50 protein-coding genes and 1 other annotated feature (1 of these 51 cut by a window edge) are annotated in these 57,671 nt (G+C 37.8%); of the genes, 38 read left to right on the top strand and 12 right to left on the bottom strand.

Annotated features, from left to right (window positions below; genetic code table 11):
• The 3 genes from murC to P9E47_RS09365 all read left to right on the top strand — a co-directional run.
• A protein-coding gene (gene murC, locus P9E47_RS09375; protein WP_326163241.1) for a UDP-N-acetylmuramate--L-alanine ligase crosses the window boundary here: on the top strand, nt 1-41 show its final stretch. 1,267 nt of this gene lie to the left of the window's left edge; 41 of the gene's 1,308 nt are visible here — the last part of the coding sequence; its start codon lies off the left edge, out of view; its stop codon occupies nt 39-41.
• Nucleotides 42-671: 630 nt separating this feature from the next.
• Nucleotides 672-1,292 carry a glycoside hydrolase domain-containing protein gene (locus tag P9E47_RS09370; RefSeq protein ID WP_326163239.1) on the top strand — a complete coding sequence of 207 codons (621 nt, stop codon included), beginning with the start codon at nt 672-674 and terminating at the stop codon, nt 1,290-1,292.
• A gap of 454 nt (nt 1,293-1,746) precedes the next feature.
• Nucleotides 1,747-2,655, top strand: a complete 909-nt coding sequence (locus tag P9E47_RS09365; protein ID WP_326163237.1) for a WD40/YVTN/BNR-like repeat-containing protein — start codon at nt 1,747-1,749, stop codon at nt 2,653-2,655.
• A 525-nt stretch (nt 2,656-3,180) separates the two neighbouring features.
• On the opposite strand, the gene P9E47_RS09360 is transcribed toward P9E47_RS09365, so the two are convergent.
• Both P9E47_RS09360 and P9E47_RS22930 read right to left on the bottom strand, forming a co-directional pair.
• Complete coding sequence (locus tag P9E47_RS09360; protein ID WP_326163236.1) at nt 3,181-3,585, bottom strand: phage holin family protein; 405 nt, start codon at nt 3,583-3,585, stop codon at nt 3,181-3,183.
• Between the two features lie 18 nt (nt 3,586-3,603).
• Nucleotides 3,604-3,840: a sigma factor-like helix-turn-helix DNA-binding protein gene (locus P9E47_RS22930; RefSeq protein WP_407697178.1), complete on the bottom strand. Its 237-nt coding sequence runs from the start codon at nt 3,838-3,840 to the stop codon at nt 3,604-3,606.
• Nucleotides 3,841-4,682: 842 nt separating this feature from the next.
• Here P9E47_RS22930 and P9E47_RS09355 point away from each other — a divergent pair.
• Both P9E47_RS09355 and ytxJ read left to right on the top strand, forming a co-directional pair.
• On the top strand, nt 4,683-5,117 hold the full coding sequence (locus P9E47_RS09355) for a DUF948 domain-containing protein (protein ID WP_326152865.1): 435 nt from the start codon (nt 4,683-4,685) through the stop codon (nt 5,115-5,117).
• On the top strand, nt 5,114-5,440 hold the full coding sequence (gene ytxJ / locus P9E47_RS09350) for a bacillithiol system redox-active protein YtxJ (protein ID WP_326153773.1): 327 nt from the start codon (nt 5,114-5,116) through the stop codon (nt 5,438-5,440). The genes P9E47_RS09355 and ytxJ overlap by 4 nt, the downstream gene beginning before the upstream one ends.
• 9 nt (nt 5,441-5,449) lie before the next feature.
• On the opposite strand, the gene P9E47_RS09345 is transcribed toward ytxJ, so the two are convergent.
• Complete coding sequence (locus tag P9E47_RS09345) at nt 5,450-7,609, bottom strand: cell division protein FtsA (RefSeq protein ID WP_326153774.1); 2,160 nt, start codon at nt 7,607-7,609, stop codon at nt 5,450-5,452.
• Nucleotides 7,610-7,745: 136 nt separating this feature from the next.
• Here P9E47_RS09345 and P9E47_RS09340 point away from each other — a divergent pair, with 136 nt between their 5' ends.
• Both P9E47_RS09340 and ccpA read left to right on the top strand, forming a co-directional pair.
• The gene (locus tag P9E47_RS09340) at nt 7,746-8,822 is read left to right on the top strand and encodes a bifunctional 3-deoxy-7-phosphoheptulonate synthase/chorismate mutase (protein WP_326163234.1); all 1,077 of its coding nucleotides are present in this window, start codon (nt 7,746-7,748) and stop codon (nt 8,820-8,822) included.
• A 217-nt stretch (nt 8,823-9,039) separates the two neighbouring features.
• Entirely contained in the window at nt 9,040-10,041 is a 1,002-nt protein-coding gene (gene ccpA / locus P9E47_RS09335; protein ID WP_035196683.1) for a catabolite control protein A, read from the top strand.
• 729 nt (nt 10,042-10,770) lie between these two features.
• Here the strand turns inward: ccpA and P9E47_RS09330 are convergent.
• Genes P9E47_RS09330 through P9E47_RS09320 form a run of 3 tightly spaced genes read right to left on the bottom strand, consistent with a single transcriptional unit; the run spans nt 10,771 to nt 13,254 of the window.
• The gene (locus P9E47_RS09330) at nt 10,771-11,946 is read right to left on the bottom strand and encodes an acetoin utilization protein AcuC (protein ID WP_326153775.1); all 1,176 of its coding nucleotides are present in this window, start codon (nt 11,944-11,946) and stop codon (nt 10,771-10,773) included.
• Nucleotides 11,943-12,590, bottom strand: a complete 648-nt coding sequence (locus tag P9E47_RS09325) for an acetoin utilization AcuB family protein (protein WP_035196687.1) — start codon at nt 12,588-12,590, stop codon at nt 11,943-11,945. The genes P9E47_RS09330 and P9E47_RS09325 overlap by 4 nt, the downstream gene beginning before the upstream one ends.
• 31 nt (nt 12,591-12,621) lie before the next feature.
• Nucleotides 12,622-13,254, bottom strand: a complete 633-nt coding sequence (locus P9E47_RS09320; RefSeq protein ID WP_326153776.1) for a GNAT family N-acetyltransferase — start codon at nt 13,252-13,254, stop codon at nt 12,622-12,624.
• 264 nt (nt 13,255-13,518) lie between these two features.
• Between P9E47_RS09320 and acsA the strand changes: the two genes are divergently transcribed.
• The 10 genes from acsA to narI all read left to right on the top strand — a co-directional run bounded on the left by acsA (nt 13,519) and on the right by narI (nt 27,633).
• Entirely contained in the window at nt 13,519-15,237 is a 1,719-nt protein-coding gene (acsA, locus tag P9E47_RS09315) for an acetate--CoA ligase (protein WP_326153777.1), read from the top strand.
• Between the two features lie 241 nt (nt 15,238-15,478).
• Nucleotides 15,479-16,711 (top strand): sensor histidine kinase, encoded by a 1,233-nt coding sequence (locus tag P9E47_RS09310; protein WP_326163232.1) that lies wholly within the window; start codon nt 15,479-15,481, stop codon nt 16,709-16,711.
• 10 nt (nt 16,712-16,721) lie between these two features.
• The gene (locus tag P9E47_RS09305) at nt 16,722-17,375 is read left to right on the top strand and encodes a response regulator transcription factor (protein WP_035196695.1); all 654 of its coding nucleotides are present in this window, start codon (nt 16,722-16,724) and stop codon (nt 17,373-17,375) included.
• Nucleotides 17,376-17,383: 8 nt separating this feature from the next.
• Complete coding sequence (locus P9E47_RS09300) at nt 17,384-18,277, top strand: GAF domain-containing protein (RefSeq protein ID WP_326163230.1); 894 nt, start codon at nt 17,384-17,386, stop codon at nt 18,275-18,277.
• 229 nt (nt 18,278-18,506) lie between these two features.
• Nucleotides 18,507-19,856: a NarK family nitrate/nitrite MFS transporter gene (locus tag P9E47_RS09295; protein ID WP_326163228.1), complete on the top strand. Its 1,350-nt coding sequence runs from the start codon at nt 18,507-18,509 to the stop codon at nt 19,854-19,856.
• A 55-nt stretch (nt 19,857-19,911) separates the two neighbouring features.
• Nucleotides 19,912-21,132 carry a nitrate/nitrite transporter gene (locus P9E47_RS09290; RefSeq protein ID WP_035196697.1) on the top strand — a complete coding sequence of 407 codons (1,221 nt, stop codon included), beginning with the start codon at nt 19,912-19,914 and terminating at the stop codon, nt 21,130-21,132.
• A 77-nt stretch (nt 21,133-21,209) separates the two neighbouring features.
• Nucleotides 21,210-24,899 (top strand): nitrate reductase subunit alpha, encoded by a 3,690-nt coding sequence (locus P9E47_RS09285; RefSeq protein ID WP_326163226.1) that lies wholly within the window; start codon nt 21,210-21,212, stop codon nt 24,897-24,899.
• Nucleotides 24,889-26,406, top strand: a complete 1,518-nt coding sequence (gene narH / locus P9E47_RS09280) for a nitrate reductase subunit beta (RefSeq protein ID WP_326163224.1) — start codon at nt 24,889-24,891, stop codon at nt 26,404-26,406. Before P9E47_RS09285 ends, narH begins: the two co-directional genes overlap by 11 nt.
• Nucleotides 26,369-26,950, top strand: a complete 582-nt coding sequence (gene narJ, locus P9E47_RS09275) for a nitrate reductase molybdenum cofactor assembly chaperone (RefSeq protein WP_326163222.1) — start codon at nt 26,369-26,371, stop codon at nt 26,948-26,950. Before narH ends, narJ begins: the two co-directional genes overlap by 38 nt.
• A gap of 2 nt (nt 26,951-26,952) precedes the next feature.
• A complete protein-coding gene (gene narI / locus P9E47_RS09270) occupies nt 26,953-27,633 on the top strand; it encodes a respiratory nitrate reductase subunit gamma (protein WP_035196711.1) in 681 nt (226 codons plus the stop codon).
• A 178-nt stretch (nt 27,634-27,811) separates the two neighbouring features.
• On the opposite strand, the gene P9E47_RS09265 is transcribed toward narI, so the two are convergent.
• The gene (locus P9E47_RS09265; protein WP_326153784.1) at nt 27,812-30,601 is read right to left on the bottom strand and encodes a transglycosylase domain-containing protein; all 2,790 of its coding nucleotides are present in this window, start codon (nt 30,599-30,601) and stop codon (nt 27,812-27,814) included.
• Nucleotides 30,602-30,734: 133 nt separating this feature from the next.
• Nucleotides 30,735-30,991, top strand: a binding site (T-box leader).
• 39 nt (nt 30,992-31,030) lie between these two features.
• Between P9E47_RS09265 and tyrS the strand changes: the two genes are divergently transcribed.
• From tyrS to P9E47_RS09250, 3 genes are all read left to right on the top strand, one after another.
• Entirely contained in the window at nt 31,031-32,290 is a 1,260-nt protein-coding gene (tyrS, locus tag P9E47_RS09260; RefSeq protein ID WP_326153832.1) for a tyrosine--tRNA ligase, read from the top strand.
• A gap of 422 nt (nt 32,291-32,712) precedes the next feature.
• The gene (gene tnpA / locus P9E47_RS09255) at nt 32,713-33,168 is read left to right on the top strand and encodes an IS200/IS605 family transposase (RefSeq protein WP_326153786.1); all 456 of its coding nucleotides are present in this window, start codon (nt 32,713-32,715) and stop codon (nt 33,166-33,168) included.
• A 269-nt stretch (nt 33,169-33,437) separates the two neighbouring features.
• A complete protein-coding gene (locus P9E47_RS09250; RefSeq protein WP_326153787.1) occupies nt 33,438-33,572 on the top strand; it encodes an AbrB/MazE/SpoVT family DNA-binding domain-containing protein in 135 nt (44 codons plus the stop codon).
• 120 nt (nt 33,573-33,692) lie between these two features.
• Here P9E47_RS09250 and rpsD read toward each other — a convergent pair whose 3' ends face one another.
• Nucleotides 33,693-34,295 carry a 30S ribosomal protein S4 gene (rpsD, locus tag P9E47_RS09245; RefSeq protein WP_326152613.1) on the bottom strand — a complete coding sequence of 201 codons (603 nt, stop codon included), beginning with the start codon at nt 34,293-34,295 and terminating at the stop codon, nt 33,693-33,695.
• Nucleotides 34,296-34,755: 460 nt separating this feature from the next.
• Between rpsD and P9E47_RS09240 the strand changes: the two genes are divergently transcribed.
• Both P9E47_RS09240 and refZ read left to right on the top strand, forming a co-directional pair.
• Nucleotides 34,756-36,189 carry a sensor domain-containing diguanylate cyclase gene (locus tag P9E47_RS09240; RefSeq protein ID WP_051678088.1) on the top strand — a complete coding sequence of 478 codons (1,434 nt, stop codon included), beginning with the start codon at nt 34,756-34,758 and terminating at the stop codon, nt 36,187-36,189.
• Nucleotides 36,190-36,351: 162 nt separating this feature from the next.
• On the top strand, nt 36,352-37,041 hold the full coding sequence (refZ, locus tag P9E47_RS09235) for a forespore capture DNA-binding protein RefZ (protein ID WP_326163293.1): 690 nt from the start codon (nt 36,352-36,354) through the stop codon (nt 37,039-37,041).
• Nucleotides 37,042-37,044: 3 nt separating this feature from the next.
• Here refZ and hisJ read toward each other — a convergent pair whose 3' ends face one another.
• On the bottom strand, nt 37,045-37,869 hold the full coding sequence (gene hisJ / locus P9E47_RS09230) for a histidinol-phosphatase HisJ (protein WP_326153790.1): 825 nt from the start codon (nt 37,867-37,869) through the stop codon (nt 37,045-37,047).
• 169 nt (nt 37,870-38,038) lie between these two features.
• On the opposite strand from hisJ, the gene ezrA reads away from it, so the two are divergent.
• Nucleotides 38,039-39,727 carry a septation ring formation regulator EzrA gene (gene ezrA / locus P9E47_RS09225; RefSeq protein WP_326153791.1) on the top strand — a complete coding sequence of 563 codons (1,689 nt, stop codon included), beginning with the start codon at nt 38,039-38,041 and terminating at the stop codon, nt 39,725-39,727.
• A gap of 220 nt (nt 39,728-39,947) precedes the next feature.
• On the opposite strand, the gene brnQ is transcribed toward ezrA, so the two are convergent.
• The gene (gene brnQ, locus P9E47_RS09220; RefSeq protein ID WP_326163220.1) at nt 39,948-41,282 is read right to left on the bottom strand and encodes a branched-chain amino acid transport system II carrier protein; all 1,335 of its coding nucleotides are present in this window, start codon (nt 41,280-41,282) and stop codon (nt 39,948-39,950) included.
• Between the two features lie 198 nt (nt 41,283-41,480).
• Here brnQ and P9E47_RS09215 point away from each other — a divergent pair, with 198 nt between their 5' ends.
• From P9E47_RS09215 to mbcS, 4 genes are all read left to right on the top strand, one after another.
• On the top strand, nt 41,481-42,626 hold the full coding sequence (locus P9E47_RS09215) for a cysteine desulfurase family protein (RefSeq protein ID WP_326163219.1): 1,146 nt from the start codon (nt 41,481-41,483) through the stop codon (nt 42,624-42,626).
• Nucleotides 42,627-42,630: 4 nt separating this feature from the next.
• Entirely contained in the window at nt 42,631-43,854 is a 1,224-nt protein-coding gene (thiI, locus tag P9E47_RS09210; RefSeq protein WP_326163218.1) for a tRNA uracil 4-sulfurtransferase ThiI, read from the top strand.
• Between the two features lie 88 nt (nt 43,855-43,942).
• Entirely contained in the window at nt 43,943-44,155 is a 213-nt protein-coding gene (locus P9E47_RS09205) for an alpha/beta-type small acid-soluble spore protein (RefSeq protein WP_035194313.1), read from the top strand.
• Between the two features lie 203 nt (nt 44,156-44,358).
• Nucleotides 44,359-45,939 (top strand): acyl-CoA synthetase MbcS, encoded by a 1,581-nt coding sequence (gene mbcS / locus P9E47_RS09200; RefSeq protein ID WP_326163217.1) that lies wholly within the window; start codon nt 44,359-44,361, stop codon nt 45,937-45,939.
• 41 nt (nt 45,940-45,980) lie between these two features.
• On the opposite strand, the gene P9E47_RS09195 is transcribed toward mbcS, so the two are convergent.
• Entirely contained in the window at nt 45,981-46,781 is an 801-nt protein-coding gene (locus P9E47_RS09195) for an NAD kinase (RefSeq protein WP_035194309.1), read from the bottom strand.
• 179 nt (nt 46,782-46,960) lie between these two features.
• Here P9E47_RS09195 and sppA point away from each other — a divergent pair, with 179 nt between their 5' ends.
• The 9 genes from sppA (at nt 46,961) to P9E47_RS09150 (ending at nt 54,310) form a co-directional block, all read left to right on the top strand.
• On the top strand, nt 46,961-47,971 hold the full coding sequence (sppA, locus tag P9E47_RS09190; RefSeq protein WP_326153799.1) for a signal peptide peptidase SppA: 1,011 nt from the start codon (nt 46,961-46,963) through the stop codon (nt 47,969-47,971).
• 17 nt (nt 47,972-47,988) lie between these two features.
• Nucleotides 47,989-48,501 carry an RDD family protein gene (locus tag P9E47_RS09185; protein ID WP_326163216.1) on the top strand — a complete coding sequence of 171 codons (513 nt, stop codon included), beginning with the start codon at nt 47,989-47,991 and terminating at the stop codon, nt 48,499-48,501.
• A gap of 90 nt (nt 48,502-48,591) precedes the next feature.
• A complete protein-coding gene (locus tag P9E47_RS09180) occupies nt 48,592-49,311 on the top strand; it encodes a DUF2953 domain-containing protein (RefSeq protein ID WP_035194306.1) in 720 nt (239 codons plus the stop codon).
• A complete protein-coding gene (gene ytfJ, locus P9E47_RS09175) occupies nt 49,247-49,723 on the top strand; it encodes a GerW family sporulation protein (RefSeq protein WP_035194305.1) in 477 nt (158 codons plus the stop codon). The genes P9E47_RS09180 and ytfJ overlap by 65 nt, the downstream gene beginning before the upstream one ends.
• 119 nt (nt 49,724-49,842) lie before the next feature.
• Entirely contained in the window at nt 49,843-50,343 is a 501-nt protein-coding gene (tpx, locus tag P9E47_RS09170; RefSeq protein WP_326163214.1) for a thiol peroxidase, read from the top strand.
• A 94-nt stretch (nt 50,344-50,437) separates the two neighbouring features.
• Nucleotides 50,438-51,427, top strand: a complete 990-nt coding sequence (locus P9E47_RS09165) for a class I SAM-dependent methyltransferase (RefSeq protein WP_326153800.1) — start codon at nt 50,438-50,440, stop codon at nt 51,425-51,427.
• 182 nt (nt 51,428-51,609) lie between these two features.
• Nucleotides 51,610-52,797, top strand: coding sequence for an acetate kinase (locus P9E47_RS09160; RefSeq protein ID WP_326153801.1), 1,188 nt, complete (start codon nt 51,610-51,612; stop codon nt 52,795-52,797).
• Nucleotides 52,798-52,935: 138 nt separating this feature from the next.
• Nucleotides 52,936-53,784 carry an EcsC family protein gene (locus P9E47_RS09155; protein WP_326163213.1) on the top strand — a complete coding sequence of 283 codons (849 nt, stop codon included), beginning with the start codon at nt 52,936-52,938 and terminating at the stop codon, nt 53,782-53,784.
• Between the two features lie 13 nt (nt 53,785-53,797).
• On the top strand, nt 53,798-54,310 hold the full coding sequence (locus P9E47_RS09150; protein WP_326153803.1) for a MogA/MoaB family molybdenum cofactor biosynthesis protein: 513 nt from the start codon (nt 53,798-53,800) through the stop codon (nt 54,308-54,310).
• A gap of 176 nt (nt 54,311-54,486) precedes the next feature.
• Here the strand turns inward: P9E47_RS09150 and P9E47_RS09145 are convergent, their stop codons facing one another.
• On the bottom strand, nt 54,487-54,786 hold the full coding sequence (locus P9E47_RS09145) for a hypothetical protein (RefSeq protein WP_326153834.1): 300 nt from the start codon (nt 54,784-54,786) through the stop codon (nt 54,487-54,489).
• A gap of 289 nt (nt 54,787-55,075) precedes the next feature.
• Between P9E47_RS09145 and P9E47_RS09140 the strand changes: the two genes are divergently transcribed.
• Together P9E47_RS09140 and argH are read left to right on the top strand one after the other, a co-directional pair.
• The gene (locus P9E47_RS09140; RefSeq protein WP_035194291.1) at nt 55,076-56,284 is read left to right on the top strand and encodes an argininosuccinate synthase; all 1,209 of its coding nucleotides are present in this window, start codon (nt 55,076-55,078) and stop codon (nt 56,282-56,284) included.
• The gene (argH, locus tag P9E47_RS09135) at nt 56,281-57,657 is read left to right on the top strand and encodes an argininosuccinate lyase (RefSeq protein ID WP_326153804.1); all 1,377 of its coding nucleotides are present in this window, start codon (nt 56,281-56,283) and stop codon (nt 57,655-57,657) included. Before P9E47_RS09140 ends, argH begins: the two co-directional genes overlap by 4 nt.
• The last annotated feature ends 14 nt before the right edge of the window (nt 57,658-57,671 follow it).

The raw sequence follows: 57,671 nt of genomic DNA, 5'->3' as shown, positions 1-57,671 counted from the left end.
TCCAGGTTGCTTATGAGGAAGAATTGAAAAAAAAATGCTAAGATGAGACAGGGCTGCCTTTAATGCAGCCCTGTTTTCTATATACGAGTAACAGGACAAAATTAAATTTTGAATGAAAACGTAAATTTTCAGAATTTTGTAGCTGATAGCGAACTATTTACTCAAACCGAAGGTTTGAGTTTTTACTTTTTTTGTAAGTAGTTCTAAAAAAGGGCATACTTATTCCGCTTACAGCTACAGAATTACAATAAATAGTAACGTTATGTGGTTAGTTTTATCCAACCACGGTATAACTGTCCTGATTCTTAATTACACCACTTTTGCTTTTTCGTTTCCTAAGCAATAAAAACAGGGGTATCTTCGTTAGAATGAGTCTCCGCTCTATGCAGATTTCTGTAATCACTTTTAGGCGATAGTATTATATTTCACATAAAGCAGTAGAACACTATTTATAATTTACTAACACTATTATTCTATCGCAATTAAGAACGAGCCATTGGGTATTTATCTAGTTTTCTGAAATTCTAAATAAGTTAAGGTTTACAACTAGCCATAATTTCTCTCTTTAATAGTTGAGTTATTCAAAAATACGAATCGGCATGGTAGGTCCCGGACAAGCCTGCACATTTCGTTAAGTCCAAATAATTCGCGTTTAAGAATAACAATAACTTATGAAAGAAGGAATATTAATGGCATTAGGTTGTGATACCGCGACAGCTATCAATGCGGCTCGACTGCAGACGCTTGTAAACGGAGGTTACACTTTTGTGGGGAGATACCTAGCGGGAAGCTATGCTTTGACAGCTTCGGAGAAAAGTATTATTACTGGCGGCGGTCTCTTCATTGTTTCGATTTGGGAAAAAGGTTCGCCCACTAGCTCTTCCTATTTTACCGCAGCCAAGGGTACATCTGATGCTACCGACGCAATCGCTGCAGCCAAAGCAATTGGGCAACCTCTTGGTACTCCGATCTACTTCACAGTAGATTATGATGCAAGTACGAGTGACATTACCGGCCCGATTAAGAATTACTTACAGGCTGTCAAAGCTGTATTTGCCACACAGAATTATCCCTATGAGCTTGGCTTGTATGGTTCGGGAGCAGTGCTTTCTTATTATCAAAATACATTTACCTACCCTTGGCTTGCCGGGTCGACTGGGTGGAGTGGTTCAAAAACATACACCGGATATGTGCTTAAACAGTACGCAAACAACACCAGCATCGGCAGTGGAACTGGTCAGATTACAATTGACAAGGACGATTCAAATGGTGCGGCTGGTGGTTGGAAATAAATCCGGTTTTTCTCCGGTGACTTGCCTCTAACTGGTCAGAGCTGGGCAGATAAGCTGCCCAGCTCTGATTCATGATAGAGGATTTTTTATACCATAAAAAAGTAGCAATGGTAAATAAAAAGCATAGATGTGCACTATACTCCCCACATACAAAATTGTTTATTTATTTGTGAAATTGTAAGAGCTGTCTAATGAAGGTGTATCGACAAGGATGCACTTTTTTGCTTGACAGTCGAAGGTTATGTCTATATAGAGGTCACCATGAACGAACTTGCAGGTAAAATACATAATTCTTCTTGTGACGAAATGTTTATCCGTGATATATTTTAAAAGAACAATGGACCTATGAAACACATTATTCAGTCTTTCCTCAAGCAAAAAATTTCCAACAGGGATTCTTACCACGACTTTATGCGAGGACAAGAAAAAGTTAAAAGAAAGGTTGATCAGAATTATGAAATTCAACAAGAAACTCGCATGGATGTCCGCACTAGCAGCACTAGCGCTTATTTTAGCAGGATGTGCAACAACATTCGGAGCTGTAAAAAATTCAGATAATGGTGCTAAACTCGAAACAAACATGATAACGGACGGGACAGCATATTCGAGAAAAGCAGATGGAACAGTTTATAATTGGCGCCACATAGGTGGCTCCTATTCTCTTGATGAAGGTGGCAATGTAACGATTTCCTACGGCGACGGCATGAACTCAGTCAAAGCTCCGTTAGTTCTATCCTCGGATGTAGGCGATGCGAAACCGAACCCCGAAAACACCGGATTCTTTATCTCAGATGAATTAACAGCCATTGCCTACGGAGAACCCGATTCTCCCGCCCTCATTACGGTAATCAAAAGTGTAGACCGTGGCAAATCTTGGGATAAAGTGAGTATTGACTTTGATAATAACGTATCATGGATTAATATCGGATTTACAACCAAGAATGATGGCTGGATGGTTATATGTAGTTTTGTTGGCATGGGGCAAGAACTGCACTATCTCTATACAACCTCTGATGGAGGTAAATCTTGGACGTTTGTTGATGGGAATATAAACGACGTATACAATAGAATGCTGAGCAGTGCTGGCTTTATTAATGACAAAATAGGTTTTGTTGGTTTCCGCTATGAGTCCGATTCCCAGGCAATGATCTATATGACGCAAGATGGAGGTCTAACATGGAGCAAGGTTAACATTGGATTGCCGGAGGAGTATCAGAAATACAAGCAAACACCTCTCTCACCTGCCTTTGACGGGGAGAACATCGTCTTGCCAATCCTTCTTACTAATGAAAAAGGAGAAGTTAAAACAGTTTACATGACGAGTTCTGATGATGGCCGATCATGGAAGTCCGATAATAGTTAAAATAATAGTTTTTCTGCCAGTATATTGAACTGTCGTACGGCGAAATTCAAGGTAAGCGCGAAATAAAACAAGCGCACCTCACAGTATGCATCACAAATTACCACGAAAACCAGTGAAATAGTAAAACATATCATGAGCACACAATATGATAATGAAAATGGAGTCAGGAATGAATCGTAGGCAGATAGTTTTAAAATTGGGGAAGTGCAAGTATATTTCGTAGTTTAGGTGATTACCCGGAAACTTGGATACACATAGAATAATAATATTAGTATTAAGTTATAAAACAAAGAGGGGGTTGTCCAATGCAACCCCTTTTAACAGAGTATGATATTGTAGACTAAAATAGATCTAGAGAAGTATATACCGCAACTTGGCAAGAACCTCTACGGTCTGCTATCCCGGTCAAAACTTGAAGTGATGAACATCTGGCTTGCCCGAACAAGCTAGCATATCCACCACACCTCTCCTAATAAGTTGTTAGTGTTAATCTCTTTGTTGAGCATCAGGAATTTTTAAAATAATTTATTTTTTGTACGTATCACCAATCTGTTGCAAAATATCTTTCAGCTTTTGTGGAAATGGTACTCCCATTTTAGCGGTGTTTTCTAGTATGCTAATCCCTTCATTTGTTAGATAAAACATAATAATCATAGTCCTGATAGTGCTACCGGTGCTGATAATATATTGGTCAATTATATTTCCAACAGAAACAAGAACAAATATCAAAATTTTTTTAAATATACTTTTGAATCCGATATTACTTGAAAGTTTCTTTTCATAAATTGCTAAAAGAATTCCCGTTAAGTAATCAAGTGATACAAACGCAACCAATGCATAGATTAGAGAGTCAAAGATTCCCAAGAAACTACCCAAATATCCTCCTAACAGGGCTAATATCATCTTTAAATTCTGAATAAACGTATCCATGTTAATATACCGCCATATTTATTGATTGGTCTTAAACCATTTTTTTAATTTTTTTAATGCTCTATTTTTCGTCTGATTAACTGCTTGTCTACTAATTCCATAAATAGATGCTATCTCTGTTACAGTGTAGTTCAACAGGTAATACTTTTTGATAATTGATAGTTCTAATTTAGTCAGTACATGATCAATACCTGTCAAATCTAAGTTAAAGTATGTATCAGAGGTAGCCGATGCAACTTCGGCATAGTGTTCCACACTGTATAAGTGGTTACCGATTAAAATTAAAAGGGTTAGATGCCACAAAAGAACAATCCATTCACAATAACTGGTAACGTTATGCGGTTAGTTACGTAGTTTTTGGTCTTTTATTTTTCTTGAATTTATAGATTAATTGTCGAGTTTTTTCCCATAAGCCCTTTTCAATCATAATCTGATCAAATCGCTCAATGTTTTAAGGGATGAAATCTGTGTAAAACCACAAATAGTGCGGAAATCCAACCACTTGAAGATGAACACTTGAAACCATTATTTCCACATGGAAAGTGAGCTAAAATAAATGGCTTAAACAATGCATAAAAGTCGATATCTTTCCTACCTCTGGATGATTTTTGATTGAACATTCATTATGTGGCAGAAAGGGGAATGATTCTTCTTGCAAGTATCAGAATCCTTTTGATTTTTCTTGTTCCGATAACGTTCAAATCGAGATTTTGTGTATTCTTGTTCAATGGGAGCGAAAACGTCCTCCCAAGGGAAGTCAAGCGCTAGTTTTACATAGGGGAGATGGCGCAAAGAGGAAAAGTTATCTTGCATAAATGAAAAGAATGGTTGAAGGTAGATTACTTTAGAATAAGATTTTGGTAAAATAGAGATTACCGTAATGAGCCCATGATTTTGGTCTTATTTCGCCTACGGTATTTGACAAATCACTTCCGGGTCGTTCTAGGCAGTAGTTGTGGGAACACATTTGTTGTTAAATATTAAACGAAGTCAATATTATCAAGAGTTAGAGAATTTTGTCTATTAGCTCTACATTTAGCGAAAATGTCTGGTATATTGTAATTGGAATGTACTAATTAAAAGGAGGAATTCTAGCAATGATCGAAATTTTATATTTTAGTGTAGCATTAATCGCAATTGCCTTTACAATCCTCGTCATTTACTTGAACAAAATGCTTAATTCTGTTAAACACACATTGGACAGCGTCGCACAAACACTTGATGGACTTGAAAAACAGCTGCAAGGCGTCACCTCTGAGACTACAACTCTTCTTCACAAGACGAATGAATTAATGGATGATGTACAAAAGAAGTCTGAAGCTTTAAATGTGTTAGTGACATCCTTCTCAGAAATAGGTGAGACCGTTCACCGTCTAAACTCTTCAATCCGTAAAGTTTCAGATAAAGTAAGCAATGAAGCTGAGCATAAAAATGAATCAGTCTCACAGGTTGTCAGCTGGGGTTCTGCTGCAATTGATATATGGAAGCGAATTAAAGAAAATAAAAAACAAAAAATTGAGGTGGGAGAATGAGTAAAACGCAAGTAACAACGATTGAGGAATTTGAAACTATTGTTAGTACCAACGATCACTTTTTACTAATAAAACATAGCTTAACTTGCCCGATTAGTGGAAATGCGTTTGAAGAATATGAGAATTTTACTAAAGAAATGGATTACCCTACATATTACTTATATGTTCAAGATGCAAGACCACTTTCCAATTATATTGCGGAAACGTTTGCAGTTAAGCATGAATCACCACAAGCTTTATTATTTGAAAATGGCAAAGTGAAATGGCATGCCTCACATTGGGATATTACAAAATCCAGTTTAAAACAAGCGATTGAAAACTAAAAAACAGCCCTAATTGGGCTGTTTTTGTATCGCTGGCCATTGAATTAAAAGTTCATCACCCGGAGCCAATTTATCATAAAAAGTAGCATTCTTCCCATTTCTTAAAAGTGTAAAATTGCCGGAATGAACAGAAGGTAATTGTATTTTTACGTAACGGAATATGTCTTGAAAAATAAACGGTTCAATATTTTTTTCAACAGTTTGGATGTCGTCGCCTACAAATAACAAGGACTCCTCTTGAAGCAATTCTCCATTTCGGTATACTTCCATCACATTTTTGTGAAGTGTAATTTGCTCCCCATTAAAAATAACAGGTATTTGATAATTTAATGAAAGACCTTTTTCATTTAATAAATCTAGAAGCTTAGGCTGATTTTCCTTTTTGATTGTAATTTTATCCTTGTCGTAAATAGGCGAAGATAATTTAGTTTCTAGGCCGTTTTTGAAAAACTTCGTTGTAAACTTCGGTAACAGTACTTTTGTACGGTTTAAATAAATATGGAAAGATTCCGTTAATGGCAGAAGATTAAGACGCTGAAACAGCTCTTGAATTGTCTTTGGATAAACAGTTTCAACAGTGTCGTGGTCAGTTAACGCTTCTTCCATGGTAACTTTTTGTCCATTTTTATATATATCCATTTCGATTTGAATAGGGCGATCATTTAGCAATATTTGCAGGGATGGTTTTACCTCGATTAAATCTTTAATTTGAATTCGTGCCGCTTGTCCGTCCATTCCTTTTTCCACTACAATATGATCCCCATCAACAATTGTATCATCATCCAGCGTTGTATTTTGCCCATTTTTTGTGATTGTAGGCGCCTCTCCATGAATGCCGGGGATTGTTATGTCACGATTATTTAGTGTAATAATCATCGCCATTCCGGGCTTTCCATAAAGTTTATTTAACTCAATTCCAGATGCCAATAGACAATCCCCGACTGTTAGCTTTTTCATATCAAAAAGGCGAACCGTACGGTCGTTTACAGTTACAGTAATATACTGGATCGGATTTTTCCGGGCAGCAATGGCAATGCCGATTGGAGTTACTAGTTCTGGGCCTTTACTAATATGCTCTCTAAACTCCAGATCTTGTATGGCGTCGATTCCTCGAATGGCAACACGATTATTAGGCAGATTTAATTTTTTTGCTAAAAGCTGAGGCAACTCCGGTGTTAAACTGCCGCCCCCAACAAGCATGACAGCTTTAGGTGACTTATTATTATTTAAGGCTAGAATTTCATCACTTATGGCAGAAGTAAGCTTGTCCAAGCTGCCCATAATATTTTGAATCACTTCTTCTTTTGGAACCTCTGTTTCAAATCCTAAAATATCAGTGATTGTAATTTCATTTGAGCTAGACAGATCCCTTTTTGCTTTTTCAGCCAGCGGGAAATCAAGCAAGTATTGATCACTGATCGCTTCAGTAATTTCGTCACCGGCAACTGGGACCATGCCATAGGCAATAACGGTTCCTTCATCTGTAATCGCAATATCTGACGTACCAGCCCCAATATCCACTAGGGCAACATTTAACCTTCTCATCGACGGTGGAATGAGAACATTAATGGCGGCAATTGGTTCCAGGGTTAATGCATCCATTTCAAGATCAGCACGGTGGAGGGCAGCAATTAATGATTCGACCACAACCTTTGGTAAAAAAGTAGCGATTACTTCAACAGAGGCAACTTCACCCTGTTGGTCTACAAGACTACCGATTTCTTCATCATCCAATAAATATCTTAAAACAGAATAGCCGACACAATAATAGTGGGCGCTATGAACATTCGTATTTTCCGTCGCTAATTCTTTCTGTGCTTGTTGAACGGTCATTAATTCAAGATGTAAGATATCCTGTTTATTAATGATGGGTTTGCCGGCAATTCCAATGCTGACTTTTGCCCGTTTAGTTTTTAGGGCGCGGCCAGCCGCAGCCACGCAAACTTTATGTAACACACCATGTCTTGACTCTAGTATTTCTTTAATTTCTTTTACAAGCTTCGAAACTGAAAGAACATCATGGATTTGTCCATCCAGCATAGCCCGGTTCCCATGCTCTTTAAACTCAATATCTATTATTTCATAACCATTTTCTAGTTCTTTTAAAATAATTCCAACAACAGATCTCGTCCCAATATCCAGGGCAAAAATAGAAGATTGTTCGACCATGAAAAACACCTTTCTTTCAAAAAAATCCGAAAGTGACATTTAGTTCTATATTGTTTATAATAAACGTTAATCATTTAGAAATGTACCATAATTTTATTGTCTTATAAACATAAACAATTTAAAGGAGGATTCATAAATGAGCAATGTAGAATTAGAAACACTACGCGCCCAACTTGATGAAGTGAACTTAAAACTTCTAGAATTGATCAATAAACGTGGTGAAATTGTCCAAGAGATTGGTAAAGTTAAAGAAAAGCAAGGGGTTAACCGTTTTGACCCTGTGCGTGAACGTCATATGTTGAACTTAATTTTGGAAAATAATAATGGACCATTTGAAAACTCCACTATCCAGCATATTTTTAAAGAAATTTTCAAAGCTGGTTTAGAAATGCAAGAGGATGACCATCGTAAAGCACTCCTTGTGTCACGCAAGAAAAAGGCTGAAGATACGGTCATTGATATAAAAGGTGAAAAGATCGGGGATGGCAGCGTCCATTTTGTGATGGGGCCTTGTTCTGTTGAATCTTATGAGCAAACAAAAGCAGTGGCTGAGGCTATTAAAAAGCATGGTTTAAAGCTGTTGCGTGGCGGGGCTTATAAGCCTAGAACATCTCCATATGATTTCCAAGGCCTTGGTTTAGAAGGGTTAAAAATTTTAAAACAAATTGCGGATGAATTTGATCTTGCGGTCATCAGTGAAATCGTAACTCCATCTGATTTAGAAGCAGCTGTTGAATATCTGGATGTAGTCCAAATTGGTGCCCGTAATATGCAAAATTTCGAACTTTTAAAAGCGGCAGGGCAAATCGATAAACCAATCTTTTTAAAGCGGGGCTTATCAGCTACAATTTCAGAATTCGTAAATGCGGCTGAGTATATTTATTCCCGTGGAAATGGCAATATTATTTTATGTGAGCGGGGAATTCGCACATATGAAACAGCTACAAGAAATACATTAGACATTACAGCAGTTCCAATTCTTAAGCAGGAAACACATTTACCAGTAATGGTTGATGTTACACACTCTACCGGCAGAAGAGATTTATTATTACCAGCTGCTAAAGCAGCCATTGCCATTGGAGCGGATGGCGTTATGGCAGAGGTGCATCCCGACCCAGCTGTGGCACTATCAGATTCTGCACAGCAAATGGATATTCCAACTTTTGATAACTTTATTAAAGAACTATTTAAGAATGTAAAGGTAAGAGTCTAGTTAAAAAAATTTAAAAAAATTGAAAAAAGTATTAAAACCTGTATCATGTATTTGATGCAGGTTTTTTTTCGGTTTCTTAAACAAATGTGTACAATATATTAATTTTTTCAACTCATAATTTGTACTTGACAACAGTTTAAGCTACAATCAAAGTGAGTTTTAACGTATAATAATCATATTATTGGTCACTTTGTACGGATATAGAGGAGGATATACTTTGAATAATATAACGATATATGATGTTGCACGAGAAGCTGGAGTATCAATGGCAACGGTATCCCGTGTAGTAAACGGAAATCCAAATGTTAAACCATCAACAAGAAAGAAAGTATCAGAAGCGATTGAACGATTAGGATATCGACCTAATGCCGTTGCCCGCGGTCTTGCCAGCAAAAAGACAACAACAGTAGGTGTAATTATCCCGGATATTTCCAGCGTATTCTTTGCTGAACTTGCAAGGGGCATTGAAGATATTGCAACAATGTACAATTATAATATAATTTTGAGCAACTCTGACCAAAATAAAGAAAAAGAGTTGCATCTATTAAATACGATGCTTGGAAAGCAAGTGGACGGTATTGTCTTTATGGGTGGTTCGATTACAGAAGAGCATGTCGAGGAATTTAAAAAGTCTCCGGTTCCGATTGTGCTAGCGGCAACTATTGAAAAAAATCACGAGATTCCATCTGTTAATATTGATTATGAACAAGCTGCTTATGAGGCTGTTCATTTCCTTATTGAAAATGGTCATAAGGAAATTGGCTTTGTTTCTGGGCCAATTGAAGAACCTTCTAATAATGATTTGAAATTAGCCGGTTATAGAAGAGCGTTAGAGGAAGCTAATATAAGCTTTAATGAAGACTATATTTTTAATGGTGACTATACACATGAAGCTGGTTTAGAGGCTGTTCAGGAGTTTAAAGAAAAAGGCTTTAAACCAACAGCCATTTTTGCAGCAACAGATGAGATGGCTTTAGGTGTTATCCATGGTGCCCAAGATGAAGGCTTACATATTCCTGATGATCTTGAGGTAGTCGGCTTTGATAATACAAGACTTGCTGTTATGGTGCGACCACAGTTATCAACAGTTGTTCAGCCGACATATGATATTGGTGCTGTAGCTATGCGTTTATTAACAAAATATATGAATAAGGAAAAAGTGGAAGATCATATTGTTGTGTTGCCACATAGAATTGAGTTCCGCCAATCTACAAAATAAAATAATTGAATAGAACGTATTTTGGATAGCAAAAGCTATCCTTTTCTCATAGAAAAATCTATTATCGACCTATCTGGTTCCAGAGAATAGACTGGGTTTTATGTCGTAGTATCGGTCAAATGCGTATTAGTTTCCCATTTAGACGTCTAAGATTGAGCAAATGGAAATCAATGAGGGGGGATAATTCCTAGAGTCTGAGGAAGATCGGGAAACCGGGAATCATAGAGGGTGTATGATTCCCAGGATCTGAGGAAGACCAGGAAAATGGGAATCATAGAAGGCGTATGATTACCGAAATCAGAGGAAGACCAGGATAACGGGAATCATAGAACACAAATGAAGATCATTTCTTCTACTCTCCTAAAAAATGCGGCCACACCAAGGAGAGCCCTCACAGTCCTTATCCGCAAAAAGGAAAAATGCGGCCAAGCCAAGGGCGGAACCTGCACTCCCTGTCCGCAAAAACGAAAAATGCGGCCATGTCAAGGGTAGAACCCACACTCCTGTCCGCAATGCCGGAAAGCCCAGTTTCGGTCTTCTTCAAGCAATGCCTGCTGCACATTATGACTCTAATTTTCACTATGAAAAATACTTAAAAGTTCACTATAAAGATTGTTATATCAATAAAAATAGCGTCGCTATTTCCTGTTCAATTAGCAACGCTATTTTGTGTGAATTTGCCGTTTTCTCTTCCAAAATCAAAAGGGTTCAAGTGACCCAGCTTCATTTTTAATTCGCTTTTTTTCTAGAACTTCTAATATGCTGCAGAGCCTTTTCCATCGTTTGCATGTTCTTTTCAGTGATCTCTTGTTTCCTTGGGATTGGCGGATATAGATTGCTTGGATCCTCCCAAGTAGGAATCAATTTCACCGGCGATTTTGGTTGCCATTTCTCAATCCATTCTGTCGGCAATGCACCCCGCGCAATTTCATCTTGTTTTTCTAACATTTCCAACCAGATTAATGACCACGCTCTCGGAACAACGCGCCAATGGTCATAACCACCCCCGCCAACTGCAATCCAGCGGCCATCGCAATGCTCATGTGCTAATTGGTGGGCCAGTTTTGGTATTTCCCTATATACCTTCATCGTAGTAGATAAATGAGTTAAAGGATCCAAAACATGTGAATCAACACCATTTTGTGATATGATTACATCCGGTTTGAAAAATTCAGCCACTTCACGGATAGCGGTTACAAAACATTCGAGAAAGGATTCATCCTCTGTAAATGCATCGACCGGAATATTAAAAGACGTTCCATAGCCTTGTCCTTGTCCTTTTTCAGATACATTTCCAGTGCCCGGGAAAAGATATCGTCCGGTCTCGTGAATAGAAAAGGTACAAACATTTGGGTCATCATAAAATGACCATTGAACTCCGTCGCCATGATGAGCATCCGTATCAATATATAAAACTTTGACTCCATATTTTTGTTGCATATATTTGATGGCAATCGCACTATCGTTATAGATGCAGAAGCCTGAAGCCTTACCACGAAATCCATGATGTAATCCGCCGCCTAAACTTAAGGCATGGTCAGCTTCTCCTTCCATTACTAAGTCTACAGCTGTAAGCGTTCCACCAACTAATAAAGCGCTTGCTTCATGCATATTTGGGAATATCGGAACGTCTTCTGTGCCGAGACCGTAATTATTTGCAACATCTTCAGACAATTCACCGTAACCGGCTTTTCTTACTGCTTCAATATAATTCGGGTCATGAATAAGACCGATTTCTTCATCAGTTGCAATTCTTGGTGGAATGATATGTGATTCATTTAGTGCACCAGACATTTTTAATAAATCTGTTGTCAGCTCTACTCTTCTTTGGTTGAAGGGATGGCTTTCATTGAATTTATAGCTTTGGAAATCATTGGAGTATACATAGTAAATGCTTTTGCTCATGATGTAACACCTGGTAGATTTGGCCATAATACTGTATAACCACGTTTATTTAATTCAGCTATAGCTTTCATTGGGTTCATAGTCTGGACTCTAAACAATAATATTTTACTACCGTTATCTTTTTTATCAGGGTATACTAATACGCTAATGATATTAACGTTATTTTCACTAAATACTTGGGCTGCTTCAGAAAGTTGTCCAAGTTTGTTTTTTACTTTTATTTCTATTAATGAACTTGGTTGATCGGCGCCCATTAGTTTAACAAGTGTATGTAACATATCAGTTTCAGTGATAATACCGACTAATTTCCCTTCTGTTACAATCGGCAAGCAACCAATCTTATGCTCATAAAACATAGCTGATACTTCCTCAACGAAGTCTAGTGGATGACCTGTAATAACATTTTCAGTCATAATCGAAGCGACTGGCCTCTTAAGATCTTCCAAATGTTCTTCAGCATGAAAAATCGATGGGCTTACATCTCTTATGTCACGGTCTGTCACAATTCCAACAACAAATTCATTTTCATCAATGATTGGAATGTGGCGGATCCGATTGGAATGCATAAGTTCAATTGCTCTTCCGATTGTTTCATGGGGTTTCAACGAAATAACAAGTGGGTTCATAATTTCTTCAATAATCACGAAAATTGCCTCCCTCAATTAGATTAATAAATTAATAGAAATATCGGTTCATGAATCTAAGATGATCAAACTCTTGAATGGACTCTTGTGAAACTCTTGAACCTATTCGTGCCATTAAACAGTTGGCAGGATGGGAGCTTATCTCAGGGTCGTCTGTAGCATACCAAATAAGTCCACCGGCATTCATCATTTTTTCCATTGCTTTTCGATAGTCCCAGACGTTTAGACCGGTGCCTTTAAGATCCCAGTGCCAGTAATATTCGGTAGTAATGATAATATAATCTTCCATTGCATCATCCATCATGGAAACTTTTAATAAGTTTTTTCCGACACCTTTCTCCCGGAATTGTGGAATTATTTCAATCGCCCCTAATTCTATTAGGTTATCCATTTTCCCTTCAGCCCATCTTTCCAATGGGTCAGGGTACACGAAAGTAACATAGCCTACTATCATATTATTCCATCTTGCAATTAATATTCTACCTTCTCGTAAACTAGCAATTTCAACGATTGCTTTATGCTGCTCCTCTGGTTGTCTAAAGGCCACTAAATCTTTGTGGAATTCGTAATTTTCCAAAATTTGAGGTTCCACTGGTCCTTCTATAATAAGAGGACCGTGTTCTGTCATCATCTGTTTTGAATAATACGTTTTGTTGTGCTCCAATCGAGCCACCACCTTATTTTATTTATTCTACTTAAAAATGATAAAACCTTTTAGATAAAACCTTTTAATAGAAAAAAAGTAATATTTTGTTCTTCCTCTATTATACATGAAAGTAGGGGGTGTTGATAAAAAACTGGTGTATTTTGTCGGATTTTGTTCATGATATTATAAGTTTTTTTAAAAAAATTTAACTTAACGATTGAAAGTTCTGAAAATTGGTATTATAATGGAATCATTCCACAGAAAAATAAAGGGGGAGATTTAATGAAAGTGGAAACGCTTTCTGCGGTTCAAGGGGACTATAATTTAAAAGATTACAACGAGGTGTACGCTAACTTTGATTGGAAAGAAGTAGAAAAGAATTTTTCCTGGTATGAAACTGGACGGGTTAATATCGCTTATGAAGCAATTGACCGTCATGCTCTTGGTGAAAAAGGGGACAAGATAGCACTTCATTACCGTGATGCAGACAGAAATGAACAATATACGTTCAAAGAATTGATGGAGCGCACAAATCAAGCTGGTAATGTTCTAAAAAATGCAGCTAATGTTGTAAAAGGTGATCGTGTATTCGTATTTATGCCACGTTCTCCAGAGCTATATTTTGTTGTATTGGGAGCATTGAAACTAGGTGCTATTGTTGGACCATTATTTGAAGCGTTCATGGAGGGAGCGGTACGTGATCGCCTTGAAGATAGCGGCGCTAAAGTGATTGTAACTACACCACAATTACTAAACCGCATACCGGTAGGTGAATTACCACTTCTTGAAAAGGTCGTTGTTGTGGGGGACAACGTTACTGAAGATGGTAAATTCGTAGATTTCAAGACTCGTTTAGCTGAAGCTAGTAATGAGTTGGAAATAGAGTGGGTAGATCGTGAGGATGGCAGTTTATTACACTATACATCTGGTTCTACTGGAAAGCCTAAAGGTGTACTACATGTACACAATGCTATGATCCAACAATACCAAACTGCTAAATGGGTACTAGATTTAAAAGAAGATGATGTTTATTGGTGCACAGCAGATCCAGGTTGGGTAACAGGAACATCTTATGGAATATTTGGCCCATGGTTAAACGGTGTCACAAACGTTATCGTAGGTGGACGTTTTAAACCGGAAACTTGGTATCAAACATTAGAAGACTTAAAGGTTACTGTCTGGTATAGCGCACCAACTGCATTCCGTATGTTGATGGGCGCTGGTGACGAAATAATTAAACAATATGACTTATCTGCACTTCGTCATGTTCTAAGTGTTGGTGAACCACTAAATCCGGAAGTTGTTCGTTGGGGACATAAGGTATTTGGATTACGGATTCACGATAACTGGTGGATGACTGAAACAGGCGCACAATTAATCTCAAATTACCCATCTATGGAAATTAGACCAGGTTCAATGGGTAAGCCAATTCCAGGTGTGGTAGCAGCTATTGTAGACGATCAAGGTAATGAATTGCCACCACTTCGCATGGGTAACTTAGCGATCAAAAAAGGTTGGCCTTCAATGATGAGACAAATCTGGAATAATCCAGAAAAGTATGAGTCTTACTTCGTACCAAATGATTGGTATGTATCTGGTGACTCTGCTTATATGGATGAAGATGGATACTTCTGGTTCCAAGGACGTGTTGATGATGTTATTATGACAGCTGGCGAGCGCGTTGGTCCATTTGAAGTAGAAAGTAAACTAGTAGAACATCCTGCTATTGCTGAAGCTGGTGTTATAGGGAAGCCAGACCCAGTTCGTGGGGAAATTATTAAAGCATTTATTGCTTTACGTGATGGCTATGAGCAGAGTGATGAATTAAAAGAAGAAATTCGTGCATTTGTTAAGACTGGTTTAGCGGCACACGCAGCTCCACGTGAAATCGAGTTCCGTGATAAGCTTCCAAAGACACGAAGCGGTAAAATTATGAGACGTGTACTAAAAGCGTGGGAATTAGATTTGCCAACAGGCGATTTATCAACTATGGAAGATTAATAAAGAAACCCTCCGGGCTCGGAGGGTTTTTTGTGTGCTTTTTTTGCTGTAATTTAAAAATAAATAACTTTGTTCACCAAAAAGTAAAAAAGCTACTTAAAAAGCGTTAAAAAATCATTGTATTATGCTAGTATAGCCGTGAAAATAAATGATAAAGTGCACAAAGGGACTATAAAAAAACATCCTATATATACCACGCAGAAAATTAAAGAGTAAAAATGATTTTGAAAGGAAGGCAGATATGATTTCAGGTAATCGTAGTAAATTTACTTCGTTTGCATTATTTCATTTGAAAAACGGTATGTTCAGTATCGTAGTCTCTCTGGTCATTATTCAATCTTTAATTTATATGCTTGAGATAGAAGTTGATTATGCAGCAAAATTGCCTTTATTTTTATTCGTCCTGATTATTATCACAGTCTTTTTTGCCATTATTTTCTTACAAGAGAGAAATAGTCGCTCCCAACAAGAGCAGCTGCTGGCAGTTATAAAGAATAGTGCACAAGGACTTTTTGTTCTTGATAAAGATAGAAGGATTATCAGCCTAAATGATGCGGGTAAGAATCTTTTAGGTTTACGAAATAATGAAATCGAAAATTTTTGCGAAGTTTGCTCAAATTATCCTGGAGCAGATAAGATATGTGATGTTTCAAAGTGCTTTTTAACTAGTGATGAGGAAAATCCAGTTGAACTTTATATAAAAAATACAAATAATGTATTGATTCCAGTACAAGCAACGACCTCCTATTATACAACTCCAGAAAAGGAAAAAGGGATTGTTGTTGGTTTGCAGCCTATTAGTGAAAAGCGAAAAGAGGAACATAAACAGATTCAAAAGTTAATTACACATTCCATTTTACAAGCTCAGGAAAAGGAAAGGAAACTTATTTCTAGAGAACTGCATGATGGGGTGGGTCAATCTTTGTTTGGGATGCTTTTACAAGTTGATGTCATCAAATCTATTCCTAAAAATAAAAAGGAGCTAGAGATCTATCTAGATAAACTGCAGCTGATGATTAAACAAACGATTGAAGATGTAAGGAATTTATCGGCAGAATTACGTCCATCCACACTAGATGATCATGGGTTGATCTCAACATTAAAAATATTTATTCGAGAATTAGGCACCCGATTTGGTATGCAAATTAATCTTACATCTAAAAGAGGGAATGAACGGTTGCCCTCAGCTATTGAAACGGCATTGTATCGAATTGCGCAAGAGGCATTGATTAATGCTGCCAAGTATTCTAGTGCTGAGCGTATTGATATTGTTATTGATATTAATATAAAAGCAGAAATTGTTTCCTTATCTATTACGGACTTTGGAAAAGGATTTGAAATGAATCCGATGAATCGAAAAGGAGTTGGAATTTATAGCATGGAAGAGAGGGCCTCCATGCTGGGCGGTGTGTTCTCAATTGTGTCTGAGGTAGGTAAAGGAACAAAAGTTCAAGTGCAAATTCCAATAACATAAGGTGATGAGGATGAATAAAATTAGGATTTTTTTAGTTGATGATCATGCAGTAGTTCGAGAAGGGCTGCATTTATTATTAAATGCTCAAACCGACATGTTTGTCATTGGCGAAGCCGCAGAGGGAAATGAGGCTTTATTAAAAATTCCCCAAACGAAGCCGGATATCATCATTATGGATTTAAGTATGCCGAATGGTAGAGATGGGCTACCAACGACAAGTGAGATTACACAGAGTTATCCAGATATTAAGGTTATTATTCTTTCAATGCATGATGATCAAGATTCGTTATTTAGAGCATTAAAAGCCGGGGCATCTGGCTTTTTGTTAAAATCTTCGTTGGGTCAGGAACTTGTAACGGCTATTCGCCAAGTGTATTCCGGTCAAGCTTATCTTTATCCAAGTGCGCAGAAAAAAATAATTGAACATGTCCTTCATGATAGGGGAGAAGATTATGAGGATTCCTTTGATCTTCTCTCTGAGCGAGAAAAAGAAATCTTTAGTCTGGTGGCAAAAGGTTATACAAATAAAGAAATTGCCGAACTTTTAAAGATTAGTCCAAGAACAGTTGAAACACATAAATCAAAAATGATGGAAAAACTTCAAATTACAACAAGACGAGACCTTGTACAGTTTGCATTAAAACGAGGTTTATTAGAAAATTAGGTGAAAACATGAAAAATGAAAAACTGGGATTAAAAGGAATACTAAATAAAAAACTTCAGTCCACTGTAACGGAACTGAATGCGGACTTTTCTGCTATCGCCTTCTATGATCCTATTAATCTTGAATTCCGATGGCGGCTTGCTGTAGGTTCTTTGAACCAGCGTTATACAAGTATTGTAGTAAGAAGTGGTAAAGGAATAGCGGGCCGGACGTTAAAAACAAAACGGGAATTTATCATTACAAGATTTCCTGAAGAGCTTCAAGATGAAGCAATTGAATTCCCAATTTTAATTATTGAAGAACTAAAATCCGCTGTAGCTGTACCTTTACTATTACAGAATCAAATGATTGGCGTTCTTCTGATTGGACAAAGGTCCTATCGAGAGTTTGGTCCGAACGAGGTTAGTCGCATAAAAGAAGTCGCTGAAGAAATGTTGGCTTCCTATATTCAAGAACGTGAAGTGGCACGGCCGGCTTTAGAAGATAAAAAGGAAAATCAAAAGTCAGCGTTATCTCGCTATTTTATAGAGGAGAAAACAAAAAGAGGAGATAAAATTAAATTTATATTATTAGATCAGCGAATCACATTGCTGCCGGGAGAAATTCAGCAAAGTTTTATTTCCATCTTTCAATACCTTTTTGATTTTGCATCTTGGGCAGTAGCTGATTCAAAGGTTAAAGTAGTGATCGAAAGAAAATCTGATCAACAGTTTTCGATAGAAATTGACACACAGACGAATATAGAGATACCACCAGATACCTTCTCCTGTCTGGCTGATAGAGTAAGGTGGCTAAAAGGAAGCATCGAAGTCGCTTGTGACAACGAAAAAACAGTGCTAACTATGAATTTTTTTCTAAACTTGTTATTAAGCAGCAATCCTTGGGATAGATCCCATCATTAATTAGAACGTATGGTAAAGGCATAACTAGTAGATAACTCTAGTTGTGCCTTTATTTTTGTTATTTATTAGTAGGTTGAAATATTAGTTTCAATGAACGAGTTGTGAACAACTTGTTACAATCTTTGAAAAAATACGTGTTTTCCCCATAGTGTTCTACGGTATTCCCCTGATAGGAACTACTTTTTAAAGCGAATACAATTATGTTGTTGATAAGAAAGGATGGGTGAGAATGGAAGGGGCAAAAAATTTAAATCCAATAAAAAGTGATCGCTATGAATCTAAAAGAAAGGGTCGCATTCCCCGTTGGAATCCAGAGGATGAGAAGTTCTGGAATTCAGAAGGGAAACGGCATGCAAATCGAAATTTGTGGATATCGGTAGCGGCCCTATTTTTAGCGTTTGTAGTTTGGCAAATTTGGTCAGTCGTGGCTGTTAATTTGAATGATGTAGGCTTTAGCTTCACTTCGAGTCAATTATTTACCCTTGCAGCATTGCCGGGTTTGGTGGGAGCAACGCTTAGAATATTCTTTACATTTATGCCAGGAATCGTTGGGGGTAAAAACTGGACAGTTATTAGTACTGCTTTACTACTCTTGCCTGCTGTCGGTATTGGAATAGCCGTTCAAAATCCTGAGACATCATTTACAACAATGGCTATCCTAGCGGCCCTTTGCGGTATTGGTGGAGGTAACTTTTCATCCTCGATGGCTAACATCGCTTACTTTTTCCCTAAAAAATTAAAGGGGTCAGCGAATGGTATCAATGCTGGACTTGGAAATCTAGGTGTAAGTGCTGTTCAATTTGTAACACCACTTGTGATTGCAACGGGAACTTTTGCTGGACTTTTCGGATCTTCTCAAGTATCAGGGTCCGGTTCTGAGGTTTGGATTCAGAATGCTGCTTATATTTGGGTGATACCAATCGCTCTTGTAACGATTATAGCTCTTTGGGGTATGGATAATTTACCGAATACAAAACAATCAGTTAAGGAACAAGCTATTATTTTTAAAAATAAGCATACATGGATTATGTCATGGCTTTACACGATGTGCTTTGGTTCGTTTATCGGCTATGCCGCAGCGTTTCCGCTATTAATTAAATCTGAGTTTCCTGAGGTAAATGCACTTCAACTAGCCTTTCTTGGTCCACTTGTAGGTGCATCTGTAAGACCGATTGGTGGCTGGATTTCCGATAAGTTAGGAGGAGCGATTGTAACGTTCTGGGATATTATCATTATGATTGCAGCCACAACTGGTGTTATTTACTTTTTAAATCAGCATCATTTTACCGGCTTTCTTGTTATGTTTATTATTCTTTTCTTCACAACAGGTATCGCCAATGGTTCAACGTTTCGGATGATTCCAATTATTTTTGAACCAAAGCAAGCATCTCCTGTTCTAGGATTTACAGGCGCAATTGCTGCCTATGGTGCCTTTATCATTCCAAAGATTTTTAGTTGGTCCATTTCAACTACCGGCACGGCCAACTTAGCACTATATCTATTTATTGCCTATTACGGAATCAGTCTAGTAGTTTGCTGGTATTACTATACTCGCAAAAATGCCGAAGTAAAATGCTAATGTCGGTCTTTCTTTGGAAATATAAGTTAGAAAACGGATTGGGGAGAAGAGAAAAATGAGTAATTTAAAAGATTTTTTTAAAAGCGGACATTTGCCTACCTTGATCTCGTCATTTCTCTATTTTGATATTAGCTTCATGATCTGGGTAATCGTCGGGGCCACTTCAACATTTATTGTCCAGGATTTTGGACTGTCTCCTGTTGAAAAAGGTTTGATGGTTGGTATTCCTGTTTTGGGTGGTTCGTTGCTACGGATTCCGATGGGATTACTTGCAGACCGCTTTGGGGGAAAACGAATGGGAATTATCGGAATGCTGCTGACGATGATTCCACTTTTCTGGGGCTGGCTCTATGGAAATTCGTTGACAGAAGTTCAAGCGTTCGGTTTTTTACTAGGTATAGCCGGGGCTAGTTTTGCTGTAGCCCTTCCCCTTGCAAGTCGCTGGTATCCTCCTAAGCATCAGGGATTGGCAATGGGGATTACAGGAGCTGGGAACAGTGGAACCGTTTTAGCAACTTTGTTTGCACCGCGAATTGCTGAGGCCTTTGGTTGGCATGCTGTATTCGGCTTTGCGCTTATTCCCTTAGCAGTGGCCTTTATCTTTTTCATTGTTTTTGCTAAAGAAAGTCCAACATCTCCGAAGCCGCAAAAGCTTTCTGAGTACTTAGCAATTGTAAAAGTAAAAGAAACATGGATTTTTAGCTTCTTCTATAGCTTATCATTTGGTGGATTTGTGGGACTAACAAGCTATCTAGGCATCTTCTTTGTGGATCAATATGGGGTAAATAAAGTAACGGCGGGAGACTTTGTTACCTTAACGGTATTTGCAGGAAGCTTTGTTCGTCCAATCGGAGGTTATATCGCAGACCGTTTAGGTGGTATGAGCCTACTCATAAAATTATTTTTACTAGCTGCCGTTGTGCTCGATTTAATCGGTATCCTGCCATCTGTTTATATAGCTCTTGCATTGTTTATTATTGCGATGATGATTTTTGGAATTGCCAACGGAGCGCTGTTCCAAGTCATTCCAACAAGATTTCCAAAGGAAGTTGGAATTGTCACGGGCTTTGTTGGTGCTGCTGGGGGTCTTGGTGGGTTCTTTTTGCCGAATATTCTAGGCACATTTAAAGAGATTACAGGAACCTATGCGTTTGGATTTTGGTGGATCGGCACGACCTACCTAGTAGCCCTTGCTATGCTTGTGTGGTTAAAAAACTCATGGAAGAGAAATAAAAATCGAGTGGAAGAGTCTGTTCTTGATGAAAATGCTATTTAATGATAAAACACCATCTAAATAAATCAACAATACTCTTTAATACAGCCGCTGAAGAACATGAAGAAAAGGAGAATTTTATGAAAACAAAGTCTGGAAAGCTCTTTAATAAGCTTCGTTATTTTAAACCGATAGAGTCCTTGTCCGATGGATGGAGCCAGCTTTCTGAAGGAAATCGTGATTGGGAAAAAGTTTATCGCCAGCGTTGGCAGCACGATAAGGTAGTGCGGACCACACATGGAGTAAATTGTACGGGCTCCTGTAGCTGGAAGGTTTTCGTGAAGGACGGAATTATTACGTGGGAAAATCAACAAACAGATTATCCGAGCTGCGGGCCGGACATGCCGGAGTTTGAACCAAGGGGTTGCCCACGTGGTGCTAGTTTTTCTTGGTATGTCTACAGCCCGCTTCGTGTTAAATTTCCTTATGTCCGCGGTGCACTCCTTAAATTATATCGTCAGGCACTAAAACAGGAAAATGATCCTGTCAAGGCATGGATAAGTATTGTTGAGGATCCTGAAAAAGCGAAAGTTTACAAATCTGCTCGTGGTAAGGGTGGCTTCGTTCGTGCCACTAGGGAGGAAGTGAACGAGATGATCTCCGCTTCCCTCATTTATACAATCAAGAAATACGGTCCAGACCGTGTAGCCGGTTTTACACCAATTCCGGCAATGTCCATGGTTAGCTATGCAGCAGGGGCACGATTCTTATCGATGCTAGGTGCACCAATGTTAAGCTTCTATGATTGGTATGCGGACCTGCCCCCAGCATCCCCGCAAATTTGGGGTGAACAAACGGATGTACCGGAAAGCAGTGATTGGTACAATTCAACTTACATTATGATGTGGGGCTCCAACGTTCCTATGACAAGAACACCTGACGCCCATTTTATGACAGAGGTTCGTTATAAAGGTACAAAGGTTGTGTCAGTCAGCCCTGATTACGCAGAAAATGTGAAATTTGCGGATGATTGGCTGAATGTTAAACCTGGTGAGGATGCTGCCCTTGCGCAGGCGATGACTCATGTTATTTTGAAAGAATTTTATGTAGATCAACAAACAGAATACTTCTATGACTATTCCAAGAAATATACGGACCTTCCGTACTTGATTACCTTAAAACAAGCTGGGGATGTTTATGTGTCTGATCGTTTCTTAAATGCCAGTGATTTAGGAATGCCGCTTGCGAATGCGGAGTGGAAGCCAGCTGTTATCGATAAAGAAACAAAGAAGATTGTTATTCCTAATGGCAGTATTGGACACCGTTGGGGAAATAAAGGCCAGTGGAACCTTCTCCAAAAGGATGAACAAGGCCAATCCTATGATCCGGAATTAACCGTTCTTGGACATGAGGATGACATCGTTGATATTGAACTGCCGTATTTTGACTGCGATGGCACGAATACCATTTCTCGTTCTGTACCGGTTAAAAAGGTTACGAAGCCATCGGGAGAACAAATCGTTGTGACGACTGTGTTTGATTTAATGCTCGCCCATTATGGGGTTACTCGGGATGTGCTTGGCAGAAGAACTTCTTCTTATGAAGAGGAACAACCATATACACCAGCTTGGCAGGAAAAGTATACAGGAATAGATAGAAACCTAGTAATTAAGATTGCTAGGGAGTTTGCTGAGAATGCTGTCGATAGTAAGGGACGCTCGATGATTATTATGGGTGCAGGTATCAACCACTGGTTCAATGGCGATGTCATTTACCGCAGCATTTTAAATCTAGTGCTTTTAACAGGTTCACAAGGTGTAAATGGTGGGGGCTGGGCTCATTATGTTGGCCAAGAAAAATGCCGCGTTCCGGAAGGCTGGGGAACAATTGCCTTTGGACGCGACTGGTCAATGCCGCCACGCCTGCAAAATGCAACCTCCTACTATTATTTTGCTACTGACCAATGGCGCTATGAAGAAACAAAGCTGAATGAACTGGCATCACCGCTTGTAAAAAAACCAAGATATCAGCATTCGGCCGATTATAATGTTCTCGCAGCGCGGTTAGGATGGCTTCCTTCTTATCCGCAATTTAATCGAAATTCAATAGAGTTGTTTAATGACGCGAAAAAGGCAGGAGCAGAAACGCCAGAGGATGCTGTTAAGTATGTAGTTGATGAATTAAAGACGGGAAAAATGGAGTTTGCGATTGAAGATCCGGATAATCCAGTAAACTTCCCAAGAAATTTGTTTGTATGGCGTTCTAATTTAATCTCAAGCTCTGGTAAAGGTCACGAATATTTCTTAAAGCATTTGCTAGGTACATCGAACGGCCTGCTTGGTCAGGAAAATACAGTGACGAAGCCGGAGGAAGTTAAATGGAGAGAAGAAGGAGCCGAAGGGAAACTGGATCTTCTTGTTACAGTTGATTTCCGTATGGCGGGTAATGCGCTGTATTCAGATATTGTCCTACCAGCGGCAACCTGGTATGAAAAGCATGATATCAGCAGCACTGATATGCATCCATTTGTCCACCCGTTTAATCCGGCGATTAATCCACCTTGGGAGGCCCAATCGGATTGGGATACATTCAAAGGGATTGCCAAGGCCTTTTCCACGCTGGCGGAAAAGCATTTACCACAAGTTGTCAAGGACCTCGTCATGATGCCGCTTCAGCATGATTCACAGGATGAAATCGCGCAGCCGTTTGGTAAAGTTGTGGATTGGAAAAGGGGAGAAACAGATCCGGTACCAGGACGGACAATGCCGCGGTTGACCTTTGTTGAGCGGGACTATACAAAGCTATATGAAAAATTTATAGGGCTAGGACCATTAGCAGAGAAGAATCCGGTCGGTGCTCATGGCATTTCCTTTTCCGTAGCCGAACAGTATGAGCAATTAAAGGGTATGAATGGAACAATTCAACAAGAAGGCATTTCAAAAGGGATGCCGAGTATTGAAAATACGCGCCAAGCAGCAGAAGCGATGATGACTTTATCAAGCGCTACAAATGGTAAGGTTGCGATGAAGGCATGGGAAGCAGAAGAAGCGAAAACGGGTCTTTCCCTCAAGGATATTGCTGAAGATAAAGCCGGTGTTCATCAGACATTCCATGATATTACCGTACAGCCACGTGAAGTCATCCCAACCCCTATTTTTACGGGCTCGAATAAAGGGAATCGACGCTACTCGCCATTTACAACCAATATTGAAAGATATGTACCATTTAGAACGTTGACTGGACGTCAGCATTTCTATCTGGATCATGAAATTATCACGGAGTACGGTGAAAATTTACCGATTTACAAGCCGACATTGCCAGAGATGGTGTTTGCGGACCGAGACCTAGCGCCAAGTAAAGAGGAAAAGGAAATCACCCTTCGTTACTTAACACCGCATGGAAAGTGGAACATTCATAGCACATATCAAGATAATTTAATGATGCTTACCCTTTTCCGCGGTGGTCCACATGTATGGATGAGTGAAAAGGATGCGGAAAAAGCGGGAATTGGGGATAATGACTGGGTTGAAGTATATAACAGAAACGGTGTTGTGGCTGCAAGAGCGGTTACGAGCCATAAAATGCCGGAGGGCACACTATATATGTATCATGCACAGGACAAGCATATCAATACGCCTGGTACCAATATTACGGGTGACCGAGGTGGCACACATAATAGTCCGACTAAAATTCATGTGAAACCAACGCAAATTATCGGCGGCTATGCCCAGCTTAGCTATGGATTTAACTACTATGGTCCAATCGGCAATCAACGTGATATTTATGTATCTGTACGGAAGATGAAGGAGGTGCCTTGGCTTGAAGATTAAAGCACAAGTAGCGATGGTAATGAATTTAGATAAATGCATTGGCTGTCATACATGCAGCGTTACCTGTAAAAATACATGGACGAACCGTCCAGGAGCAGAATATATGTGGTTTAACAACGTTGAAACAAAGCCAGGGATAGGTTATCCGATTGAATGGGAGAACCAAGAAAAGCATAAGGGTGGCTGGACTTTAAAAAACGGCCAGCTTGAATTAAAGTCCGGCAGTAAACTGAATAAATTAGCATTGGGTAAAATATTCCATAATCCTGACCTTCCAACGATTGATGAATATTATGAGCCATGGACGTATGACTATGAAAAACTGACAAACAGTCCACAGGGAAAGCATCAGCCTGTTGCTCGTCCTAAGTCGGTGTTAACTGGGCAAACGATGGATCTGAAGTGGGGACCAAACTGGGAGGATGATTTAGCTGGTTCCCATATGACAGGGTTGAACGATCCAAACATGAGGCAGCTACAAGAATCAGTGAAGCTTGAATATGAACAGGCCTTTATGATGTATTTGCCGCGTATTTGTGAGCATTGTTTAAATCCGGGCTGTGTGGCCTCCTGTCCATCAGGCGCCATCTACAAGCGCGATGAGGATGGAATCGTTCTTGTAGACCAGGAGCAGTGCCGTGGTTGGAGACATTGTATGACTAGCTGTCCGTATAAAAAGGTCTATTTTAACTGGGAAACACAAAAAGCGGAGAAATGTACGTTCTGTTTCCCACGAATTGAAGCAGGGATGCCAACCGTTTGTTCAGAAACCTGTACAGGTCGCCTGCGCTATATCGGGATTCTTTTATATGATGCCGACAAAGTGAAGGAAGTGGCTTCAACGCCGAATGAAAGAGATCTTTACGAAGCGCAATTAGGTATATTTCTCGATCCGAATGATCTAGAAGTGATTGAACAAGCAAAAAGGGATGGGATTACAGAGGATTGGTTGGAGGCTGCGCGAAAATCGCCAATTTACAAAATGGCTGTAAAATATAAAATCGCTTTGCCGCTACATCCGGAATATCGTACATTGCCAATGGTCTGGTATGTGTCGCCACTTAGCCCATTTACGGCAATTTTTGAAGGAAAAGATACGAATGGAACACTTGAAGAGATGTTCCCTATAGTGAGCAAAATGAGAATTCCATTGGAATACTTGGCCAATCTGCTTAGCGCAGGAGATGTAGATGTGATTAAAAATGTATTGCAGAAAATGGTTGTTATGCGTAAACATATGAGAGAAAAGACATTGGGTAAAGAGGTAAACCTAGATCTTCTAAAAAAAATCGGCATGACACCAGAAGTGGTCGAGGAAATGTATCGCTTGTTATCAATTGCCAAGTATGAAGACCGCTTTGTGATTCCTACTGCCCATAAGGAGCAATTTTCAGACCTTTACGAGCATCAGGGTACAACGGGCTATAGCTATGATTGCAGCACATGCAAAGTAAATGGAGGTGGATATGATGGAACAAACGATTCATTCCACATCCTTAAATATTAATATGGAAGAAGAGGTCAGGAAATCATTTCGAATGATTTCCTATCTTCTCCAATATCCAGATAAAAGATGGTTGCAATGGGGAGAGTTGGTTGAGGAATTAGTAGAATTTTTAAATAAAGATTTACAAGCTTTTCTAGAGAATTTTCTTGAAAGAATCGGGGATTATTCTTTAGATGATTTAGAACAACATTATGTCAATCTATTTGATTTTAATCCCGAATGCTCCCTTTCATTGAGCTACTTAAAGGCCGGAGAACAGCGTGAGAGAGGACAAATATTAGTTGAATTAAAAGCGTTGTACAAACAATATGGGTATGAAATGACAGATGCAGAGCTTTCCGACTATTTGCCGGTTGTCCTGGAGTTTGCATCAGTCGCACCCTTGCAAATCGCAGTTAATTTATTAAAAAGCTTGGAGGAACCAATCGAAAAGTTAAGCAATGAATTAAAACAACAAAATAGTCCATATGAGTATTTAATACTTGCTGCTCTATGTGGAAAAGAGGCAATGGAAGATATTAATTTGAAGGGGGGAAGGGAATAGAAATGCAACAATTTCTATGGGTGATATTCCCTTATTTAATGATTACTATTTTTGTCGTGGGACACTTCTATAGATACAATACCGGACAACTAGCATGGACGGCAAAATCGAGTGAATTTCTAGAGAAAAGGCTATTAAGATGGGGCAGCATGATGTTTCATATTGGCATCCTCATGGTTTTTGCAGGACATCTCGTCGGTCTTTTAATTCCGAAGGATGTGATGGCGCATTTCGGAGTAAGTGAAACACTCTATCATGCTGGTGCTGTCTACGGTGGAGGGATGGTTGGTATTTTAACCTTTGTGGGCATCTTGCTCCTGCTTAATCGTCGCTTTACGAACGAGAGAGTCAGAAATACAAGTGATTTTGGCGATTTTTTAACTGTCGTTTTGATTCTACTGATTGTCGGAGTTGGAGTTTATAACACAATCATTGGAAATCAGCTCAATCACGCGTTTGATTATCGAGAAACGATTAGTCCGTGGTTCCGTGGATTAATTAGCTTCAATCCTGATTCGGCCTTAATGGCTGGTGTACCGCTTGGATTTCAACTTCATGTGTTACTTTCTTTTGCCTTATTAGGAATTTGGCCATTCACTCGCCTTGTCCATGTCTGGAGTGTGCCATTAACTTATTTTAACAGAAGCTATATTCTTTACAGAAAAAGAGAACATATAAAGTGAATGAGGCTGGATTGACCAATATATAAAGGAGATCAAATGGTGAATAGTCATTATATAGTGGTGCATAAGGATAATCCAATATACCAATTTTAAATAAAGCATTTTAGATTATTACAAACAAGATCAGCTTGAATATATGAAAGCCAGCGCCTTGAGACGCTGGCTATGTTTTTATTAACTAATTAATATGATCCATTGGGTCAGGAATTTTACCATCACTAGGATTTTCATTATCACTTGAATCACTATCATTTTGATTACCTGAAGATACTTCCTTTGATGGAGTTGATTCATTTCCAGCTACATCAATTGCTGTTACATAAAAAATTGCATTTGCGTTTGATACTTGGAAAGATAGTTCGGATGTTTTTGGAATACTTGCAATCTTACTAAATGGATCTGTTGGGCTATTTGCTTTATATATACGGTAGCCGACTATATCAGAATCCTGAACATTTTCCCAAGTTAGTACCTTTCCATTTAGATGGATATTTTTAACCGAACTAGGGACCTTTCCATCATCAGTAACTGCCTCTTTTTCAGGAACAATAATATTTTTCCATATTGAACTATTAGATATAAGATAACTGATATCTTGTACCTCAGCTAAGTCCTTACTTTTTAAGAATTCCGGATTTAACATAACGCCTTTTGTCGAAAACTCCTCTGGAAAGCCTTCCGGTGCCTTATAATACTTGTCGCCTATGACCATATAAGAGCCTTCGATTAAACTATTGTCTACTTCAGTCGGTGCATATTTGGAAATAAATAGGTCGCTGGCAACTAGACCCGCTTTCTCACATAGATTTGATGGTAGTTTTCCACTGACCGTACAATAAGATTTTCGAACAATCCCACTAGGCATATTGAATTTCTCGGAAGTTGCTACAATTTCAGGTTTCACATCATAGACACCATTCATTAATTCAGCCCACAACTTTTGATTGCGTTGAGAATAGGAATATCCTTTATAGCTTTTTTCGAGAGATTTTGGTGTATCATAGCCCATCCATAAGCCGAATGTTACTTTTGGATTTGTGGCTACAAACCATGAATCCTTATAGTCCTGAGAAGTGCCTGTTTTTCCGGCCCAGTCTGCCTTAAACTTTAACTTACTAGGCACACCGGCAGCTGTACCTTTTGTTAATACATCTCTCATCATATCAATTGTTAAATAAGCCGCTTGTGGTGAAAAAACATCCACGGGATTAGGCGTGTGCTGATAAATGACCTCGCCATCTTTTGTTTCAATTTTTTCAATCATATAAGCATCAACAAATTTTCCGCCATTTGCAAAGGTTGAATAAGCATTTACGTTTTCTTCGATCGTTACTCCCTTATCCATCGCGCCAAGAGCCATGGACAGGTGGGATCTGTCTCCATTCGTTAATGTGCTAAACCCCATTTTCTCTAAATAGCTGGTAGGGTCTTTGTTAATAATGGATGCATATATTTTAGCAGTAGGGATATTATAAGATTTGGCTAGTGCAACTCTCGCAGTTGTCAATCCATGATATCCTTCTCCATAGTTTTTTGGTTCCCACGGTCCCTGTACGGTTTGAATCTTTAACGGGACATCAGGTATAACTGAACCCGGATGAAAAAGCCCCATATCAATGGCTGGGCCATAGACTAATATTGGTTTCATTGTTGACCCGTTTGAACGTATTCCTTTAGTTGCGTGGTTTAATTGTTTGCGATTATGGTCACGTCCTCCGACAAAGCTGATAATGGCACCAGTATCATTGTCGATCAAGATTGCTCCAACCTCGACCGGCTCCATTACTTTAATGATTTCACCGGTATCCGGGTCCTTCACCTTTTCCTGTTTATCATTTCCATAATATTGATAACTGTCTTTTATTACCTGCATTTTATCGTAAATTTCTTTATCAATGGTTGAATAGATTCGATATCCATTTTGACGTAGATTTTTGTCTGCTTTACTATAATATTCGTTATATAAATTATTATCTTTTTTAAGATCTTCTGATGAATAACCATCTTTCTCGGCTAATATTTCTAACAAAATTTTCTTTGCACGGTCTTCAATTTCAAACGTGAGATATGGATACTTTTCTACGATATTTTGTTTTGGTGGTATGAAGTTGCTTTTTATATCATAGGTTAATGCTTCTTTATATTCTTTCTCGGTAATATAGCCTTCTGTTAGCATCCGGCTCAACACGGTTTTCATCCTATTTAAGCTTGGTGTGATGTCTTCTTTAATCTCTCCAGTTCTTGTAAAAGGCGTATAGCCAAAAGGGCTTTGTGGCAATCCTGCTATGTATGCTGCTTGAGGTAAATTTAAGTCTTTTGCATCTACACCAAAAATGCCCTGTGCCGCTGTCTGGATACCAGCGATATTTCGACCTGAAGAATTTCTGCCAAATGGTACTACATTTAAATAGGCTTCCAGTATTTCTTCTTTTTCAAAAAATTGCTCCAGTCTTAGGGCTATCATAATCTCCTTCGCTTTACGTTCGAAAGATACTTCGTTTGTCAAAATTTGGTTTTTGATTAACTGCTGGGTAAGTGTACTACCACCGGTTTTAACAGAAGAGTTAGTGAATTCTTGGAAGATGGCCCGTAAAATTGATTTTGGAACAATACCGGGATGCTCAAAAAAATTCTCATCCTCAGTGGCAATAACCGCATCAATAACATGTTGAGAAACATTGGATATTTTTGTTTCTTCGCGATCAAGGTCAGAACGCAATTTGCCAAGATACTGATTATCGCTAAAATAAAGCTCAGAGGTTTCCTCGTAATTATAGATATCTTTTTTCATACTATCATAGCTTCTGATTGGTTCATCTTTAACAAGTGAGGCAAAATAGCCGGCCCCGACGCCCCCGGCAAAGGAGAGTCCAATTAAACAGGAAGCTATGAATATAATCGCTAAATTCCACGAGACTTTTGTGAAAATCCTAGTAAATTTAAAAAGCTTGTCTTTATTTAAATTCATCCTAATATCTCCCCCTAAATCAGCAATATTATAGCATAAAGCGACATTCATTGATATAATAGTTCGATAATGGCAAATTTTATTTGACTTATTAGCTTTAAATATGTTAGCTTTTATTGTATTACATTTAATTAATTTTGCATTGATAGGAATAAGTAGTGAATATCTCCCTGTTTTTAGAGAACTGACGGCTGGTGCAAGTCAGTACAAAGATATCATGAATTACATCCTTGAGCATTTGCTTGGAAACGAAAAGCATCTAGCCTATTTTGGATAGGTTTTCGCTTGTTCTTAGTATAAGCAAACGGTATGGGCCGTTATCCAATGAAGTGGAAGAGACATGTAACGTTCTTCAAATAGGGTGGTACCGCGAAGCAATTCGTCCCTATTTGAGGGGCGTTTTTTATTTTTTTATTTTAAGGAGGAAGAATTGTGGATTTATTAAAGGATTTAGAGTTTCGTGGTTTAATCAACCAAGTAACAGATTTAGAAGGATTGCAAAAAGAACTTGAAAAAGGGCCCATTACATTATATTGTGGCTTCGACCCAACAGCAGACAGCCTGCATATTGGCCATCTATTAACAGTATTAACATTACGCCGTTTTCAATTAGCAGGAAATAACCCAATTGCACTTGTTGGGGGAGCTACCGGCTTAATCGGTGACCCAAGTGGAAAAAAAGCAGAAAGAACATTAAATGAAACAGAAATAGTGGTGGAATGGAGCAACAGCATCAAACGACAGCTTTCACAATTCCTTGACTTTGAAGGTGAAAATAAAGCAAAAGTTGTAAACAATTATGATTGGACAGGAAATTTAGATGTCATTACGTTCCTGAGAGATGTAGGCAAAAACTTTGGCGTCAACTACATGCTTGCTAAGGATTCCGTTGAATCCCGCATCCAATCAGGTATTTCATTCACAGAATTCAGTTATATGATTTTACAATCCAATGACTTCTTAAATCTTTATAAAAACGAAAATTGCCGTTTGCAGATCGGCGGTAGTGACCAATGGGGCAATATTACGGCAGGTCTTGAATTAATTAGAAAATCTACAGATGAAGAAGCTAAAGCTTACGGATTCACAATTCCACTTGTAACAAAAGCTGATGGCACAAAGTTTGGCAAGAGCGAAGGCGGTGCAATTTGGCTTGATGCTGAAAAAACATCACCATATGAATTCTACCAATTCTTAATTAATACAGATGATAAAGACGTTGTGAAATTCCTGAAATATTTTACATTCTTATCGCCGGAAGAAATCGAAGCATTAGCAGCTGAAGTTGAAGAAGCACCGGAAAAACGGACAGCACAAAAGAGATTGGCAGAAGAAGTTACAAAGCTTGTTCATGGTGAAGAAGCTTTACAGCAAGCGATTCGCATTTCTGAAGCATTATTTAGCGGGGACATTCAAAACCTATCAGCAGCAGAAATAAAGCAAGGATTCAAGGATGTACCATCCCACGAATGCAAGCAGGATGAAATCAGCCTATTAGATTTATTAGTTGAAAGCAAAATTTGCCCATCAAAACGCCAAGCTAGAGAAGATATTAGCAATGGGGCAATCTATATTAATGGAGAAAGAACAACTGAGGTTGACCGGGTTGTTGCTGCCGAGGATCGTATTGAAGGGCAATTTACGATTATTCGTAGGGGGAAGAAGAAGTATTATTTAATTAAGTATTAAGAATAGGCTCTGTTAAAATTAAGTTGTTTTTTCTTTACGAGTTTGAGCGGACATCTATTCCGTTATTTTGGCTAATGAAGCCTATTTTTCAATCATTTATGCAAATTAACGGATTATATGTCCGGAACCACGATAAAAACGAAGAATTTATTGAAAATAACGGAACTAATGTCCGGCAAAATGAATACAACATTGCTGTTTAACAAAGCCAATAAATAAATAAATAAATAAATAAACCATCCTGACTTGATTAGTTAGGATGGTTTTATTATGGACTGTAGTCTGTTGAGCCTGAATAAGGCGAAACATAAAACCACCCGCTATGCGGGTGGGCAACAAATTGTTATACAAAAATACTCACTTTCAGTTCTATAATAGAGATTGTTCAAGCCTCTATAATAAAGAAAGGAAAGTGAGCATCATTGGCAAATAAAGAATATAGTTTAGCACATACCAAATGGATGTGTAAATACCATATCGTCTTTACTCCAAAGTATAGACGAAAAATAATCTACAATCAATATAGGAAGAGCGTAGGGGAGATATTAAGAACACTATGTAAATACAAAGGAGTTGAAATAATAGAAGGCCATCTTATGCCAGATCATGTGCATATGTTAGTGAGTATTCCACCCAAATTATCAGTTTCAAGTTTTATGGGATATTTAAAAGGGAAGAGTGCGCTCATGATGTTTGATAAACATGCAAATTTAAAATATAAATTTGGAAACAGGCATTTTTGGGCTGAAGGATACTATGTAAGTACAGTGGGTCTTAACGAAGCTACGATTAAAAAATACATTCAAGATCAAGAAAAACATGATATTGCATTAGATAAATTGAGTGTAAAAGAGTATACAAACCCTTTCAAAGGGTAGCCAAGTAATAAAAACAGCCCTTTAGGGATGGCAAAAGTGGCAAAGGCAATAGAGGCTTGAATATATATGAAAGCCAGCGCCTTTAGACGCTGGCCGGTAATTAAGGCTTATAGCCTTAGTGCAAATGATTAAGTTATCCTTCTAGGATGATAAAATAATAAAAATGCTCAAATTCCCCCTTGTTGGTCATAATTCTTCTAGAATATATCATCTATTTTGTTAAAACTGTGTATGTACTGATATTAACAGAATGAAAGGTGGTTCATGATATGCAAGTTCAAAAATGGGGTAAAAGATTAGCTGTTCGTTTGCCAAAATCCTTGTGTCAGGCGGTAAATTTTTTAGAAGGTAAAGAAGTAGAAACTTTGGAGGAAATGCTGGAAGGCATAACACCCGAAATATAATAGGACGGTTTTCGATTTTATTCCTCTATTTGTGTGGTCAATACAAATTAAAAAGCCCTGTAAACCTTGTATATAAAGGTTTCTAGGGCTTTCGATGTTATAATTTGCAGTCCGTTATCATTAACGAGAGTAGAACTCAACGATGAATGCTTCGTTAACTTCAGCAGGCATTTCAGAACGCTCAGGGAAGCGAGTGTAAGTACCTTCAAGCTTCTCAGCATCAAAAGTTAAGAAATCAGGTACGAAGTTGTTGATTTCAACAGCTTCTTTAATAATTTCTAAGTTGCGTGATTTTTCACGAACAGAAATTGTTTGACCTGGCTTAACACGGTAAGAAGGAATGTCTACACGTCCGCCATCAACAAGAATATGTCCATGGTTCACAAGCTGACGAGCTTGACGACGAGTACGAGCAAGTCCTAAACGATAAACAAGGCTGTCCAAACGAGATTCTAAAAGAATCATGAAGTTTTCACCATGAATACCTTTCATTTTACCAGCAGCAGCAAATGTGTTGCGGAATTGGCGCTCATTCATACCAAACATATGGCGAAGCTTTTGCTTCTCCTGTAATTGTAATCCGTATTCAGAAAGCTTTTTACGTTGATTAGGTCCATGTTGACCAGGTGCGTAAGGACGCTTTTCTAATTCCTTTCCAGTTCCGCTTAGAGAGATACCTAAACGACGTGATAATTTCCAAGATGGTCCAGTATAACGAGCCATAATTTAGCTCCTCCTTCAATGTTTTTATTTTGTAAAATAAAAACAAAACACAGACACATGCACTCTATCGATTGCCCATTTTGTCTTCATGTACCCTCGCCCCAGCAGCATAGAGTTACTCGATACACCTCGGCTTTTAAAAAAAGAGGAACAAAATGAAACAAAAGCAAGCACACTCAGGCCGCTTTTATTTTACACACAAAAATTATTATATTTTTTTTTATGCATAAAGTCAAGGTTAATTCTTGTCTTCTCATAATTTAAAAGATAAAATCATAATTTGGATTTAGTAAAATTATGATGAAAAATTTCTTGAATATAACCGATATATAAATAAAAGGAAGTAGTTTACAATTTTCCGAAAATTGATATAGGAAAATAAGACTATTAAGCTTATAATAGGAATATAATATATTGTTCGTCGGATATACCCATTTTTTTATTTTGAAGGTGAATTTAAATGCCCAGAGAAATCTGTCCAACAGAAATAGATATTATTAAATTAAAAAGGTATGAACAGCTATATCGGGTTACAGCGAAATTTCACTCTTCGATGGATATGGCTGAAGTATTAAAGGAAATCATTCATACGCTAAAGGAAGTTTATGAAACCTTCGATTGTGTATTATTGTTATCACACGATACGTCGACGGATCCGGAACTTCCTATCCATGACTTGGAGTATGGTTCTGATTCCATTAATCAGGCGGCGGCGCAAGCTTATTTAACAGGCAATGTTCAAATTGAAGATTCGTTAATTAATGATAAGTCTGTACTTTACGCACCGTTAAAAGGAAAACAAGGTATATACGGGGTTCTTCAAGTCACCGCTCCTGATACTCCCATTTTTCCTAAAGAAGAGGTTGGCTTCATTGAGCTATTGGCCAATACAGCTGGAGGTGCTTTGGAAAATGCACAATTGTACCAACAATCAAGAAAGCTTATATCAGATTTACAGCTAATCAATAAAACAACGCATCGCTTGAATTCAAATCTGCGATTATCGGATACAATCAACTTTATGTCAGAACAGATTAGGGCTTCCTTTGATGCACAAGTAATTGGCTTTTTGATGTTCAATGGAAAGGATCAGTTTGAAGTTTTAACCGGTAGCTCCGATTATTTTTTTCAAGATGAATCCGTTCCATTAGTGCATTTTATAAATAATAAAATCAAACAGGAAAAGGATGCCGTATTTATTGGAGATCTTTCCTTAGATGAAAATATTGGTGAGAAAAAATTTCGATCTCTTATGGTTATTCCAATGATCCAAAGCAATGCGCTTATAGGTGCTGTTTATGTACTGAATGAACTCCCTTATCATTTTTCGTTTGATAAATTTAAATTATTACAATCGCTCATTCACCATTCTACGTTGGCATTTACGAATTCAATGTTAAGAGAAGAATTGGAAAGAATGGTGATTACTGATAATTTAACAAAGCTTCATTCTAGAAATTACCTTGATGAAAGAATCCAGTTGTCGATGAATACTGACGCATTAGGGGCGTTTCTGCTAATCGATATTGATGATTTTAAAAGTATTAACGATACATTCGGACATCAGGTGGGCGATGAAGTCATCATTCAAGTAGCCAATATCATTAGAAAGAGTATTCGTGAGCATGATGTGGGGGCCAGATGGGGCGGCGAGGAATTAGCAGTTTATTTGCCAAAAGCAGATTTAAAGACTGGCTTGATGGTTGCTAAACGATTGGTTGAAAGAGTGGAAATTGAAACGAATCCCAAAATTACAATTTCATGCGGTATTACTGTTTGGCATAAAGAAAATAAGGATTCTGTTAAAAAGCTGTTTAACCGCGCTGATGAGGCGTTATATAAAGCTAAACAAACAGGTAAAAACCGCGTCATTATCTATGACAATTATACTTAATTAAAAGCACTTAAAAGTGCTTTATTTTTTTTGACAAGATACTGTAAATTTCGGCTTTTTGCGTAAATAGCGTACGGTTATTGTCGAGAAAATCTTAAAGGAATTCCGGTTCGAGCGTTGAAAATATTCAAGTAGAACCGGGGTGAAAAAACGATGAAAGAGATGTCTAGTACGAAGAAAAAGGTTTTTGATGCGGCAATCTCAATATTTAACTCAAAAGGCTATAATGGCAGTTCAGTAAAAGAAATTGCTCAAAAAGCGAATGTAAATATAGCTCTTATTTCCTATTATTTTAGTGGAAAAAAAGGCTTGTTAGAGCAGCTCTTAACTAATTATTTTGAGCAATATATTATCATATTGGAAAAATCCTTTGAGAAAAAGGATAGTATGTCCTGTAAAGAAGTTTTATGTGAAATAGTAAAGAACTTATTAAGATTTGAAAGTGAAAATCATCAGTTGGCACGACTTGTTCATCGTGAGATAACTCTAGATACTATGCTTGTAAGAGAAATTATGTCCACGTATTTAACTAAGGAAAAATATTATTTGCAAACGATCCTTGAAAGAGGTATTCAAAAAAAGGAATTTAGAAAGCTTCCGGTCATGAACACGATCATGCAATTAAAAGGCATGTTAACAATGCCTTATTTAAATCTGCAGTATATGGTAGAGGTTTTACATGTGAATCCTGTTGAACCTTATTTCGTTACAAAATATTATAAAGAAATTAGTCATTGGATAGAGGAAGGCCTTTCTATACAAGCTGAAAGGCCAACTTTATCAGTCATTAACTATTCAGGGCTTAACAGTGTAAATACTCTAAATGCTTCAACCCTGGCAGGTGGGAGTTGAACTTTATTTAAGAGAAGTCGGTGCGGATAGTGTTATAGTTGGAACTAATTCGGAATAACCTTGGTTTAAATCCCTTGAAATGTGGGCGTCTGACCCATAGATGAGAGGGATTTTTCGTTTGGCCGCCTCTTTTACAATCCACTCTGACGGATAAGGTTCTAAACAAAATTGCTTATTTATGCCGGCACCATTATAGTCCAATGTCATATTTTTATCAGAGATCAGATCTAAGATTTGTTTAATATCAGTAGAGAAATCTGCTGTACAAGGATATTTCTTTTGGAATTTATGTACGAGCGTCATATGCCCAATTCGTTTAGGTTTATAGGGCCCTAGATCACTTAGGATTGATTGTTTGATAGTTTCGAAATAACTTGTATATACCTTATCAATATCTCCAAAAATAGAAATAATTCTCGCAAATTCCTGAGTACTGAAATCCAGACAATAATAATTTCCTTCATGCTGCAAAAAATGGACTGATAAAATACTATCATCAAGAAATTGTCCATATTTATTTAGAAATTTGGTAGTTTCGCTTTCAAAGTGAATGATATAATCGACTTCTAAACCAATATTTATTTTTATTTTATCTTTATATTTTACTTTTAATTTTTGCAAATCTGAGATGTAAGGATCTAAAAAGTTCGGATTCATTCCACTATCTTTATCAGGTGTTGGATCGATAAAGTTTGCTGGTAAAGGCGCATGTTCAGTGAACGAAATTTCTTGATAGCCTAAGGAAATTGCAGCATCTATATATTGATCAAATGAATCGTCGGATCCATGAGGACAATAGGGAGAGTGAATATGGCCGTCAGTTTTCATTACTTTCCTCCAAGTTTCTACAATTTTTAGAAAAAATTTGGGCAAAATTATTGTTTACATGTTATCATAAAAGTTATGAAAATGCATAAAATAAAAATTTGAAATTTAAAGCCTTTCTATATATAAATTACAAAAGTTTTTTTGAAATCGAAAAAGGGGTAAGGCAGCTATGGAGTACTTGTTAATATTTATTATTGTTTTATTAGCAATTATCATATATGGATTTATAAAAAGAAAAAAGATTTATTCGGAAGTAGATAAGCTGGAAAGCTGGAAAATAAGCATAATGAATAGGCCGGTAACAGATGAAATTGCGAAGGTAAAGCAATTGAATATGACAGGGCAGACTGAGGAAAAGTTTGAAGCTTGGCGCGTTACTTGGGATGAGATTGTAACCAATGAACTGCCAAAAGTAGATGATTTTCTGTTTGAAGCAGAGGAAGCAGCTGATCACTACCGTTTTAAAAAAGCTACTAATATTACACGTAGTACCCGTAATGTATTAGAAGAGGTCGACCAGAAAATAGCTGCTATATTAGAGGATCTGCAAGAGCTTATTGGCAGTGAAGAAAAGAATAAAATAGAAGTAGAAGAGCTAAAAGGCATATTGAAAAATCATCGTAAAATTTTACTTGCATCAAGACACTCTTTCGGAAGTGCGATTATCCAGCTTGAAAAGGAGCTTGATGAAGTCGTTAATAAATTTAGTGAATTTGATGCGGCTACGAATGGGGGGAATTATTTAGAGGCACGTGAAATTGTACTGATGATTCGAAATGACTTAAATAATTTAGCGACAAAAATTGAAGAAATACCACCACTTTTAACTTATTGCCATAATCAATTACCTGCGCAAATCAATGAACTTCGAAAAGGTCAAGAAGAAATGATCCAATCTGGATACATTGTAGAGCATTTAGAAATTAATAAAGAATTAGATAAAATTGAGGGAGAAATTGAATCCTATTTAAGAAAAATAGAAGAAACAGAGATCAATGAGGCGAAGGAAGGAATTACGGATGTGCAGGACCGAATCGAGCAAATCTATGACTGTTTGGAAAAAGAAGTAATCGCCAAACACGTGATTATAAAAGAAACGCCTCCCCTTGAGCCACATATTATTGAATTGCAAAAAAAAGCAGTTGCAGCCAAAAATGAAACTGAAAGTGTTCAACAGATTTATCATCTAAAAGATAAAGACCTTGAAGACCAACGGAAAATTGAGAAAAAAGTAGCACAGACTACAAACAAGTACGATGAACTGTTGAATAGACTTGATGCCAATGATGAACCGGCGACAAAACTACGTGAAGACTTAGAAGAAATAAAAACAAATATTCAAATGATTACTGAACTGTATAATAATTTTACTGAAATGATGCATACTCTCAGAAAAGATGAGCGTGAGGCAAAAGAACGAATCACTCAAATGAAAAAGACATTAGTAGAAGCTAGGAGTTTAATCAGAAAAAATCATTTACCGGGACTTCCAAATAATATTTTAAAAACGTTTGACACAGCAGAATCAAACTTAAAGGCAGTATCGTATAAACTAGAGGAAACACCTCTTGATATGTATGCTGTAAATAATATTTTGGAAGAAGCACAAAATGCTGTTAGTAAAGTGTTTGAACAAACAGAAGAGATTGTCGAAAAAGCGGTATTGGTAGAACATATAATCCAATATGGAAATCGTTATCGAAGTAAGTATGCGGTTCTTTCGGCTAAATTATCTGAAGCAGAGCAAGTATTCCGCATGTATGATTATGATTTGGCATTGGAACAGGCGGCATCGGCTATCGAAGCTATTGAACCAGGCGCTTTAAAAAAGATTGAGGAGTTAATCAATAACCGCTAACTAAAGTTGGTTAAAATGAAAGGCTGTCCCAAACGGTGGGGCAGCCTTTTCTGTCACTTTACATTGTCTAGCTCCGGCGCCCAGCGTCTAGTGGACTTCACACATCTCCCTACGATAAGTCAACAGTAAAGGATCGCTTACGCTTATCGCCGGATGTCCTATATCTCAGTCGATGTGCTCCAGTCCATACGCCGCTCGACGGGCGCTTCCGCTTTTCTGTTTACGAAGCTTTTCTAGCTAATTCATCATTTTGTTTTTGACGCAATGAAAAGACATATCCGATTACAACTCCGATTAATGCAGGGACAACCCAACCAACACCATTACTATATAACGGTAAAGTAGAGCTTAAAATTTGTTTTACATTTTCACCAGCAAATCCTGCAAATACAAATCCGTCCAAGATGCTTACAATCCCTGTTCCCAAAACACCACCGATATAGACAGATCTAGCACTGCCAAAATAACGATCTAGGAACGACAATATGATAAGTGTAATAGCAATAGGATAAATCATCATTAAAACAGGTAACGAAATATTAATTAATTGAGTTAAGCCGACGTTTGCCACAAGCATACTAAAGACTGATGTGATCAAGACGAATTTTTGATATGAGATTTTCGGCCAAAGTTTATTAAAGTACTCTGCACAAGACGTTACTAAACCAATGGATGTTGTCAAACAAGCAAGTGTGATCGCTAGACCCAACATGATTGTGCCGAATATTCCATAATAATGGTTTGCAGAAATGGCGAGAATTTGACCACCATTTTCTACTTCACCAACAACGGAAGCACTGGTTGCCCCTAAATAGGCTAACGATAAATAAACAAGCATTAGAGCAATTACAGCAATAATACCTGATTTGATAGTGGTTATTGCAATTGTTTTAGGGTTCGTTATTCCAAAATTTTTAATAGCAGTAAAAACAACTATGGCAAAAACTAATGCTGCTAATGCATCTAATGTAAGATAACCTTCAATAAAACCTTTAAAAAATGGAGACGCTGAATAAGCCTCACTTGGTTCTGGAATGGACCCCATCGGGCTAAAAATTGCTTTAGCTACGAGCACTGCAATTGTTATCAATAACGCAGGGGTTAATACTTTGCCAATTCGGTCTACAAGTTTAGATGGATTTCTTGATAACCAATAGGTGACACCGAAGAAAACAATTGTATATAAAAATAAGCTTGCATTATTGCTTGCTAATTCCTTATTTAAAAATGGAATAACACTAATTTCGAATGCAACCGTACCTGTTCTTGGAATTGCGAAAACAGGTCCAATCGATAAATATAAAACGAGTGTAAAAATAATTCCGAACATTGGATGGACACGTGCGCTGATTTTTTCAAAATCTCCACCGTTTAAAGCGGCTGCAGTTACACCTAATAGCGGCAACCCAACGCCCGTAATTAAAAATCCAATAATAGCCGGCCAAAGGTTAGTTCCTGCTGCCTGGCCAAGTAATGGTGGGAAAATCATATTGCCGGCACCAAAAAATAAAGCAAAAAGCATTAAGCCGATCGATAATGTATTTTTGAAGTTCAAGTTAAAACCTCCTGGTTCAGTGAGAAAAATCTATTTAGTAAAAATTTTCACAACGTTATTCATCATACCGCAAATTTCGACAAATTACCACATAAAAATATTTATTATAATTGAAAAATCTCTTTTTCTAATTTTAATTTGCCTACATCTGTGATAATATATGTAAATGCAAATTTTATCCGAGACCAAGGTGATTTAATGATTTACTTTGACAATAGTGCAACTACAAAGCCCTATCCCGAAGTTATAGAGGCCTATATGAAGGTAGCAGAGCAATATTTTGCAAATCCTTCTTCGATCCATTTCTTGGGAAGTGAAGTGGAAAAGCTGATGACCCAATCCAGAGTTTTAACTGCATCTTTATTAGAGGTTAAACCAACAGAGATTGTGTTTACCTCGAGTGGAACAGAAGGAAATAATTTGGCCATTAAAGGTGTTGCATTCCAATACCAAAACCGTGGGAAACATATTATAACGACATCAATTGAACATCCATCTGTACTTGAAGCTTATAAACAATTAGAAGCTTTAGGATTTTTTGTGTCATATTTAGAAGTGGATCAAAAGGGCAGAATTAATATAGAACAACTTAAAAATACATTGCGAGACGATACAATTTTAGTTTCCATCATTCATGTAAATAACGAGTTGGGAACGATTCAACCGGTTGAAGAAGTAGGTAAAATTTTAAAAAATTATCCGAAAATATTATTTCATGTCGACCATGTTCAAGGAATTGGAAAAGTCCCGCTCCAATTAAAAGATTCCGGAATTGATTTATGTACAATTTCAGGACATAAGTTTCATGCATTAAGAGGAACGGGAATTTTATATATTCGTGACGGTTTGAAAATTGCCTCTCTCATGAGCGGTGGCGGTCAGGAAATGGGGATCCGCTCGGGTACGGAAAATGTGGCAGGAATCGTTTCAATGACAAAGGCACTCCGGATTACTCTTGAAAAAATAAATCAAGGCGGCGCTGACCATCTATTACAATTAAAGAAAGCACTTCTTTCAGGGGTAAGACAAATGGACGGCATTATTGTTAACACACCGGATCAAGATTCAGCACCACATATAATTAATTTTTCAGTACAAAACGTTAAACCGGAAGTGTTAATTCATAGCTTGAGTAAATACGATATCTATGTTTCAACCCAATCTGCCTGCTCCTCTAAGCTCGCGCAGGCAAGCAGGGTGTTAACAGCAGCAGGCCTTGGCGAAGAGCGGGCTAAAACTGCCATCCGTGTAAGTTTTTCACTTGATAACACAGTTGAGGAAGTTAAGACATTTTTAAATGTTTTAACAAATATAGTTCCAAAATTACAGGAAGCAATGAGGTAAGAAAATGGAATACGATCATATATTAATTCGTTATGGTGAAATGTCACTAAAAGGGAAAAATCGTTCAAAATTCTCACAAATCTTAAAAAATAATATAAAGGTTTTATTAAAATTAAATGGATGCACGAAGGCGATCGTGAATCGAACGAAAGATCGGATGTTTATTGATCTTAATGGGGATGACCATGAAAAAATAAGTGAAATCCTAAAGGATGTATTTGGCATCCAAAGCTTTAGTTTAGCCATGAAGGTAACAAGTGAACTTGAAGAAATTCAAAAAGGGGCACTTTCAGCTCTCCAAGAAGCGAACCCGCATGCGAAAACATTTAAAGTGACAGCGAAGCGTCCAGATAAAAGCTTCCCCATTCGTTCACAGGAATTAAACCATTTAATTGGCGGATATATTTTAAAAAATACAGAGGGACTAACGGTCGATGTTCATAACCCTGATGTAAACGTACGGGTGGAAGTTAGAACATCGATGACTTTTATTACTTGTAAAACAGTAAAAGGGGCCGGAGGATTCCCAGTTGGCTCCAATGGCAAAGTGATGCTTATGCTATCTGGAGGTATAGACAGCCCTGTTGCTGGCTACATGACAATGAAACGAGGCGTAAAAATTGAAGCAGTTCATTTTCATAGCCCGCCCTTCACAAATGAGCGCGCAAAGCAAAAGGTATTAGACCTTGCTGGTAAACTCACGAAATATGGAGGCCGAATCCGAGTCCATATTGTCCCATTCACAGAAATTCAACAGGAAATTCATAAAGCCATTCCGTCTAGTTATACGATGACTGCGATGCGGAGAATGATGCTTCGTATTGCTGAACAAATAGCTGTAAAGAATAATGCTTTAGCGATCGCAACCGGTGAAAGCTTAGGACAGGTTGCCAGTCAAACAATTGAAAGTATGAATACAATTAATGAAGTTACTAATTATCCAATCATTAGACCGTTAATCGCAATGGATAAGCTTGAAATTATTGATATTGCTCATGCAATCGATACTTATGATATATCCATACGACCTTATGAAGATTGTTGTACGATATTTTTGCCGTCTGATCCAAAGACAAAACCTAAGAAAGATCGAATCAATTATTATGAAACAAAATTAGGAAATATCGATGAACTAATCGAAGCTGCGGTTACGAATGTAGAAACGATTGATATTGAACGGAATACTAGAAAACATGAAATTGAAAAACAGTTTGAAGATCTATTTTAGTTTCAATTAATTACCAATAAAATAAATGTATGAGAGCATTTGCTTTTTCACACTCTATTAACACACCAACCAAGGAGGTGAAAAGCAAATGCCAAGTTCAAGAAGCAATAACAGTAACCAATTATTAGTTCCTGGCGTACAACAAGCTCTTGATCAAATGAAGGTTGAAATCGCACAGGAGTTTGGTGTGAACCTTGGTGCTGACACAACTTCTCGTGCTAACGGATCTGTTGGAGGAGAAATTACAAAGCGCCTAGTTTCAATGGCTCAACAACAAATGGCCGGGTTCCATGGTCAATAAACGATAATTAAATATAGTAATGGCTTAAGGGCAAGTCTTCGGACTTGCCCTTTCATAATTTTTTATAAAAAACGCAAAATAATATTCTAAAAATTAAAATATTTTAGTACAATGATAAATAAAGGTAATAATTTTATTCAGCACATGGCTGAATAAAATTAAAGCCTCCGGTGGATTTGATTATGATAATGGGGGGGATATGGATGAAAAGAGAGGATTTACTAGCTCCAGAAATGTACAACCTTGTTGAAGAGGTTGAGCGTTTCGCAAAAGATCCAGAAAAGGTAGCAATTAAATGGGAAGACGAGCAAGGAAATAAGGCAGAAATTACATACGAAAACTTAGTAACAAGGGTTAACAAAATTGGAAACGCTTTACTAGGTGCCGGCTTGAAAAAAGGGGATAAAGCAATCATAATGGTACCGCGATTAATAGACGCCTATGCAATCTATTTAGGTTGTTTAAAAGTCGGGATTACAGTCAGCCCTGGTTCTGAAATGTTGCGAGAAAAGGATATTCGTTACCGTTTAACTCATGGTGAAATGAAGGCTGTAATCAGTGTAGACTCTCTTGTAAATGAGTTTAATCGAATTCATGATATCGAATTCGAAAAATTCGTAATCGGAAAGTCTGTCGAAGGTTGGCAGGATTTACATGCACTTGAAGCTGAAGCGAGCGATATTCTTAAAATGGCTGATACAAAAGCCGATGATATGGCATTTTTATCTTATACATCAGGTACAACTGGAAATCCGAAAGGTGTTGTTCATACCCATGGGTGGGGGTTCGCTCATTTAAGAACAGCTGCCAGCGGTTGGTTAGGTATTCAAGAAGGAGATACTGTATGGGCTACAGCAGCACCAGGCTGGCAGAAGTGGATTTGGAGTCCATTTGTATCAGTTTTGGGCTCAGGTGCAACAGGTTTTGTTTACCATGGCAAATTTGATGCAAATAAATATTTACAATTGCTTCAAGACAATGAAGTCAATGTCCTTTGCTGTACGCCAACTGAATATCGTGTAATCGCAAAAGTTCGAAATATCGGTGACTATAAGCTTCCTGCGCTACGTAGTGCAGTCTCTGCCGGAGAACCTTTAAACAGAGAAGTGATCGATACTTTTAAACAGTATTTTAATGTAACTGTTCGCGATGGGTATGGACAAACTGAAAATACCTTGTTGGTCGGTATATTAGAAGGGATGGAAGTAAGACCAGGTTCAATGGGGAAACCTACTCCTGGAAACCGGGTTGATATTATTAATGAAGATGGAGAACCATGCGGAGTTGGAGAAGTAGGTGATATCGCTGTTCACCGCGAGACACCAGCCTTGTTTAAAAATTATTATAAAGACTCTGAACGGACAGCAATGCAATTCCGTGGGGAGTGGTATGTCACAGGTGACAGGGCCAGGAAGGATGAAGATGGCTATTTCTGGTTTGAGGGACGAAGTGACGATATTATTATCAGTTCCGGCTATACGATCGGACCATTTGAGGTAGAAGATGCGCTAGTAAAGCATCCAGCAGTTAAAGAATGTGCAGTAGTCGGAAGCCCAGATGAGGTCCGTGGAACAATCGTTAAGGCGTTTGTCGTATTAAGGGAAGGTGTCGATCATATCCCTCAAGATGAACTTGTGAAAGAATTGCAGGAGCATGTAAAGAATTTAACGGCACCATATAAATATCCACGAAAGATAGAATTTATTGAGGAGTTGCCTAAGACAACTTCAGGAAAAATCCGTCGTATCGAACTTCGCCAAAAAGAATTACAACAGAATGCATAACAAAATGGGCAGAAGCTTACTTCTGCCCATTTTTAATAGAGTTACAAGAACTTGCGATGAACTTTATGCCAGAAGGAATTGTCCTTCAGTTTTACCGTTTTTATTTTTTTATCGCCTAATGTAATCTCAATTTTATCTATATGTTGAATACTTAATGCCTCATTATCCATCCCGATAACAGGATAATCATTTCCTTCATGAACAATGTCAAGCGTAAGCTTTCTATCGCCGCTAAGAATAAAAGACGAACCTAAAGTTCGGTAAGAATTATTATTCAAAGAAGCTGCCTCGCTTACTTGGATACAAGGAAGTAACGGGTCAATGATAGCCCCATTTAATGATTTGGAGTAACCTGTGCTTCCTGTAGGTGTAGAAATAATCATTCCATCGCCACGAAATCTTTCAAAGAGCAAGTCATCTATAGATACATCCATAACAAATGTTTTTATAATAGAAGAACGAACCGTGCATTCATTTAAACAATAAAAAGAAGTATGACCATCAATTGTTGCCTTAATCGTTGGGTATCGACGTACCTCCATTTTCTCATTTGTCATCGCATCTACAATTTTATCAGGTTCATTGATATAAAAATCAGCATATAAGACAGGTGTATCTGTTTCATTAATTCCTATGTACAAACAATCCTCACGAAAGCCGGTCTTTCTAACTGCCTGCAAAAACGTTCCATCTCCACCAATACTTGCAATGATATTTGCTTTCTTACTATCACTTACAACAGTAAAACCATGTTTTTCTGCATGATTTGCTAATTTCTCAACCTGCTGTTGCATTTTTTCACTATGTTTATAAGAAAAAAACAGATTCGTTCGATGTGGCATATATGGACCTCCCTAAATAGTAAGCTTATTCATTATACTTAAATACTAATAAATACTATACTAATCCTATGTTCTAATTTCAAACTTTTTTGGTACACTAAATAAGATTAGTAGGAAACTTTTTACATGTCAAAACGTAAAACATGTAGGCTGGAAAAAATATCATAGGAGGTTTATGAATGACTGGAAAACGCTGGTTAGCATTAGGAATTGCAGCAGTTTTATTTTTCTTTTCACTAGGTGTTAATTTTTTATCATCATTAGCATTTGAGAAAACAGATAAATGGAAAGTAAGCTTTTTTGACGAACTTAATCAAGAATATACGGAAAAAGTTATTGAGGAAGGTTTGGATTACGGCAGTATCGTCGTGTTGGAGGTAAATGGCGTGATTCAAGATCTTGGTGATGTGGAATCCATTTTCTCCTCACCTGGATATAATCATAAAAGCTTTTTAAGAATGCTTGAACATGCCGGTGAGGATGACGATGTAAAAGGCATCATTATTCGTGTCAATTCACCAGGGGGCGGTGTTTTAGAAAGTGCAGAAATTCATGATAAAATTGTAGACATAAAAGAAAATTACAAAAAGCCAGTTTATATTTCGATGGGAAGCATGGCAGCTTCAGGCGGATATTATATTTCCACACCTGCTGATAAAATTTTCGCAAGTCCTGAAACAATGACCGGATCGTTAGGTGTGATCATGCAGGGCATTAATTATGCTGGTTTGGCTGAAAAATACGGCGTAAAATTTGAAACAATTAAAAGTGGTCCATACAAGGATATCATGAGTCCTACTAGAGAAATAACAGAGGCGGAAAGAAAAATCCTCCAAGAAATGGTCAATAACTCTTATCAAGGCTTTGTGAATGTAATCGCGAAAGGACGGAATATGACTGAGGATCAAGTAAGACAAATCGCAGACGGCAGAATCTATGACGGCAGACAAGCGAAGGCTCTTGGTCTGATCGATGAATTTGGGTTTCTTGATGATACGATCAATGCGATGAAGGAGCTGGAAGGAGTAGGTGATGTAAATGTGATTCAATATGAATCCCCTTTTGGATTTAATTCCTTCTTCCAAGTGGCTAGTCAGCGCCTTTTTTCTGATGATTTTGAGTTGCTTAATTTAACAAAGCTTATGAGTCAGCCAAATTCTCCAAGACTGATGTATCTCTATGCTCGTTAAATGGAAGGAGTGTTAACATGGATCACGAATTTGAAGAAACGTCAGGCCCAACTGCTGAAGAACAAACTTCAGTGAATACAAAACCTCCTGCTACGATCTTTGTTCTATATGCAGGATTTTGGATTCGTTTTTGGGCCTATGTTATAGACCTGATTGTTGTGGGGAGTTTACACCGTATATTTGTATACCCAGTCTTAAGATGGCTCGATATCTCGATCATCGAAACGAGTATGTTATCAACCGTGGCGATTTCAACGGCAGTTGTAATGTATGCCTATTTTATTATTATGACAAAATTATTAGGTCAAACACTAGGCAAAATGGTTTTTGGCTTAAAAGTCATTGATGAAAACAAAGAAAAACTCTCATGGGATACAGTGATCTTTAGAGAGTTAATTGGGAAATTTATTAGTAAAACAGCTTTCTTTTTAGGGTTTATTACGATCGGCTTTTCAAGTAAGAAAAAAGGCTGGCATGACTATTTTGGCGATACACTCGTCATTCAGGAACGTAAAGGTGTGCCAATTTAGGTGTTTTCCAAACCTGCTGATTTCATTATTATCAGCAGGTTTATTTGTATTTTCGAGGGGTGATAATGAGTGTGAAAGGATGTGGAAGGGATGAAATGGGTCTTAATAATCCTTATTTGTTTACTCGTATTAATTTTACTTCTCATATTTATGAAACTAAGAATCAAGGTAGACATTTTACATAATGAAGAAAATAACCATATCAAAATCAAAATGATGGTCCTTTTTGGTTTAATCTCTTACACATATAACGTACCTTTTGTAAAAGTAGACGAGGAAAACCTATCCTTAGTCGTGAAGAGCGAGACAGAGGCAGGTAGCAGTGCTGAAAAAACAACGACTTCTGAACAAAAGACGAGAATTACACCACATGATGTGATGGAAAAGGTAAGGCAGGCAAAGGAATTTTTAGAACATGTTGTAAATCTTCGTGGAATTATGAAAAGGTTTATTAATAGTATTACAATTCATAAATTGGAATGGAACAGCTCGTTTGGGCTTGGGGATGCAGCCCAAACTGGTATGGCTACTGGTGTTCTATGGTCATTAAAAGGAAGCATTGTGGGAATACTAGCTCATTATATGAGGCTTAAAACAAAGCCGGTATTAGCTATCACACCTCACTTTCTCGAGAATGTAGTAAGGACGAAGGTGATATGTATTTTTTCATTTCGGATCGGGCATGCTATTCTCGGAGGATTACGAGTCGTGAAATATTGGAAGAGTACTAAAGGAGGAAAACAACATGTCAGAACATCCAATTCAGGGCTTAATGACAACAGCTATGGAAAGTTTGAAGCAAATGATTGATGTCAACACAATCATTGGGGACCCAGTAGAAACCCCGGATGGCAGTGTTATTCTAACCGTTTCAAAAGTAGGTTTTGGATTTGCAGCCGGTGGAAGCGAGTTTCAAGCCCAAGGGCAAGCGGGCGGAGGCAGCAGTGAAGACGGTAGTTCTAGCCAATTTCCTTTTGGCGGAGGTAGCGGTGGTGGAGTCTCGATTACGCCAATCGCCTTTTTAGTTGTCAATGCATTAGGTGTTAAAATGATTCACTTAGATGAGAGTACACATCTATTTGAACGACTGTTAGATCTTGCACCGCAAGCAGTTGAAAAAATCCAAAGTATGATGAGTAATAATAAAAATGGCCAGTCAAATGGAAATCAACATCAGAACCAGCAGCAAAATAATAAACAATTTGAGGAGCCACCTATTTAAAAAAGTTAGCATTAGGCTAACTTTTTTATTTTTTAAGGTTTTAAACTATAAAATAGTGGAATATATATAAGGGTTAAAAATATTTAATTCAAATTTATTAGATTTGGGGAGGAAGCTAAATGGCTAATGTAACATTTAAAGGCAATCAAATAACACTTCTTGGAAATGAAGTAAAGGTTGGAGAAAAGGCACCAAACTTTACAGTATTAGCTAACGACTTATCAGAGGTAACATTGGACAATACAAAAGGAAATGTACGCTTAATTAGTGTCGTTCCATCACTAGACACAGGTGTATGTGATGCCCAAACAAGACGTTTTAACGAAGAAGCAGCAAGTTTACCAAATGTTAAAATTTTAACAGTTAGTGTTGACTTACCATTTGCACAAAAACGCTGGTGTGGTGCGGCTGGAATCGAAAATGTACAAACATTGTCCGATCACCGTGATCTTTCATTTGGTGAAGCATATGGGGTTGCTATTCAAGAATTACGTCTTTTGACACGTGCAGTTTTCGTTGTTGATAGCAGTGACACGGTTACATATATAGAGTATGTTCCAGAGGCAACGGATCATCCAAATTATGAAGCAGCGATTGCTGCGGCAAAAGATGCTAAATAATCAAATAATCGTAACAGGGCTGTTTCAATTTGAGACAGCCCTTTTCTAATGATAAAATACTCCTTATGGAAATTATTTTGAGAGGAGAATGAAAATGACTGCCACGATTTTAGATATGGAAAAGTTATTTCAACTATTTGATAATTCAACAACGATTATTATGAATGAATTGCATATATCGTATTTAGAAGCACTAGCGGAAACGGGCGCGAACATATTTGAGGGAGAAATTCTACAGGATTTGGATTCCTTTACCGAAAGAAGGTTACAGAAGGAATATGAGGGTGTCGATTTATCCCAAACATCAAATGAGACGATACGTAAAGCCTTTCAATTGGCAATCTTAAAAGGGATGAAGGAAGCGATTCAGCCAAATCATGAAATGACTCCTGATGCAGTTAGCATTTTTATAAGCTACTTAGTTGAAAAACTGATGAGTAAAAAGGAACAATTTAGTTTGCTCGATCCTGCTTATGGTACTGGGAACTTGGTGACAGCAATTTTAAATAACACAAATAAAGCAGTGAAAGCCTATGGGGTTGAGGTCGATGAGATCCTTATGAAGCTGGCTTTTGCTGGGGCAAATCTGCAAAGGCATGAAATAGAATTATTTAGACAGGATGCTTTGCAGCCTATTTTTGTTGAAGCTGTTGATATTGTTGTAGCGGATGTTCCAGTCGGTTTTTACCCTAATGATGTTGTTGCAAATGAATATGAGCTAGCTACGAAAAGCGGAGGGCATTCTTTAGCCCACTATTTATACATTGAAAAAAGCTTAAAACATCTAAAAGACGGGGGCTTCTTTGTGGCGATGATCCCTAACTTTATGTTCGAGGGGGAAGAGGCCGCAAATTTGAATGCATTTATCAAGAAAAATGCGGTGATTATCGGTCTATTGCAGCTGCCATTATCAATGTTCAAAAACAATAAACATGCCAAAAGCATTTTTATCCTTCAAAAAAAGGGGGAAGATGTTCGTGAGCCGAAGCAGGCCTTGCTTGCAGAACTGCCAAGCTTCTCGAAAAAAGAGGCAATGCGTGGGATTATAAAGAATATTGATAATTGGTTTAAAGAGAATCTCTAATAAAGCTTTTTTTAATAGTTACAAGAGTCTGAAAAGGTGAACTTCTGCGGGTAAGCGTTGCCATATGATTTTTTACATTGATGATAAGTATTTAATTTGCTTAAATGATAAAGTGCAAAAAGTTACATACTAAGACTATTCATATGCGAAGGCGCATTTGATTAAAGGAGTTGTTATATACAATGTCAAAAATTTTGGCAATTAATGCAGGAAGTTCATCTTTTAAATTTCAACTATTTGAAATGCCAAGTGAAGAGGTTTTAACTAAAGGATTAGTAGAAAGAATCGGCTTAAAGGACTCTATTTTCACGATTACAGTAGATGGTGAAAAGCATAAAGAGGTTTCCGATATCCCTAATCATGCTGTTGCTGTTAAACAGCTTTTAGATAAGCTGATTAATCTTGGTATTTTATCATCTTTGGACGAAATTGACGGTATCGGTCATCGTGTTGTCCATGGTGGGGAAAAATTCAGCGATTCTGTTTTAATCACTGAAGAAGTTATTGAAACGATCGATAAATTATCGGAGCTGGCACCTTTGCATAATCCAGCAAATTTAGTCGGTATTAAAGCCTTTAAAGAAATTTTGCCTAATGTTCCAGCTGTAGCTGTTTTCGATACGGCTTTTCATCAAACAATGCCGGAAAAATCATTTTTATACAGCTTGCCATATGAATATTATACAAAGTTCGGGATCCGCAAATACGGATTTCATGGCACATCCCATAAATACGTATCCCATCGTGCAGCTGAGTTAATGAATCGTCCTCTTCATACATTGCGTTTACTCTCTTGTCATTTAGGTAATGGTGCTAGTATAGCCGCAATCGAAGGCGGAAAATCAATTGATACCTCCATGGGATTCACACCACTAGCAGGTGTAACAATGGGAACCAGATCCGGCAACATTGATCCGGCGTTAATTCCATACATTATGGAAAAAACAGGAAAAGATGCAGACGAGGTTCTTGAGGTTCTAAATAAACAAAGCGGAATGCTTGCCATTTCCGGCTTCTCCAGCGATTTGCGTGATATTGAGATCGAAGCAGAAAAAGGGAATGAGCGGGCTGAGCTTGCTCTGAATGTTTTTGCCTCAAGAATTCATAAATATATCGGTTCCTATGCTGCAAGAATGGGTGGAGTAGATGCCATTATTTTCACTGCCGGTATCGGTGAAAATAGTGATGTGGTCCGTGCCCGCGTTCTTCAAGGATTAGAGTTCATGGGTGTTTATTGGGATCAAGAATTAAACAAGGTCCGTGGTAAGGAAGTATTCATTAACCAACCGCAATCACCTGTTAAAGTTATCGTTATTCCAACGAATGAAGAGGTTATGATTGCAAGGGATACACAGCGATTGACGTTATAATCAGTATAATTACTTAAAAGGACTGTCCGAATAAGAATTCGGCAGTCCTTTTGGCAACTTTTACTGGGGTTCTCATTGAAACTTTTATCCTAAAACCGTTAAAATGTAGATAAAAGGTAGTTAAGATTGGAGGCAATCATGATGGAATGGTCTGATAGTGAACGGCGAGTCTATAAACAAATTGTTGACTGGGAACAAGGTTTATTTGAATACATACCTACTGATATTGAACGTGCTTTAGATAAATGGATTGAGTTTGGTTTTGAAAAACTGGATCCGGAGATAAAAGAACAATTTTTCAAAAATTTGGATAATATGTTATTTCACCTACATGCGTTTATTCAAGGTTCTGATTCGCAAATGATTGCTAAGGAGAGGCTGATTAAAACCGCACGAGTACTGGATGAGGACATTGACCAGGTAACGGATTTGAAGAAGCTAACAATCGATCAGCTCGTTTATTTAGCTGATCAACAAATTGCTAAATACCGTATTTATTCATTTGCCCAAGGCGGGTTGGCAGGAACGGGCGGAGCCCTTTTAGGTGTTGACGTGCCGGCTGTGATTATGCTGAATTTACGTGCTGTGCAAACACTCGCGAATGTATACGGCTATGATGTCAATATTCCATATGAAATGATGACCTCCTTGCGGGTTTTTCATGCGGCGACATTGCCAAAACGAATGAGAGCAGCAGGTTGGTCTAAGCTAATTAATGAAGTTCAGCAATTTGATGATCAATTTTATTATTTATATGAAAAAGATGAGGAGCTGACAAATGAGACGTGGTTGGAGCAGCCTCTTATTCAAATTTTAAAATCAATGGTTATTATTTTGTTCAGAAAAAAGGTTATTCAAGGCTTGCCGTTAGTAAGTATGGCTTTTGGAGCCGGAATGAATTATAAGCTTTCTCGTCAAGTGACCGAATTTGCCAATCATTTTTATCAAATGCGCTACCTAAACGAAAAAAATAACGTGGAAATTTAATGAGGTGACTCTTGTGAGTGTTGAAGAACATAAAAATGAAGCCCCAAAGTCAATAAGATGCATGGTTATTACCGTAAGCGATACACGTACGGAAGAAAGTGATAAAAGCGGAAAGCTCATGAAAGATTTACTTGTGGAAAAAGGTCATAAAATCGTAAGATATGAAATTGTAAAGGATGAACAGCTGCCGATAAAAGAGGCGATTTTAAGAGGCTGTGAGGATACAGAGGTAGATGCAATCCTTTTAAATGGCGGAACCGGTATTGCCAAAAGGGACGTTACAATCGAAACCGTACAAGAAATCATTGAAAAAGAGATTATTGGCTTTGGAGAATTATTTAGAATGTTAAGTTATACAGAGGATATCGGGTCTGCGGCAATATTATCAAGAGCTATTGCAGGAGTTGCTATGAATACAGCTATTTTTTCAACACCGGGTTCATCGGGTGCTGTCAAACTCGCAATGAATAAGCTAATTCTTCCTGAACTGGCCCATGTGATTCGCGAAGTACGCAAAGATGTATAAAATATAATTTCAAAAATAGTATCCGTCTAGCTTCAGCGCCCAGCGACTAGCAAACTTCACACTCCTTCACTACGATAAGTCAACATCGACTCGTACACGTCGCCGGATATCCTTTATCTCATTGCGAAGTGCTCCAGTTTGTACGTCGCTATGCGGGCGCTACCGTTTTTGTTCTTTTAATGATGCATTTTTTCTTCGATTACATTTTGATTTGTTCGATACCAAATCCATAGGTCGTTAATAATCGAAGCTAATTCTGAGATTTCAGAATTCAATTCGCATGATCTCTCGAAGTTTTCTTCAACATCCAATTGGGCTTGTCTTGAATTAATGGATACTTCTAGTTCCTTAATCCGATCGGGGATGTGTCCTCTAATAATTTCCCATTCTGCGACAATCCCTTCCTGTTCGGTTAATCCGTATTCATGCCAGTCTTTATCTAAAAACGGTAATTGAATACCTAATCGATCATCCATTTGAAAAAATTCTTTTGTGTTCACTTTTACACTCCCCCTTTATACCTTTTTCCATTGTACAGGAATTAAAAACTCATATCCAATTCTGTGATTTCAATTTTTAAAAATAATTTTATTTTTACCTATTGAAAATTGATTAAAAACTTGTTAGAGTATAATTTATTAAAAGAAATCAAATATTGATTTTATAATTTCAAGGGGACAAACATCCCTTTTCATTTTTGTTTAGTATGAATATTTATGTATTAAAAAGAATCTTTATACAAAGGATTTAGAGGAGGAGTTTTAATTGGCTAATAAGAAATGTGTACTTGCTTATTCTGGAGGACTTGATACTTCTGTTGCAATTAAATGGATATCAGAACAAGGTTTTGATGTTATTGCAGTATGCCTTGATGTAGGTGAAGGAAAAGATTTAGATTTCATCAAAGAAAAAGCACTAAAGGTTGGTGCTATTAAATCAGTTGTCATTGATGCGAAAAATGAATTTGCTGAAAGCTTTGTATTGCCAGCGCTTCATGCCAATACAATGTATGAGAATAAATATCCACTAGTATCAGCATTATCACGTCCTTTAATCGCGAAAAAGCTTGTTGAAATCGCAGAACAAGAAGGTGCCGATGCAATCGCCCATGGTTGTACAGGTAAAGGAAATGACCAAGTTCGTTTTGAAGTGTCATTTGCTGCATTAAACCCAGACTTAGAGGTGATTGCACCAGTACGTGAGTGGAGCTGGTCACGTGAAGAAGAAATCGAATATGCAAAAAAACATGGTATTCCAATTCCAATCAATTTAGACAGTCCTTATTCAATTGACCAAAATTTATGGGGACGCGCTAATGAGTGTGGAGTGCTAGAAGATCCATGGACAGCACCACCTGAAGATGCATATGAATTAACGAATTCAATTGAAAATACACCTGATGCACCTGAATATGTTGAAATTGAATTTATTCAAGGGAAACCAGTTACTCTTAATGGCAAACATTATCCATTAGATGAACTGATTCTTACTTTAAATAAAATTGCTGGTAAGCACGGTGTTGGACGTATTGACCATGTTGAAAACCGTTTAGTAGGCATTAAGTCACGTGAAGTTTACGAAGCTCCTGCTGCAATTACATTGATTAAAGCACATAAAGAGCTTGAAGATTTAACCCTTACTCGCGAAGTAGCTCATTTCAAACCAATTATTGAAATGAAGCTTGAAGAAGTGATCTACAATGGCTTATGGTTCTCACCATTAACTGATTCATTAAAAGCATTCTTAACTGAAACGCAAAAAACAGTTACTGGCGTAGTACGTGTTAAACTGTTCAAAGGTAATGCGATCGTTGACGGACGTAAATCAGACTACTCTTTATATAATGAAAAGCTTGCTACTTACACAGCAGAGGATACATTTGACCATACTGCTGCTGCTGGTTTTACAAAGCTTTGGGGTCTTCCAACGCAAGTGAACAGCATGGTGAATGGCAAGAAGAAGGTGAACGCGTGAAAAAGCTTTGGGGTGGCCGTTTCCAGAAAACAGCTGAGGAGTGGGTCGATGACTTTGGTGCATCGATCCACTTTGATAAACAATTAGTTGAAGAAGATATCGAAGGCAGCCTAGCTCATGTGACCATGCTAGGTAAATGTGGCATCTTAACGAATGAGGAAACAGAACAAATCAAAGCAGGTTTACAAACTTTGCTTGAAAAAGCAAAGAAGAATGAGCTGGAATTTTCTGTTCAATATGAAGATATTCATTTGAATATTGAAAAACAGCTGATTGATTTAATTGGTCCTGTTGGTGGAAAGTTACATACTGGCCGCAGCCGCAATGACCAGGTTGCAACAGATGTTCATCTTCATTTGCGAAATCAAGTCATCGAAATATTAGATGCAATTAAGTCGTTGCAAGCAGCATTAGTAAAACAGGCTGAACAACATGTGGAAACAATTATTCCTGGCTATACCCATTTACAAAGGGCACAACCTGTTTCGTTTGCACATCACTTGTTAGCTTATTTCTGGATGCTTGAACGAGATTACCAAAGAATGCAAGAATCCTATAAACGAATTAATATTTCTCCACTTGGTGCGGGAGCATTAGCGGGTACTACTTTCCCGATAGATCGTGAATACACAGCTGAACTACTTGGCTTTGACAGCGTCTATAATAATAGTTTAGATGCCGTTAGTGACAGAGATTATATTCTTGAGTTTTTAAGCAATTCATCGATCTTAATGATGCATTTATCCCGTTTCTGTGAAGAGTTAATTTTATGGTCAAGCTCTGAATTTAATTTTGTGGAAATTGATGATACATTTGCGACAGGCTCCAGTATCATGCCGCAAAAGAAAAATCCGGATATGGCGGAGTTAATTCGCGGAAAAACTGGACGAGTTTATGGTGCATTATTTGGATTATTAACTGTCATGAAAGGTACTCCTTTAGCCTATAATAAGGATTTCCAAGAGGATAAAGAAGGCATGTTTGATGTAGTGAAAACTGTGAAAGGTTCTCTGCAAATTTTTGCTGGAATGATCGACACTTTGAAAGTGAAAACGGAAGTGTTGGAAAAGACCGTAAAAGCGGATTTTTCTAATGCAACAGAGTTAGCCGACTATTTAGCAACTAAAGGTATGCCTTTCCGTGAAGCCCATGAGGTTGTTGGTAAATTAGTATTAACATGCATTCAAAAAGGTATTTATTTGCTTGGTCTAACCATTGACGAGTATAAGCAAGCTTCCGAACTATTTGAGGAAGATATTTATGAGGTACTGCAGCCCAAAACGGTTGTCGCTAGACGTAATAGTCTAGGCGGAACTGGCTTTGAACAAGTAAACATAGCGTTAAATAAAGCAAAAGAAGCGTTGGGCAACTAATACCCAACGCTTTT

The organism is Schinkia azotoformans (genome assembly GCF_035811335.1).
Classification (GTDB): Bacteria; Bacillota; Bacilli; order Bacillales; family Bacillaceae_J; genus Schinkia; species Schinkia azotoformans.
The sequence above is the reverse complement of the archived record's forward strand: the minus strand, read 5'-3'. Positions and strand labels throughout refer to the sequence as shown.

Coding starts and splice junctions, on each gene's coding strand:
- P9E47_RS09370 (WP_326163239.1), top strand. CDS start 672: ATGAAAGAAGGAATATTAATGGCATTAGGTTGTGATACCGCGACAGCT.
- P9E47_RS09365 (WP_326163237.1), top strand. CDS start 1,747: ATGAAATTCAACAAGAAACTCGCATGGATGTCCGCACTAGCAGCACTA.
- P9E47_RS09360 (WP_326163236.1), bottom strand. CDS start 3,585: ATGGATACGTTTATTCAGAATTTAAAGATGATATTAGCCCTGTTAGGA.
- P9E47_RS09355 (WP_326152865.1), top strand. CDS start 4,683: ATGATCGAAATTTTATATTTTAGTGTAGCATTAATCGCAATTGCCTTT.
- ytxJ (WP_326153773.1), top strand. CDS start 5,114: ATGAGTAAAACGCAAGTAACAACGATTGAGGAATTTGAAACTATTGTT.
- P9E47_RS09345 (WP_326153774.1), bottom strand. CDS start 7,609: ATGGTCGAACAATCTTCTATTTTTGCCCTGGATATTGGGACGAGATCT.
- P9E47_RS09340 (WP_326163234.1), top strand. CDS start 7,746: ATGAGCAATGTAGAATTAGAAACACTACGCGCCCAACTTGATGAAGTG.
- P9E47_RS09330 (WP_326153775.1), bottom strand. CDS start 11,946: ATGAGCAAAAGCATTTACTATGTATACTCCAATGATTTCCAAAGCTAT.
- acsA (WP_326153777.1), top strand. CDS start 13,519: ATGAAAGTGGAAACGCTTTCTGCGGTTCAAGGGGACTATAATTTAAAA.
- P9E47_RS09310 (WP_326163232.1), top strand. CDS start 15,479: ATGATTTCAGGTAATCGTAGTAAATTTACTTCGTTTGCATTATTTCAT.
- P9E47_RS09305 (WP_035196695.1), top strand. CDS start 16,722: ATGAATAAAATTAGGATTTTTTTAGTTGATGATCATGCAGTAGTTCGA.
- P9E47_RS09300 (WP_326163230.1), top strand. CDS start 17,384: ATGAAAAATGAAAAACTGGGATTAAAAGGAATACTAAATAAAAAACTT.
- P9E47_RS09295 (WP_326163228.1), top strand. CDS start 18,507: ATGGAAGGGGCAAAAAATTTAAATCCAATAAAAAGTGATCGCTATGAA.
- P9E47_RS09290 (WP_035196697.1), top strand. CDS start 19,912: ATGAGTAATTTAAAAGATTTTTTTAAAAGCGGACATTTGCCTACCTTG.
- P9E47_RS09285 (WP_326163226.1), top strand. CDS start 21,210: ATGAAAACAAAGTCTGGAAAGCTCTTTAATAAGCTTCGTTATTTTAAA.
- narJ (WP_326163222.1), top strand. CDS start 26,369: ATGGAACAAACGATTCATTCCACATCCTTAAATATTAATATGGAAGAA.
- narI (WP_035196711.1), top strand. CDS start 26,953: ATGCAACAATTTCTATGGGTGATATTCCCTTATTTAATGATTACTATT.
- P9E47_RS09265 (WP_326153784.1), bottom strand. CDS start 30,601: ATGAATTTAAATAAAGACAAGCTTTTTAAATTTACTAGGATTTTCACA.
- P9E47_RS09250 (WP_326153787.1), top strand. CDS start 33,438: ATGCAAGTTCAAAAATGGGGTAAAAGATTAGCTGTTCGTTTGCCAAAA.
- rpsD (WP_326152613.1), bottom strand. CDS start 34,295: ATGGCTCGTTATACTGGACCATCTTGGAAATTATCACGTCGTTTAGGT.
- P9E47_RS09240 (WP_051678088.1), top strand. CDS start 34,756: ATGCCCAGAGAAATCTGTCCAACAGAAATAGATATTATTAAATTAAAA.
- refZ (WP_326163293.1), top strand. CDS start 36,352: ATGTCTAGTACGAAGAAAAAGGTTTTTGATGCGGCAATCTCAATATTT.
- hisJ (WP_326153790.1), bottom strand. CDS start 37,869: ATGAAAACTGACGGCCATATTCACTCTCCCTATTGTCCTCATGGATCC.
- ezrA (WP_326153791.1), top strand. CDS start 38,039: ATGGAGTACTTGTTAATATTTATTATTGTTTTATTAGCAATTATCATA.
- P9E47_RS09215 (WP_326163219.1), top strand. CDS start 41,481: ATGATTTACTTTGACAATAGTGCAACTACAAAGCCCTATCCCGAAGTT.
- thiI (WP_326163218.1), top strand. CDS start 42,631: ATGGAATACGATCATATATTAATTCGTTATGGTGAAATGTCACTAAAA.
- P9E47_RS09205 (WP_035194313.1), top strand. CDS start 43,943: ATGCCAAGTTCAAGAAGCAATAACAGTAACCAATTATTAGTTCCTGGC.
- mbcS (WP_326163217.1), top strand. CDS start 44,359: ATGAAAAGAGAGGATTTACTAGCTCCAGAAATGTACAACCTTGTTGAA.
- P9E47_RS09195 (WP_035194309.1), bottom strand. CDS start 46,781: ATGCCACATCGAACGAATCTGTTTTTTTCTTATAAACATAGTGAAAAA.
- sppA (WP_326153799.1), top strand. CDS start 46,961: ATGACTGGAAAACGCTGGTTAGCATTAGGAATTGCAGCAGTTTTATTT.
- P9E47_RS09185 (WP_326163216.1), top strand. CDS start 47,989: ATGGATCACGAATTTGAAGAAACGTCAGGCCCAACTGCTGAAGAACAA.
- P9E47_RS09180 (WP_035194306.1), top strand. CDS start 48,592: ATGAAATGGGTCTTAATAATCCTTATTTGTTTACTCGTATTAATTTTA.
- ytfJ (WP_035194305.1), top strand. CDS start 49,247: ATGTCAGAACATCCAATTCAGGGCTTAATGACAACAGCTATGGAAAGT.
- tpx (WP_326163214.1), top strand. CDS start 49,843: ATGGCTAATGTAACATTTAAAGGCAATCAAATAACACTTCTTGGAAAT.
- P9E47_RS09165 (WP_326153800.1), top strand. CDS start 50,438: ATGACTGCCACGATTTTAGATATGGAAAAGTTATTTCAACTATTTGAT.
- P9E47_RS09160 (WP_326153801.1), top strand. CDS start 51,610: ATGTCAAAAATTTTGGCAATTAATGCAGGAAGTTCATCTTTTAAATTT.
- P9E47_RS09155 (WP_326163213.1), top strand. CDS start 52,936: ATGATGGAATGGTCTGATAGTGAACGGCGAGTCTATAAACAAATTGTT.
- P9E47_RS09145 (WP_326153834.1), bottom strand. CDS start 54,786: ATGGATGATCGATTAGGTATTCAATTACCGTTTTTAGATAAAGACTGG.